Consider the following 54,617-nt stretch of genomic DNA (forward strand, 5'->3'; position numbering starts at 1 on the left):
CAGCCTGTTTACAGACCGGGTTGCCCCGGAGACCCTGAGCACTCTGGATCAGGCTGTTGGTATGAAATCCGCTCCGGATGCCGCAGGCTCCAACCATAGTGACCGGCGAGGCTGGTGGGGCGATGCATTCGCGCAAGAGCCTATAGGGTCTCGCCTCTGGCAGCTGCAGCGGGCTATCAAGGCCGGTCAGACCAGCACGCTGCGTGAGGCTGAGGCTATCTGCCACGAGGCGCTGCAATGGCTGATGGATGACGGCGTAGCAGCCTCAGTGACCGTCATGGCGTCATGGGCCAGTAGCACAACACCCACACTGCAATTTGCCGTCACGGTCACAGAGCCGGGCACCAACGCTACACAGCAGTTTTACTATTCATGGGCCTGGGAGGGCCTGACCTGATGCCCTACGCGCGCCCAACACTTACGCAGTTGCGCCAGCAGGCTCAGCAGGATGTTCTGGACGGCGGTATCCCCGGCGTATCTTCCATGCTGCGGTTTTCCGTCCTCTATGTCCTTTCCATGACCCTCGCAGGCCTCGCATGGCTGCATTATGGGTATCTGGACTGGATCGCCAAGCAGGCAGTCCCATGGACAGCAACGGGTGAATGGCTGGCTGCATGGGGGGCACTTAAGGGGGTAATCCGTAAGGCTCCCAGCGCGGCATCGTCTCCGGCCGTCACATTCTCCGCAACAGGAAGTTCTATCATCCCGGCGGGGACCAGCATCATCCTGACTGGCGGACTGACGGCGACTACAACCGCTGACAGCATCACGACCAATGGCCAGACCGTTGCCCCGGCCACCTGTGCAATCGCTGGATCTGCTGGGAACGTGCCGGCGGGAACCTCAGTCACGCTCTCCAGCCCGGTAGCCGGCATCCAGACCATAGGCACCGTATCCGAGCCATTTACCGGTGGCGCTGATATCGAGACAGAGGACGATTACCGAACCCGCGTAATGGATGCGTATCAGGATAGTGAGCGCATCGGCACAGAGGCCGATTACGAGCAATGGGCCCTGGCTGTCTCTGGTGTCACCCGTGCATGGGTTGTCCGCAATGGGTTCGGCACTGGAAGCGTTGTAGTCTACATCATGCTGGATGCTGCCAATGCTGCGCAGGGTGGCCTGCCACAAGGCAGTAACGGATGCGCGACGAAAGAGAAGCGCTATACCACAGCAACAGGTGACCAGCTCCGCGTAGCCAACGCGCTCTGGGACGAACAGCCCGTCACACCGTTGGTCCTCATCATGTCTCCCGTGCTGCAACCAACAGATTTTGTTATCTCGGACCTCGGTTCCAATAATACGACCGATAATAAAAACCTGATCACTTCCGCCCTGCAGGACATGTTTGAGCGTGTCTCCGGTCCCGGCGTGACCATATCCCCAAACCAGTGGCAGGAGGCCATCGCCGCCATTGGCCTGAGCGCTTACAATATCGTCTCTCCATCGGTCCCGATTGTAGCGGAAAACATCTCATCAATGCCTTCTCTTGGGACACTGACACTGGAAACATAACATGCCTGCTCCAAATTTCTCTTTTTCAGATTTTGGACAGGCTCTCCTCAGGATCTTGCCGCGTGGCCCCATCTGGTCGCGTGATCTGGACGGGATTCCAGCATATCTGGCCAATATCTGGGGAAAGACTTTTGCCCGGAATAGCGACCGGGCAGCAAATCTGCTCAAAGATTCCTTTCCCGCCACCACAGAGGAACTGCTTCCAGAGTGGCAAAAAACGCTTGCTCTGCCAGATCTAGTTGCATCATCAGCGCAGACGCTGGAGCAGCAACAATCTCAGGTAGTCGCCAGACTGACGGGCACAGGTGGGTGCTCAGTTCCGTATCTGGAGCAGTATGCAAAAACTCTTGGCTATACAGTCACCATTACGCCTTACAGTGCATTTTATTTTGGGATGCCTTTTGGCTCTCAGTTTGGTGGTGAGGGGTGGAATTTTGACTACCTTGTAACAGTCGATGACGCTGCAGAAAATGACCATACAGTTCTGGAATATGAACTGAGAAGACTGTCTCAGGCAGGAACAAATGTTTTTTTCACTTATACAGGATGACAAATGGACCTCCTGATTGCCCCCAATACAGTTTCTTTGGCAGAGGCAGATACAGCCCCCACCACAGGAACTCCGGGATATGCGACTGATGGCAACCCGACCACAGGCTCACCCAGAACACCTTTCCCGGCCTATGCATGGAATGCCATGCAGATTGAAGTCACGACCGTTATTACGAAAGCAGGCTTAGCCCTTAACCGTGATGATAATACGCTGCTCTATCAGGCAATTCAGAAACTTGTTGCTGAAGGGGAAGCCGAGGCTGCCGTTGGCTATACGCCAGTTGAGCAGGGCGGCACTAACGGGCTTGCATCTGACAAGATAAATATTGGTAATAGCAGCAACGGTCTATCAGCTTATATTTCCGGAAACTTGTGGGGAGTATTCGCCTCGCAGGCATGGGCTAATGGGCTGTTTTCTACAATCGCGCAGCTACAGTCTGAAACACAGCGTGCCACGACTGTTGAAAGTAACCTGCAATCCGGAAAAGTCGCTAAGTCTGGCGATGAAATGGACGGAGGCCTGAATATCAAATCAGGATCAGGGCTTACTGTAACGTTCGATCCGGGTGGGCAGACGACCGGGCAAATAACCAACTATGCGGGCATTACTTCTGTCGCCGGAGCGCGCGGGGGAACTTTTGGTTTTTATGTTCAGGAACTTGTTGGAACCACATTTAGCGGGGTATTTTCTCTAGGTTTTCCTGATGGAAGTTATAGATTTCTCAGTATCCCCGGCAATAGTGATCGTTTACATGATAGCACGTATGGGGATGTAGCTTATACATCTGATTTACAAAACTATGTGCCCTCATCTGAGATTTCTTCAGGAACAATAGATAATGGATACTATACTAAAATCGGAAATATCCTCAGGCAGACGTTTGATGTAACGCTTACGCCTGATAGTAACGGTAACGCTACAATCACGTTCCCTCAGGCATATTCTTCCCCTCCTAAAGTAATTGGGATGGGGTCTGTGGAAACAACTCAGAACCATTCTGCTATCGCTCTAAATCAGACCAACAGTAGCGGTGTTCTGACGTCAGCAACTCAGGCTTTTTTGCATTTTTCCACAGGGGCCAATACCTCTTCCGTGCAACAGTCAGTAGTGAATATAACTGTGGAAGGTATTGCATAATGACTGACGCAAAAACAGCTTATCCAGCCCGTTATTATGCGTCCTATGACAATACTGCGTCTCAGCCAACGCCCGTCACAGGGTGGTATGACACATGGGCTATGAGCAGTGTTTCAGCAGTTCCCAGCGCCAGCAGCATGATAGCCATTAGCGCAGACGACTGGAACAATACCGCCAGTTTCCGGCTACCGGCTGGCCGCGGCGTGCTGTCCGGAAAAATTATTGATTATTCTGTGCCGGTTGAGCCCGTCCCGCTTACCACGCAGGCTACAACTGCACTGGCTGTGGGGAGGCAAACAGTCTGGAACGAATACGGGTCAATCAACGAGGCCACTCCTGACGTATGGGTGACATATCTCAAGGATCTTGCGGCTATCGCCAATGGCACTGACACTGCCAGCAAAACCCTGCCGACGGCCCCATCATGACAGCACCCATCATATCTCCAGGCTGGGAGCCAGCTGCCGAACGTATGCTTTCAATGCCTGCTCCGCAACGCTTGCGAGGCATGGGGCCAACGCCGTCTCCTCAACTGACATTAAGACCTAAATCTAGTGCAGATAATCTGGATTATGGACTATCTCCACAGCAATGGCTGGCTGGGACTACAGACTATGTTGCGAGTGTGTCTGCTACCGTCCTGACGGGAACAGGAACTGCAACAGACCTGACTGTCTTAATGTCGTTTATCGTCAGTGGTGTGCCTGTGCTGTTTCTGGGTGGAGGCGAGCCTGGGACAGTCCAAACGCTTCAGGTCACTGTTAGGACTCAACAGGGCAGGATCTGGAGTTCGCCAGTTTCTATCGCCATCTATGACACTATAAGCGCCACACAGCCAAATATCGTGCCTACTCTCACAGATGGCACCCCAATTCCTCCGAACGCTATACGTCTGCCTGGTGGAGATATTTTATCTATTGGTGCGGCAGTGACGTCTGAATCCCAAAGCGTGCTGTTGCTTCATGACGGAAGTCCGCTTCTCAATAGCTCAACAACCACCACGGCCTACCTCTCAGACCTCATTCTGCCGTCTGGCGATCGTCTTCTCGACACAACCGGAGACCCATTGGGCATTGATGCGGTTGACGTGACGACTGAGGTGTTCGGGCCTCTGGCACTGACCAGCCGAACTACGCGTACCGATATCCTGCTGATCGCCTGATCTGCTCTCAAAAAATTATCTGCATTCAACCGGCCCTTGAGCCGGTTTTTTTGTGCCCAAACGAGGACAAAAAATGTCTGGTTCAAACACGACTTCTTCCGGAACCCCGATTTCTGATCTCCCTCTTGCTTCGTCCATCGCTCCCTCAGACACCCTGCTTGGCATAGTGGGGGGCGGTACAGCATCCGGGGGAAACGCGCATCAGATTAGTGTTGGAATACTCGGAAGCGCTGTCTCCTCTGCTGCCGGCATCCCGGACGCAGTATCGTCCGCCACTCAGGCTGCCACACAGGCAGATGCAGCAGCCCTGAAAGCGTACGGTGCCGCCGGGAAGGCAGTTCAGGATCAGGCAGGCGTTGCCGGCGGCGTTGCCCAGCTTGACAATAAGGCGCAGCTCTATTTGCAGAACCAGAGCGCACTGGCGGTAACGCCTGCAACGCCCGTGACCAGCGGTGCCGCTGCAGTGCCCGCCATGCTAAAGCCGCTATTGCCGATGCACCCTGATGCAGTTGTTGGGGGGCAGGACACGCCTCTGGGCGATGCGGTCAAAATGGCAGCTGGGTCTGTGCAGGCTGCGGGTGGGGACGCCACCAACACGACCGTTACGGCAGAGGGGGGTATAGTAGCGCGCACACCCGGCATCCGTGCCGCTGACAATATTGTTGTCCACGATTACGGGGTGGGTGGCGTTTCCACCCCATCAGATGTTGCTGGGATTATCGCTGCTGATGCGCAGGGAGCTAAAACGGGCGGCAAAATCCTTCGTGTAGCACCCGATGTGGATGTCCTTGGGGATGCGTCAACGGCGCTTGCTGCAGCCAATCATACAGTGATCCTTGGCAATAAAGATCAACGTATCCTGAATGCACCCCGCCGCGCTGTGCATCCCGACCACTACCCGTCTGCATCCATGTTCCCGCCGACGATCAAGGCTCGGCACCTGACCAATTTCCTAAATGCATGCATTGAGGCCAGTAAAACCGGCGGGACCGTGCGTATTGGCGTGATGGGAGACTCTATTGATTCTATTGCGACGTGTGCGCGAACGCCTGTTGATCTGCCGTGGGAGCTGCTGTGTGATGCAGTCCGCAAAGCATGGCCAAATGTAAAAATTGAGAGCTATAACTGCGCGATTGGAGGCATGACATGGAATAGCATGAATTCCGACGATACGCCTCCAAACCCGTGGAACCCCGGATACGCCGACTATACGAGTTGGAGAAAATACGTTGCCAGTCTGAACCTCGATTTTCTGCTCTTGTACTCTGCCGGCAACGACGGGCGCGGGATTGATGTTACGGCTATGCACGATCTCGTGCAGTTTTTTGAGGGGCAATCTCACGTCCCCAGCATTATTTTCGGGGTTACGTATCAGCCTTCTCTGGGCAGTAGCACTCTTGATTATTGGGATGTCGGGATACAGGAGGGGATTGATTTCGCTGCGCAGTACGTCCGCAGCTACGCGCTGGCCAACGATTACGGCTATCTGGATTTTGGGCGCTGGCACGCAATGTGCCGAGACGGGTTTGATCCGACGGTTATTAGCCTTTCGCGGCTCGCCCCTAACGGCACAACACTGTTGGATTGGGGAACGCCGTTTAACTTAGCGGCAAATCAGGACTATGATTTTCCTGATGTGACGTCCGTTTACAATGTTGATGCCAATTACTGCACAGATTGGGCCGTAACATTTAGTCTCGACCCGCTCCCTAACGTGTTCGATTTCCAGTGCTCTGGGGCACAGGCCATATGGGGGCAGCCCGGTGCAAACCCCGTTTTTGTGTTATTTAACGCTGGGGATAACGTCGTAATACGTATCCAGCACCCCTACGGCGGCACGACAGATTACGACACCGGAGTACCTATTCCGACCGTTGCCGCTGGTGCTGCGTGGGGCCTGCATATGGGTGTTGCGCTCAAAGGCACGCGCCTGCGCATGAGCCTGTGGTCACCGCAGAGCGGCATCCCTGACCCCAGCACCTTAGAAGACAACATGTGGATGGAGAAGGGTATGATCACGATCTTTGATCGCCATATCGAACGGTGCGGTGCGCCATATGCTCCACATTTCTCGTTTGACGGGCAAGCATACAAAATGGCTATTCACAGCCTTTTGGTTGCAGATAGCACCAAGATCAACCCTGATCAGCAGCGTTATAAGCCTATCGTTACAGACAATGAGCTTTACGAATTTACGGACGCTCATGGCGGCTCTGACGCCTATCACCTCAACTCTGAGGGTACGCGCAAAATCCTCGGTCCTGTTATCTACGCTCAGGATTGGGCACCTGATGTTGCAGCAGCCCCGCAGGTTGCCAGCGTTGCTGGCCGTACCGGAGCGGTGCAGTTAACCGCTGCGGATTTGAATCCAGTAGACGGCTGGCAGATCCTGGGTAATGTTCAGGCCCAGTCTATAAAAGCGGGTGATTACATTGCTGGCGCAAAATCCGTAACTGCGTGGGATGCCCCTGCCCTTGGGGAGCAGCCCACCATCACAGGATCGAAACCAACTGACCCTATTGTGCAGCAGTTGCTGGCTGTGGTCACGAATTGCGGATTTGCCAAAGACGGCACTACATAATCCGGGAAATCTGATGATAGAAACACAGAGCGGCGGAAACGTCGCGGCTAATGATGACCTGCGCGAAATCGTTGGGGGTCACGAGGTACGCCTTGCTGCGGTTGAGCGGCGGCAGGATGCAACTGACGGAAAGCTGGACGGCATCAGCAAAGATCTGGCGACGATGCGGGCAGAGGAGAATGCCCGCACTGTGGCCACTACGGCGGGGATAGCTCGGCTGGAGACGCGGGTTTTTGATCTGGTAACCCAGCTGGCCAAACTAACGGGCGCGCAGGAAAACCAGAACCGGCTGGCCGAAGAGAATCTGCGGCGCTGGCGCACACGGTCAGTGGTTGTGGGGATTGTCTGCACGATTGCGGCCGCAGCAGGTGGCACGATCCTCTCCAGCCAGACATGGGACGACTACCTGTTCGGCAATGTCGGATTCCTGCACCACCACCATGTTCCTGCCCCGACGCCGCCAGCCCAGCAGCAGCCAGCGGCCTATGTCATTGCGCCCCGAAGTTGGGAAAAATCATGACCATCACACTACCAATCACTGACCCGGTGCAGGCAGCAGCCCGCACGGCATGGGGTGAGGCGCGGGGCGAGGGATCGCGGGGGATGCAGGCTGTCCTGAATGTCATCGGCAACCGGGCCGCGCATCCGGGTTGGTGGGGGCATGACGTAGCCGGGGTGTGCCAGGCCTATGCGCAGTTCTCTTGCTGGGATGCGACCGACCCCAATCGCGCCAAACTCCTGACCGTCACCAATGCAGATCCGCAATTCCGTGAGGCTCTAGTTTTGGCCGGCTGCCTTATGGCTGACCATCTACCAGATCTGACCGGCGGGGCTGACCACTATTACGACCGCCGGGGGGCCACGCCGTATTGGGCAAAAGGCGCATTTTACCGATGCACCATTGGCAACCATGCCTTCTATCGCCTCGGGCTGAACGGGAAGGGTTAAGTATGTTCCTGACAGAAAAAGAAATGGAGCACATTGCCAAGCGCACGGCGGACATCGTTCTGGCTGAGCTCCGCCGCTCCATCCACCGCAGCCCGGACGGCAACCTCACGATTGAGGTGGTCAGGATCGACACGCTTCCGGCGACACTCAAGGGAGGTGCCTCTCATGGCTGACGCCCAAACCAAAAAGGCCGTCGCGGTTAATGCGGCCAAGATCGGGGGCATCACTGCGGTGGTGCCCCTTTTGTTTTCTGCCATCCCGGAGCCGTGGAGTTCGGTGGTTGCTGGCGTGATCCTTGTCTGTGGCGGGATTGCTGCAGCAGTCCCCGCACCCCCGGTCGGGAGCAAATGGACGCTCCCTTACAAACTGGTCTCCGTTATCGGTCTGAACTTCGGCTGGGCCGCCAACCACCTCGGGGCGCGGGTCAATGCGTCTCAGGGCGCAGTCGCACCCACCAATACTACCAACCCCAAAAATTGACTGGAACCCATCATGACGACTGACCTCACCGTCACCAATTCCGCTGCCATCACGCCTCTGGTCACCGCTGGGGAAGGGTTGGTTACAACCATCACCGGCAAGCCCCTGACCGATAACGCGACCAAGATCACCAGGGGCATTACGTCCGTGCTGGATGGCCTGCTGCCCGCCGTGGCGGAGCGCGTCTCCTTTGATCTGGACGGCGTGCTGGCCGGGGTGACCGAGGCGTTGACCGGCGCCAACAAAGCTGTCGTCGCGGCCAAAAGCAAAGTGCCTGCGGAAGCAGTGACCGCAACGCCCTCTGCGGACAACCTCAATCAGCCCGCATCCTCTCAGGCCGGAGAGTAAGACATGATCCAGTCCCGCCGTAATTTTCTGCGTTCCGCTGGCATGGTGGCCGCCGCCAGCGCGCTCACCGCCTGCACGGTCACGACCAGCGGCAAAACCACCACGCTGACCCTCAATACCGCCAAGGTCAAAGCCTACGGGCAGGCCGGGATCAATGCGGTCGCGACGATTCTCAGCATCACGGCTGTGTCCACTGCTATGGGCACGCCTGCCGTGGCCGCGATTGAGGCCGCTGGGGGCGCGCTGTCCGTCTCGCTTTCTGCCTTTGCAACCCAGACCAACGGCAGCCTGACGGTCAGCTACGACAACACGGACGCCAAAACCCGGATTGATACGCTGCTGGTAGATCTGAACAATGCCGCCGTGGCGCTCAGGGCCGGGCTGGTCGCCGCTCAGCAGACCGTCACGAACAGCGTTGTGAATACGGCCATCACCACCTTCAATGCGCTGCTGACCGTGATCGACGCATTTGAGGGCATGCTTGGCATCAGCCTGACCAGCGTGTCCGGCACGCAGGAAGCGACGGCGCTTTCCACTCTGGCGGTGAAATGAGCGGCTTTGAATGCGGCCTGATTCTTGGAAGCCTCGGCACTTTGGTGTTGGGGTCTGGGCTGGCGGTGCTGATGGCGTGGGGGAGGCGGCGCAATGACCCATTTGGGTAAGGCCGGCCTTCTGGCCACCATCCTACTCTCCGCCTGTTCCAGTCTCCCAACCCGCGCCAAACATGACCTGATCGGCATGGGGCGGGCGGACCTGATCGCATGCGCCGGGGTGCCGGACAACCGGGAGACCTTGCCGGATGACGAGGTGCTGGAGTGGCGGCAGGACCAGCAGGTGCAGGGGCCGCTGACGATCAAGACTCCGTTGTCTCTGGAGCTGGATATTGGCGGCCACGGGACGTGCCACATGGTTGCGCGGTTACAGGCCGGGCGCGTGGCTCAGGTGGAATATACCGGACCGAGTGCTACGCTGGCGGGGCCTTATGCCGCTTGCCGGTCGCTGGTGTTAGCGTGCGAGAAAAGGGCGCGGGCGGCGCAATAACTGAGTGTTGCTGGCTATCGCGCCTCATCCATCTTATGGCGGATCGAACTCTTGGGGAATGCCAAATGGTTGACGGGCTTCCACCGTCTGCCTGCGTCCTGAGTTGTCGCAGTCTCCGTGCTGCACAGTGTAGCGCGGTATGCCGTCCTCTCCCGACAGTCACGCCTCAGAGTCTATTTGATGCACTACATCATACGCTCATGTTGACCGGCGTTCGCACTGGCTGGGTTAGCAGGGCTCGAACCTGCGACCGGACGATTAACAGTCGTCTGCTCTACCAACTGAGCTATAACCTATCACGTTGCTGCGGGCCGGGCTTGATACCGGCTCTTTCGGCACCACTCGCCGTATGCTGTCTCCGCTTGTTCCCAAATCCGTGTCACCGCTTGCGCAATGTGGGGCAGTGCATTCCGTTGTGGTTTTTCCCGTGCGTGTCCATCCACGCCGCCGCAGCCATATGAGTATAGTACGGGCTGGGGGTAGGGTACAAGAATTTTCAAGCCCATCTGCCCACGAGCAAATTGGCAAACTCCAAATCAAGATTGGCAAACTCACGTCTTAACTTGTTGTTTTTACTATGTTTTTAAGGTGGTTGGTGGACCCGAGAGGATTCGAACCTCCGGCCTTCAGATTCGGAATCTGACGATCTATCCAACTGATCTACGGGTCCTTGGGCTTCTCCCTAGCGCAAAGGCAGGGGGGTTGCCAAGCCTGTATTGCGGGGGAGGGGTAAATTCCCTGCCTAACCGCCACAAACAGGCCGGAACGTGCCCTTCACAGTCCCGGCAGATCACCTCGAATCAGCCAGGTCTTCCGCCCTTCTGCTCTTAGTCCCGGTAAAATAAATCAAACCGGTCTCCCTTGGAGACCAACGCACATCCGTCACACGCCCCCGCGTCTTTATCGCGGATGACCAGCGTATGCGGTTTGCTCTCATCTGGGCCAATATGGATGGCGGTTGGCGGGACGGGCAGGTAGGTGAGCAGCGCAGCATAGTCGTCCTGCTCAATCACGCCCTCCTTTTGCACATTGGTCATCGGCATCCAGGCCGCGGCCTGAAGCTGATAATAGAAAGTCGGAAGTTCAAGAGCCTTCGTCCGCTGCCAGGATGTGGAAAAGGACATCACAAAAAACACCGCTGCCAGGCCACCAGCCACTGTTTTCAACGCAGGCCGCAGTTGCGCAAAGGCGTAGGTCATCAGCACGCAGAGTATCGGGTAAGCTGGAAATGTGTACCAGAACAGGCGCGTCTTTGCCGCCGTAAACATCCCGAAAACAGACAATACGGCCACAGCCAGAATCAGCATCTCGGCCTTTAACGCACTCGGTATGCCAAAGCGAAACCGGGCGGCTCGCAACCGCGGCCACCAGCAAGCCGCTCCAAAGGCCAGCGTCAGAAATCCAAGCTGCCAGAGCAGATCAGGATAATCGTGCACAAAGCTCGTTATATAAAAAGAAGGAGGGTTATGGTGCCCTTCAATCTGTATGCCTGTTCGTTTGAGCAGGTCGTATGTCACCATACGTTGCGGAAATTTTGGACCATCCTCATAGATCCGCACCCCAACCCACAGCAGGATGGGGGCCAGACCACACAGCATGCCCTTAAATGGCAGGCGAATAGAGCGTTCCGTCAGCACACACGTCAGCGCCAGCGGCGGCAGCAGTGTCAGGGCATGCCAGCTTTTGCTCAGAAAACACAAGGCGGCCAGTACGCAGGCAAGGCAGAAGGACAGGCTGGTGCGTTTCAGGCACAGCAGGATGCAGAACAGGTAAAACGTGCAGTAAAGCGCATCCGCATCCACCACACGAAAACTGTGGGCGGTAAGAGCCTGTGACCAGATGGAAAAAAGCGTGATGGCGTAAAGCCCTTCCACGCGTGAGAATTTGCGTGCCGCAAACTGGTAAAGCCCCAGAACAATCGCCACAAATCCCAGCAGGGAGGGAAGGCGTGCCGCCATCAGTCCCTTACCAAATAGCTTGACGGACAGAATAATCGGCAAAAAACTCAAAACCGGCTTCAGGTTCCAGTAATCTTTTTTGCCCTGCCAGTAGTTGACCACATAGTCATGCCGGAAAAGCATCTCATAAGCCGAGCCAATATGCCGGGCTTCATCCCATGGTTCGATGCTCTGAGAGCCAAGATGGTAAAATTCCGGAAACAGAATCAGGCCAAACAAAACAATGGCGAAGGAACGATACAGAAAAGAGCCAAGACGTCCCCTGTTCTGTGCCAGTAAAGGCGGCTCATAAGACATGGAAAAAGACGACCTGCTCAAAAGAAAAGGGTGCAGCCAAAAGAACTGCACCCTGTCTTAAGTCTTTCGAGCCCCTTCAGGCAACAAGCAACACCCTCTCAGCCGCCTGGTAATGCACCTCCCCGCATCCAGCCTCCTGGCATCCCCCCACCCAACGCAGAGCAGCCCGCCCTTGCCGCGTGCTGATGTCTGTCCTTATTCTGTCCTCCTCACTGCCGTTTGGCAGATACCAAGAGGACCAAGCCTATGCTGAAACTTCGCCCTGTCTTTCTGGCCCTGACCGGCTGTCTCGCTCTGTCCGCGGCTCTGCCGCAGGCGCACGCGGCGCAGGCTCCTGCGTCCGGCGTGCTGACGGTGCCAGCCGGTCCTGCCCCGATGACAGCAGCCACCGCAGCGCCCGGCGTGCTGGATTATGATGGCATCCCCACGGTGGAACATGCGTCGGCGGAAAACGTTGGCGGTCTGATGTATTATTGTGACGCCCATAAACTGGTGACGGACACTACCGTTCGCACCCTCGGCCGCCAGCTCGCCAGCCGCGAGGGTATACGCACCAACCCGGCTTACGCATGGGGCGGGCAGGGGCGTCTGATGCTCAGCCCGACCGTGATGTTTGACATCACAACCCTCAACCGGGACCAGCAGGAAGCCGTCTGCAGCCGCTCCGCTCTGCGCGGCCCGGCGCTGCTGGCTCAGTAAGCGCACACCATGAGCGCCCCGGCCTATCGCCTCACCCCGGAAGATCTGCTCTCCGCCGCCACCGGTCTGCTGGCGGCGGAGCAGGACCCTCTGGCCAATATGGCTAATCTGGCTGCCCTTATTTTTGAGGCGCTGCCAGATCTCAACTGGGCCGGGTTCTACCTCTACCGTCCGCACGCAACAGCACAGGCCACGCTGTTCACGCTGGCCTCCGCTGTACCGTCCGGACAGACAGAGGCGTCTGCGTCACAGGGTGAACTGGTCCTCGGCCCCTTTCAGGGCCGTGTGGCCTGCACGCGCATTGCGATGGGGAAGGGGGTTTGTGGCACCGCCGCCCAGACCCGCACCACCCAGCGCGTGGCGGATGTGGATGCGTTCCCCGGCCATATTGCGTGTGATGCCGCTTCGGCGTCTGAAATCGTCATTCCGCTGGTCGCACAAGGCCACCTGCTCGGCGTGCTGGATCTCGACAGCCCGCGCAAAGATCGGTTTTCTCCCGCAGATCAAACTCTTCTGGAAACGCTGGTCACAACGTTCCTCGCAACACTGCCCGCCGCCTGACGTCGCCTTTCAGGCAAAGCATTGGTCGGTGGTTTCATCCGGGCTTTTCTCGGTTTTTTCGGAGGATGCGCCGTCCGGTTCATGCGTGTCTGTGTGAGCCGCCCCGGCGTTCCCTGAGGCCGTGGTGCCTGACGTCTGTGCAGCAGCCTCAGTCTCCGGGCGCTCAACCCGTTTGGAGCGGGGGTTCAAAATACCCCGGGAAAAGCGAGACCCATGCAGGAAACCAGACCCTGCGCGACTGGTGTCAAAGGGGCGTCTCATAACGGCCTCCTTATTTTTTTCATTTTGTTATCTTTTAAATATGGGGTGCCGCACCGCTGAATAAAAGGGCACCGTCAAAGAAAGACCTGTTCTTCTGCGCAAAGGGGACGCAAGCGGGCGCACATTGTCTCCGCAGCACTCTTTCGATACATTTACAGGGAAATCTGCCTCATTATCTGGCAGAAGAAAGGAAATAGAGATGCGTCGATTGATCACTCTGAGCGTTCTTGCCGCTCTGGCTGGCACAACAGTTACCGCCGCACAGGCGGAACCGGGCGGCTGCCTGAAATACGGGGCTGTGGGCGCTGTCGGCGGCCATGTCGCCAATCATGGCGTTCTGGGTGCCGTGGGGGGCTGCGTCACCGGCATGTATCGCCGCCACGTCTATCGTAAGGAAGCCAGGCAGAAGGCTGCTCTGTATGATCAGGAGCATCCCGGCGCAAAAGGCACCTACGCCCAGAAGGCCACAGCGTATGATGTGGAACATTCTACCCAGCCCGGCAAACTGACGTCCGAAGGTGCCCCGCAGAACGGCGCACAGCCCGGCCAGATGCCGCCGCAGGGGCAAGCTGCTCAGCCCCGGCAGGGCGACACCCACCTCTAAAATCTGCCAGCCCCTCCGTCAGCTTTTCAGCAGGCGGAGGGGTTCTGCACCGGAAAGAACGATGTTTTTCTGGCTCAAGGCCCTTCTCTCCGGGCTGACCATTGCTCTGGTCTCCTCGCTCGCCCGCCGCTACCCCGGCCTTGGCGCGCTGGTGGCCTCTCTCCCCCTTATTTCCGTCTTTGGAATGATCTGGCTCTGGCTGGAAACCAAAGACCCCGCCCGCATGGAAGCCCATGTGGGGGCCACGTTCTGGTACGTGCTGCCATCCCTGCCCATGTTCCTGCTCATCCCGTGGATCATGCGGCATGGCGTGCCCTTCTGGCTGGCATTAGGCGCCGGCTGCGGCGTCACCATCCTGCTCTATCTGGGCATGGTCTGGCTCGCCCCCAAACTCGGTATTCAGATGTAGTAAACCTTGGGTGTTTCTCAAGGACTATTCACTCTTCCCCAACCACGCCCGCGCCTCACCATTCGGATATTTCTGGGTATGCAGGTTCAGGTAAATACGCCCATCCAGCAAATCCCGCTCCGTCTCCGTGCTCAGCATCACACTGCCACTCAGCGGGCTTTTATACGGGCCGTGCACCGTCACTTCCGGCGGCCCATCCTTGCCGGGCAGGGCAGGGCCGTGCAGATGCGCAATCGTCACCGGGCCACTCAGCCCGTCCCATGTCACGGTATAGCGCAGCACATGCGCCCCGGCGTAATAGAGCGCCACCACATTCCCATGCACCTGCGCAGGCGCGCCATGCTCCGGCGCCAGGGTGCCAGAAAACAGCATGCTACGCTGGGCCTGTGCCGGGGCGATGAACGCACCAGCCGCCAGCAGGCCAGCAGCCAGCGCCATACTCAAAACCGGTTTGCGGGGCAGGGTCATCACGGCAGGGTCCTCATCACGTCAGAAAGCACGCTGCATCCGGAACGCCGGATGCCATCACCTGCCTGAAACGCTCAGGATAAAAGGCCGTTGCCTCCGCTCACACAATGTGAACGGTTATTCAAAATCCCGTATCACGCCCTCATGGTCCAGCGGCCGGTCCGGCGTGCGGCTAAAATGCACACGCGGCTGCGTGCCATCCGCCTTTATTTTCTGGCGCAACGTGGCCAGCCAGCGTTCCGTCGCGGTCTCCCGCTGGGTGGAGGGAGAGGAAATTTCTGGTCCGGGACGGGAAGACTGAGGCATCATCTTGCTCACAAGCAGAAGGATTTCACGCCTCCTTCCTACACCGGCCAGCGCCTGCCAGCACGTGATGTTTTTTTGAAATCAAGGCACCCATACCCTTGACCCACCCAAAGCCCATCCCCTACCTCTGCGGCTGTCGAAGGTCTCGCGCAAGCGAGTGAAAAGGGAACGCTGAAGGATCCGGCTGGGCGCACAGGCCCGGGGTTCAGGCAGCGGCTGCCCCCGCAACTGTAAACGGTGCGCTGATGCATCACGCCACTGGCCCCATAACGGCTGGGAAGGCGCGTCAGACAACCCCCGTGAGCCAGGAGACCTGCCTTCGTCGCTCAGTCATGATAGCCGGACGGGGTGAGCCGGATATCGGGGAACAGTTATGGGTCACGTTGTGTCTCCGCGTCCTGTCCGGCGCGGACGCTCTCCGTTTATCGTCGCGCTCCTCTGCGCCTCTGCCTTCACCACCACCGCACACGCCGCACCGTCTGCAAAACCTACGCCATCCAAAGATGCAGCCCGCCGCGCCTCCCCGGTCACGCCTCCCATCACGCCGGCAGATTCCCCCCAAAAACTCATCGGCCACAAAACAACCGAGGCCCACGGGGAAGAGCATCTTCAGGTCATCGCCTCACATACAGATCCCATTGGCCGCGCGCTCACGGCCAGTCAGGGCAGCATTACCGCCAAGGAACTCCGCCTGCGCCCGGTTTACCGAGTGGGGCAGTTGCTGGAATCTGTCCCCGGTCTGGTCGTCACCGCGCATTCGGGCGAGGGCAAGGCCAACCAGTATCTTCTCCGCGGCTTCAATCTGGACCACGGCACAGACCTTGCCAGTTTTGTGGATGATATCCCGGTTAATGAACCCACCCACGCCCACGGGCAGGGCTATACAGATGTCAATTTCCTCATGCCGGAACTCGCACAGGGCATCGACTACACCAAAGGCCCCTTTTACGCGGATGTCGGGGATTTCGGCGTCGTCGGGTCCGACCATATCCGCTTAACGGATGACCTGCGCGGGCAGGCTTCTGGCAGTCTCGGCACACTGGGCGACGAACATGCGTTTATTGGCGATACAGCGCACTTCAAAAATGGCGATAAACTGCTTGGTGCTTTCTCAATCGACCACCTCAATGGCCCGTGGGCGCACCCGGACAACTTCCGGGGCATCAAATCCGCCGCGCGCTACACCCACACCACAGAACACACCAAATTCAACCTGACCGGCCTGTATTACCGAGGCCAATGGAACAACACGACCGACCAGCCTCTGGAGGCCTACCAGAAAGGCCTCATCAGCCGTTACGGCTCTCTGGACCCAAGCGACGGCGGCTATTCCGAACGGTTCAGCGTTTCCGCGCATCATGTTCTGCATAACGATAACTGGCAGCTCAAAACATCGCTTTACGTCGTGCATAGCCGCCTGACTCTATGGAACGATTTTAGCCATTATCTGAACGACCCCATCAATGGCGATCAGGAACAGCAGGACGAAACCCGCACCACCTTTGGCGGCACATCGGCATACCAGCGGCACGACACCTTCCTGCACCGCGCTACAGACACCATTTTTGGCGTACAAGGCCGCTGGGACAGCATTTATATCGACCGTCGCCACACCCGTCAGCGCAAAGTCCTGCCCGACTGCCCGGATAGCAGCGTGCCCACCGGCCAGTATGTCTGTAATGCGGATAACGTCTCACAAGGCAATGTCGGTCTGTTCGGCCAGAACATCACCCACTGGCTGCCCTGGCTGCGTACCGTTGTCGGCCTGCGTGGCGATTATTACGGCGGCTCAGATCACAGCCTCGTTTCCGGTTACAGGGGCCGTGTGCATCAGTGGCTTTTTCAGCCCAAAGGCAGCCTGATTTTCGGCCCGTGGTATAAAACGGAATTTTATATCAGTGCCGGGCAGGGCTATCATTCTAACGATATCCGCGCCGTCCTCGGCACCGTGCCGACTGATGGCATTGCCAACGGTGCCATCGCCACCCCCTTCATGACCCGCGCCACCAGTGAGGAACTGGGCGTCCGTACCAACATCATCCCAAAACTGAACCTGCAGGCCGCCTTTTTCCGCATCGATTTCAGTTCAGAACTCACCTACGACGCGGATGAAGGCGTGAACGACGCCGGCGCTCCCAGCCGCAGGCAGGGGTTTGAACTCTCCGGCCAGTATCACCCGCTGCCCTGGCTGGAACTCAACGCAGATATTGCCTCCACCCACGCCCGCTATTTTACCGGAAATCCCGGCCTCTATGGCCTGCCGGGGCGCTATGTGGCCAACGCCCCTAACTTCATCGGTTCCTTCGGCCTGCTGGCGGATCACCCCAGCGGGTTCTTCGGCGGAGTGCAGTTCCGCTGGCTCGGGTCCTACCCCTTAATCGAAGATAACTCCCTGCGCTCCCACGGCTATAAGGAAGTGAACATGGATGTCGGCTACCACATCACAAAATACCTTCAGGTGCAGGCCAGCATCTACAACCTGACCAACACCCACGCCTCCGCCTCCCAATACGCCTACGATTACCGCATGACCCCCACATCCCCCGTCGAAACCGGCGCCACCTACCACCCCCTCGAACCCCGCTCCGCCCGCTTCTCCGTCACGGCAAATTTCTGAAAAACGGCCTGTCTTTGTCTGGCTGGGTAAGCTGGTCGTTGTGTTCCGCTTGTGCCTCAGGCCACGCTTCGCAAACGGGTTTCTTCCCAGGGAGAACATATGTGGGCCATTATGCTTGAATTCTGGGTTCGTGAGTGACATAACGTCACAAAATGACCCAGAGGCGTTATGTCTGAGAACGAATTTTCCATGCTGCGTGGCCAGACAGGCCTGACCGTTGAAGAGCTTGCTGATGTCCTCGGCTACAGTAAGCGGCAGGTTTATCGCTGGGAAAATGGCGAGAGCGAACCGCGTTCTGCAGCCGTAGGCATGTTGCGCAACCTTGCAGGCAAGCAGGGTTCAGGCGTCACGCAAAAGCGTTTCACATTTATTGATCTGTTTGCGGGGATCGGTGGTCTGCGCAGGGGGTTTGAGACCATTGGAGGCCAGTGTGTGTTCACCTCAGAATGGAATAAATTCGCCCAGCAAACTTATATGGCAAATTACAGGGATAACAGACCGGTAGCGGGTGACATCACGCAGGTTGAAACGTCTGAAATCCCCGACCACGATGTTCTGGTGGCTGGTTTCCCCTGCCAGCCGTTTTCTATTGCAGGTGTTTCCAAGAAAAACTCCCTGGGTCGAAGCCACGGCTTTGCCTGTGAAGCGCAGGGAACACTATTTTTCGATGTCGCCCGTATTCTCAAAGATAAACGTCCCGCAGCCTTTCTTCTGGAAAATGTTAAAAATCTTAAAAGTCATGATAAAGGAAGGACTTTTGAGGTTATTCTTAAAACGCTGACAGAAGAGCTCGGATACCATGTCTGGTCCCGTGTTATTGATGCACAGCATTTTCTCCCGCAACATCGGGAACGCATTGCAATTGTGGGTTTCAGGGAGGATGTTCCTTTTTCGTGGGATGATCTGAACCTCCCGGAAAAAAGTTCTGTGCGTCTGAAAAATATTCTGCATCCCGAAGATGGTTCAGAAGACCCCGAGGAGCCCTATACGGAAGGCTGTCAGGGGCAGGTTAACCCGAAATATGTTCTGACAGATCACTTGTGGACCTACCTCCAAAATTATGCCGCTAAACATAAAGCTGCCGGGAACGGGTTTGGGTTTGGACTGGTAGGGAGAGAGGATGTTGCCCGCACCTTGTCAGCACGTTATTATAAAGACGGATCTGAAATCCTTATATCGCGTGGAAAAAACAAAAATCCACGCAGGTTGACCCCGCGTGAATGTGCGCGTCTGATGGGTTACCCGGATGATTTCCGTATCCCGGTGTCTGACACGCAGGCTTATAAACAGTTTGGAAATTCCGTTGCTGTCCCTGTTTTTGCAGAAGTCGCACGGATTATGCAGCCCCATATTGCAGCTCTGATGGATCAGAATGCTGCCCCCTTTGTCAGAAAGAAAAAGGCCTATCAGGCGGACCTTTTCTAAAGCGCTATGGACGTTCACGATAAGGCAACGCGCAGCCGCAATATGGCGGCGATACAGGGCAAGAATACCCGCCCGGAGCTAATGATCCGTAAAGCCCTGCATGCGGAAGGCTTTCGGTTCAGGCTTCACCGGCGGGACCTTCCCGGTAAGCCGGATCTGGTTCTGCCGCGCTTTCATGCTGTTATTTTTGTGCATGGCTGTTTCTGGCACCATCATACCTGCCATTTGTTTAAATGGCCTGCCACACGTCCTGAATTCTGGCAGAAAAAAATAGGACGGAATGTAGAAAATGACGCCAGAGCCCTGGAGCAACTGCAAAAAGATGGCTGGCGTACAGCTATTGTATGGGAATGTGCTCTTAAGGGAAAAGCCAGACTTGACCCTGCGGTTATTGTGCAGACGCTGTCATCATGGTTACACTCTGATAAACAGACACTTACCGTTCAGGGAAAGTCAGCAGAATGATAGAGTCTCTGGCACAGCTACAACAGCTTATGCGTCATCAGGGTGCCGTTCGCCTCTATGCAAAATCTCTTGCAAAAAATGATAATTCAAAAAATCAGGTTTATCTTGGAGGAGGATTTTCAGCTCTTAATATTATTCCACATGGCGATATTTATAATGACTCAGATATCAGGGCAGGGAGTAAGCGGGATCGGGCTAAGGCACCTGTCAGATTTTTCTGGGTTGATGAGAGCGGTCGCTATCAGGCTCCCGATGCCACTCTGATTCTTTACCCTAAGTATCCGGAAGTTCGTATCTCGGGTTTTTTAAAGGGGTGTAGTAAGGGCCCGACCGATCTTATGAGCTTTCCTGCTGTGGAAAAACGAGTTCTCTTTTTTGGAATTTGTGCCAATGGCGATGTTCTGGGTCTTGTTGTGCCACCTGAAAGCACCTTAGCGCAGGAAGTCAGAGCCCGAAACTGGGAAGAGACCGGCGTTTTCTTAGAAATTTCTCTAAATGAAAATGCTGAACAAACAAGTACGAAAAATATTCTTCTTGCTCACTTAAAAGCGCTTTATCTGCGGAACTGGATCAGTTCTCAGAAGCTGAGCGCAGATGGTGTTAAAATGCCATATTCCGCCAGAAATGGCGGTGGCTACACGCTTGAGGCTGAGCTGGGGATCACTCCAAACGGCTACTCTGAGCCCGACTTTATGGGATGGGAAGTCAAGCAATATGGTGTTGCTGATTTTGAAAAATTTTCAGCAAAAAGTCCTGTCACCCTGATGACGCCGGAACCAACTGGCGGCATTTATAAAGAGAAAGGTGCTGAAAATTTTCTCAGAGCCTACGGCTATGCAGATCAGTCGGGTAAGGAAAACCGGATTAATTTCGGGGGGATTTATACCTGTCATCGTTCTTTCCATAATATGACCGGCTTACGAATGGTTCTGGAAGGGTATGATCAGGAGAGTTCAAAAATCACCGATATGCAGGGAGGGATACTTCTCCTTGACCGAAACGATAAGATAGCTGCCAGCTGGAGTTTTAGTGGGATAATGGCGCACTGGAATCGCAAACATGCCCAGGCAGCCTATATCCCTAGCCTTTTTCGTAATCCTCCGCCGGAATATGCGTATGGTGCCCGTATTCTCTTATGTGAGGAAACAGATTTCCTTTTGTTTCTGAAGGCACTCTCCGCTGGCATCGTGTATTATGACCCCGCTGTCAAAATGGAGCAGGCGGACACAGTGAAACCGATTATAAAGCGCCGCAGTCAGTTCCGTGTCAAACATCCGCAGGTCACAAAACTTTATCATCAGCACGAAATAAAAAACCTGATTGATAAGTAAATATTTTCTAAATTTATTTAAGTTGCGTTTTGCTTCACGCAAAGCCGCCGGAAAACACGCAGCGACTGTAAGGGGGAACCGGTAGTCACAATCACAGAAACCGCTTAGTCCAGATTCCGGGGTGTGGCTTCTGGCTGAACAATCGGCTTGCTGGTGCGAGACGCTTCATGGCTCACACACTACCAGCGATAAGCCAGCGTCACAAACATGGCGCGCCCGGGAGCCCACGCACAGGCAACATTGCGCGTGCAGATGGCAACATAGCGGCTGTTGGCAATGTTTGTGCCGTTGAGCTGGACTGACGCCCGTTTGTAATCAACATGAGCCACCACATCGCCCACCAGCTGGCTGGGCACAGAAAATGTTTCAGGCAACGCCCCCGCCGTGTTCCCTGTATAGCGCAGGCCTCCTCCCACGCCGGCCACAAGATCACGCCAAATCTGAAAATCCTTTTTCAGGAAAACGGACGCCATGTGGGAGGGTACTGCCACCGGACGCTGGCCAATTTGTGCGGTGGTTGTGGATTTTGTGATTTTCGGGTCCTGATAGGTAAAGGACGCAATAAAACTGATGTTCCACGGCAGGCGTCCCATGCCTTCAAACTCAAACCCTCTGGTCCGTTGTTCACCGGCCTGAATATCATAGGTTGAATCAACAGGGTCAGGTGTCAGAATGTTGGTCTCAACAAGATCAAAAAAATCCGCTGTCAGCATAAAATGGTCACCCCATGGCATTTTTTGGGATGGCTTATATTTCAGACCCGCTTCAATCTGCCGCCCTTTTGTCGGCAGGAAAGCCGTATTCAGGCGCGTTGTGCCCACCTGCGGCTGGAATGATGTCGCATAGGACACATAGGGTGACAGACCATAAGGTGCGGAATAGAGCAGGCCAGCACGGCCCGTAAACGCGTTGTTGTTTTGCGGTGTGTGCTGAGCCGTCAGGTTATCCACCGTCATGCTTTCGGTAAAATCTCCGCGCCCGGACAGGGTTAAATGGAAGTTCTTCCAGTCAGCCTGCTCCTGCGCATAAATGCCGGTCTGGCTTTCTGTCTCGTTCGTGTTGGTCGTTGTGCCATAGGTCGGCCAGGTAATGGCGCGGTAAACCGGCGCATAAAGATCGAGTGAGGGCGCTGTGTTCTGGCCGCGACGGTTCGCCAGAAAATCACTGCGGAAATCAACACCAACCAGAAGTTCATGCTTAACAGGCCCGGTTTTCAGCTTGAGGTCAGACCGGGTATCCAGCGTCACATTATTATAATTGGCTGATTGCAGCAGGGCGCGTCGCGTAATGGTTCTCTGATCGCTGGAAAGCGCCTGCGTTGTCACAAACCGATAATCCAGATCCAGATGGGCGTAGCGCATATTCTGGGTTATGGTCCAGTTCGGAAGAATTTTTCGTGTAAAACTATAACCAATCGCGGCCTGTCGTTTGGAATAAACGTCGTAATCTGCATCGCTTGACAGAAAATTACGGGCAATCCGGCCATAGCGTGTTGCTGTTACTGTCCCGGCTGCGGGCAGGAACTGCGCCGTGGACCCGGCATCCAGTTGTTCAAAACTGGCAAGAATGGTGAAATCCGTCTTGTCATCCGGCTTCCATCTCAGGGACGGGGCGACATAAATCTCATTATTTTTGATATTTTTCGCATAAGTATCTGATTTTCGGATCAACCCATTAAAGCGCCACATCAGGGTTTTTGACGCATTGAGCGCTCCCCCGATATCAGCCGCTCCCTGAGCCCGGCTGTAAGCTCCCGTCTGAAAAGAGAGCTCGTTTTTCTGTCCTGCATTCGGGCGCTTGCTCACGGCATTTATAATACCGCCAAGCTGCCCGGACCCATACAGAGCGGATGTTGCACCGCGCAGAACATCCATTTCCTCCAGTCCCCAGGGTTCAATGCTGAACGACTGTGACGAGGCCGCATCCGGCGTGCGTGTGCCATCCAGATAAATGTCGGGTGAGAAGCCCCGGATCGTTCCAAAATACCCTCTGGGGTCATCCTTGGACCCATAATCGGATACCCCCGCAGAATACCGCACAGCATCCGAAACGCTGCGGGAATTCAGAATAGCCATTCGTTCCTGCGTAATGACCGTAATGTTCTGAGGCGTCTGCTCAAGCGGCGTGTCTGTTTTGGTCGCGGCAAATCCACTCCGTGCCAGCAAACCATGCCGTGAGGCCGAGACATCAATAGTCTCTTTTTTATCGGGCTTTTTCTCACGAGACGGCTGCCGTGCAGGCTGCGCTTTCTTATCCTCCACAGGCTCAGGGCTTTGCAGCGAGGGCGTGTCTGGTGCTGGCGCAGCAAAGGCCTGCGCAGCACAAAACAGCAAAGCAGGGTGTGTGAGGGCAACAAAACGAGCGAAGCGCTGCATGGAAAGGGTTGATCCCCAGCAAAAAGCAAGAGACTTTTAATACGGTCTCTAACAGATTGCCTCCTTAATGCACTTGCAACTCATTATCAATAAAATCTTTGGTGGAACGGTTTAGCTCCCTTACAAACCTTGCCGCACCCACGCTTCCGCCGTCCGCTCAGCCTTGTCAGGATCAGCTTCCACCCCATCCGGCTGCACCGGTCCCTCATACCGCTTGCCCGTCCGGTCCAGTTCAAATTTTGCGGCCACTGCCAGTATCCCCCCATCGGGCAGGGCAAAGCTCTTGTTCCCACTGGTCTGCCCATGCGTCGCGGTTCCAAAAAAGCGCGTGTTGGGTCGCCCTTTCAGCGCAATGGCAACTGCTTCCCCCGCGCTGGCGGTTTGCGGGCCAATCAGAACCGCTACAGGCACACGGGACAAATCCGGTCCGCCGTCCTGCGGAGCCACACCCTGCGCCACAGCCCGCCAGGGGGCAGAGCGTTTCCCCGTTCGGTCTTCAAAAAAGCCCAGATCCCCATTGCCGAGCAGCGGCCTCAAAGCTTGCAGCATTGGCCACATATTGCCGCCTCTGTCATGGCGCAGATCCACAATCCACCCGCGCATGTCAGGAGCCTGCGCAAAAATCTGCTGCCCGGTGCGGGAAAAATCTTGCATTCTCTTAGCAGAATGAGACGTCAAAGCAGGGAGAGAAATCTTTCCAACATCAGAGCTGATTTTCGTAAAGACGGGCATCTGCTCAGGCTGCGCCTCCAACCTTTGTGCTGTAGCGGGGGGCATCACAAAACTATGCCCGTCATGCAGGTCAGCAAGCAGACGCCTTATCTCGGCATAAAGATCCTCAGCCGAGCCCGCTCCTGCCAGTTCCAGCAGAGGTGGCGTGCGGCTTTCCCAGTCAATCAGGGACGCATGCAGCGCATGCGTGCGGATGGCATTTATCGCAAAAGTTATGGTCTGCACAGCAACAGACTGACCGTTATTCTCCCCCTGCGCGGGCTGGGCAGGTCCCATATGCACCCCGCAGGCACGCACGGTCCCCGGTCCACGCAACAGCACACCATAAACAGCCCGCGAGGCCTGCGGCGGAACCCACATCGTTATCTCCTGCACACCGGTCACACTTTGCCCACGCACCAGGTTCTTTTGCGTATTTCTAAACCCGATCTGCTTTGTGCCGTCATACAGCGTCAGCCACAGACCAGCGCCCGCCTGCACATCCTGCACGCTCAGTTGCGCACGCAGGCGCAACACCTTGTTCTGCAAAGCATCTGTTGAAAGCGCAGTCTGCGTCACAGCATATTGCGTCGGACTGGCGGTGGCAGAGTGCAGCACCACCGCTTTTTCTCCATCCGGGCAGGGTGCCCCCTCAGACAACGCAAACTGATGCTGCGGGTCAAACAGTTCCCACTGCACGGGGTTCGCAAACCCCTGTGTTGGACCCATCAAAACCCCACCTGCACCCACCAGAAGAACCCGCCTCTTCAGGTCACCCACGCGTCTTTTCCTGCCGCCAGTAGAGCCATGAAAGACCATAGCAAAACGCAAGCATCCCCAGCATGACACAATTGATAAGTTTCAGATCCACCGGTCGGCCCAGCATCCCAAAACCGGCAGCAATCAACCCGACACCTGCAAGAATAAACAGCGGTCCACAGGCCCGATGCGTGCGGTCCCAAACCCGTGCATTGGCTTTTGTCCACGGGGTGCGAATACCCACCAGACTATTAGGCCGGATTTTCCCCAGACAGTTCCCAACAACCAGCAGGAAAATCCCGGTCATCACAGCGTTGAGGGACCCCAAAGCAACTTTAATCCCCACCGCATACTCCATGGCCCCAACAGCCAGAGCACAAAGAGAGGCTGTGAGCGTAATCCACGCCAGATCATAAACCGGCAGAGACGCCTGCAAACCGGCATCGGACCGAAAGCAGTATTGAATGCCAAAAAACACAAGCCACAGCCCGCTCAGCAACCCGATCCATATCGAAATCCCATGCAGGGGCGTCGCAAACCGATCAGCCACCCACCGGCCGGAAAAATGGACCGGCACCAGCGCATCCGCCGGGGCAAGCCAGAGGATAACCAGACCAATGGCAGCCGTTGCCGCAATCAGCGCGAAGGAGAGGCGGGGGCCGTATCTGTGCTGCATGAGGGGTCACTCTTTCCCAGGCGCATGGTGGAAGCAAGCCGCAGCCAGGCCTCTTCCAACACCGAAAGTTTAAGGTGATAGACTAAAGTTGTGCCAATCCGTTCCCGATGCACAAGGTCCGCCGCAAGCAATACGGCCAGATGTCCGGAAAGGGTCGGCTTGGCGAGGGTAAAGCAGTCTGCAATATCGCCAGCCGTCATCTCCCGTGCGCGCAGCATTTCCAGAATGGCGCGGCGGGTCGGGTCAGCAAGAGCTTTAAACACATCATTCATGATTCGCTATTTAGCAAATTACCAAAATAAACACCACATCATTCTGCATCCCACCCATACCCTCTGTTGACGCCCGTTCTCCCCACCCGTAAAAAGCCCCCGTTCCAAACACGCGATGCCCTACCCGGCGCAGCCTTATTGAGCGCCGGAGGCGCTGCCTGCTATGTCCCCATCCATCACATTTGCCGATCTCCCCCTGGCGCAGCCCCTGCAGGATGCGCTGGCCGAGACAGGCTACACTACCCCCACGCCCATTCAGGCCCAGTCCATTCCCTTCCTGCTGGAAGGGCGGGATCTGCTCGGCATGGCGCAGACCGGCACCGGTAAAACCGCGTCTTTCGTGCTGCCTCTGCTGCACCGCATGGCTCAAAACCCGCGTCCGGCCCCCCAGCGTGGCGCGCGTGTGCTGGTTCTGGCCCCCACGCGGGAACTGGTGTCTCAGATTGCCGATGGGTTTGAAAATTTCGGGCGGCACCTGCCGTTCACCGTCACCACCATCTTCGGTGGCGTCAGCCCGATGCATCAGATCAACGCGTTGAAAAACGGCGTAGATGTCATCGTCGCCGCCCCCGGCCGCCTGCTGGATCTGGTCACGCAGGGCGAATGTGACCTCTCGCAGCTTGAAGCACTGGTGCTGGATGAAGCCGACCAGATGCTCGATATGGGCTTTGCAAAACCTATCGAACGCATTGTCGCCACCCTGCCCAAAGAGCGCCACACCATTCTGCTCTCTGCAACAATGCCGAAATCCATTGCAGCACTGGCGGAAAGCCTGCTGCAAAATCCGGCCAATGTCGAAATCGCGCCGCCCTCCACCACGGTGGACCGCATTGAGCAGTCCGTCATGTTCATGGACGCAGCCCACAAGAAAGAGGCCCTGCTGGAACTGCTGCGTACACCCGGCATGGGTCAGGCCGTGGTCTTCACCCTGCAAAAGAATATCGCCAACGAGGTCTGTGCCTTCATCACCGAGGCCGGCATCACGGCGGAAGCCCTGCACGGCAACAAGTCACAGGGTCAGCGGGAACGCGCTCTGGACGCCTTCCGCGCCGGCACCGCACAGGTTCTGGTGGCAACCGATATTGCGGCCCGCGGCATTGATGTTGATACCGTCACGCATGTTTTCAATCATGACCTGCCCAGCCTGCCGGAAAGCTATGTCCACCGCATTGGCCGCACGGGCCGGGCAGGGCGCAGTGGTTACGCCATTACCCTGTGCGATGCCGAGCAGCGCGCCTGGCTGCATGATGTCGAGCGTGAAATTGGCCGCACCCTGACGGTCCACACAGACCACGCATGGCATTCGGAAGAGGCCCGCACCTCCACCAAACGCGCCCCCGTCCTCGGTGGCGGCCCGGTCAAACAGATCAAGCCGCAGAAGGTCCGTGAACGCAAAATCTGGACCGAAGAAGAAAAAGCCGCCGCCCGCGCCGCCGCCATGGCGGCCCGCAGCGGGGGCTGATCAGGCACCTGACGGTCCTATACCGCTCTCCCTCATGGCATGGTATGAGGGGGAGGGGCGGATATTACCCGCCGCTTCAGGAAAGTCCCCATGTCGCAACAGAACAGTATTGTACTAAAATCTATTGATGAAATACTGACAGAATCTTTTTTCATTCCCTTCTACCAGCGTGGATACCGATGGACGAAGCGGCAGGCAGAGGATCTGCTGGATGATATCTACGAATTTCAGAGGCAGAAAAAGGCAGGGTCCGGCACACCCTTTTACTGCCTCCAGCCCGTTGTTGTAAAAAAACGCGATCAGGAGTGGGAACTCATCGACGGGCAACAGCGCCTGACGACAATCCATATCCTTCTGAATTATCTCAAAGACCAGATGACGCCGGGTCAGACCCCTTACACGATTTCCTATGAGACACGTCCGGCTAGTAAGAAATTCCTTGAAAATATGGACGTGGCGATGAGCCATGAAAATATAGATTTCTTCCATATGCACGAGGTCCAAAAAGCTATTGCGGCCTGGTTTGAAAAAAAAGACCAGATCTGCAAATCAGAATTTCTCCACACCCTGCTTGGTCATGACGGAGCCGGCGGGTGCGTTAAAATCATCTGGTATCAGATTAATGAAGAAACCGATGTCACCAAAATTTTTACGCGCTTGAATATGGGCAAAATTCCTTTGAGTAATGCAGAGCTGGTCAAGGCTCTTTTGCTCAAGCGGAGTAATTTTGAAAAGCAAGAACGCTACCTGCGGCAACTTAAAATCGCGCAGGAATGGGATGAGATTGAACGCGTCCTGCAAGCGGATGATTTCTGGTATTTCCTCTGCGGAGAGAAGCAGGAAGCCAATCGGATCGAATTTGTTCTCAATTTGGTCGCCCGTGACCTAAAGGATGATAAGTCGGCTATCCCGGTAGATGATCCCTCTTACATTTTTCTGACTTTCTCCAGCTGGTTTGAAGCAACGCAAGATCCTCAGCCTTTCCAGACCTGTTGGGAAAAGATCAAACGTTGGTTTATGACGCTGCAAGAATGGTATCAGGAACACGATCTTTTCCATATGATTGGATTTCTGATCGCCTCAGGTAAAAAAATATCTGATATTCAAAACGTATTGGAGCAAAGCGCTACAAAATCAGACTTCAAGAAAAACCTCAAGGCGATGATTCGCGCGCAGGTTATCCGTCAAAACAAGAGCATTGAGGTATATATCAAGCAACTCTCTTATGGAGACCGCGTGGAAGTCGTGCGCGTTCTTCTTCTCTTTAACATCACAAGTCTTCTGCTCAACAGGGCAACAAATGCCCGTTTCCAGTTTGATTATTACAAAAAGCAGAAATGGGATCTGGAGCATATCCACTCACGCACGGATACTCTGCCAAATCAGAAGAAGAAGCAGAGCGCATGGCTCGAAAATACTCTGGATTTCATAAAAGATTCTGTTCTGCTTGATCAGAATGCGGAGCGCGATAGGCAGGCATTGATTCAGGAAGCGGAAACGCTCAAAAATTCGGAAAATTTCAAGACTGAATTTCCTACGCTCGCTGAAAGGATCATAAATCTTTACGGTTGCTCCGTGGATGGGTCAGACTCCCGGTCCGTAGATTGGGGCGATACTATTGGTAATCTCACCCTTCTAGATAGTGCAACAAACAGAAGTTATCAAAACGCTATTTTTCCTATCAAAAGAAAAGACATTATTGCATTGGATAAATCAGCAACATTTATTCCGCTCTGTACAAAAAATGTTTTTCTAAAATATTACAGAAAAAATGTGACCAATATGCAGCGGTGGGACGTAACCGACATGGAGAGTTACCAAAACGCGATCATTAACGCCCTACAGCAATTTTTTGACGAGCAGGAAGCCGCAGCATGAGCACGCACGCTGGAAAAACCCTGACTTTCATAGATCTGTTTAAGCAGGACGGCCTCGTCCAGATTCCCGTTCTGCAACGAGACTACGCGCAGGGCCGGGAGGCTGAAAGCGGAATTCGTCAGCAGTTTCTGGCCTCATTGCGAGAGAGCCTGTGTGCGGAGGACCCTTGGCAGCCGCTTGATCTGGATTTCATTTATGGCAGTATGGAGGCAGGAACCCCTCCCGTTTTTTCCGTTCTGGATGGCCAGCAAAGGCTGACAACGCTTTTTCTTCTCCACTGGTATCTCGCGCTCAAGTGTGGAAAGCTAGAGGCTTTCCATGCAACTTTCCTGTGTCATGGTTATAGCCGATTCACCTATAAAACTCGCGCCAGCGCCAGAGAATTTTTTGATGCTCTGGCTCTGGCAAAGGGTATTCAACTTCCGCTCGGTCACGAACGCCTGTCAGACAAGATTAAGGATCAAAAATGGTTCTTTTCCTCATGGTTGCTTGATCCCACCGTTCAGGGCTGTCTCACCATGCTCGATGCCATGCACGAGGTGTTTCATGATAGTACGAGCTCTCTGTATACGCGTCTGATTAACAGCCAGTCTCCGCGTATCATCTTTCAGTTTCTTAATCTGAACGAATTTTCCCTTTCGGATGAACTCTATATCAAGATGAATGGACGCGGAAAAATCCTTTCGGATTTCGAAAATTTCAAGGCATCATTTTCGTTAAATTTTAAGGAATTTTCTTGTGATAATGAATTCGAACGCAAAATAGACGGCGTATGGACGGATCTGTTCTGGTCTCTCAGTAACGATAATACCAAGCCTCTCAGTCACGATAAGACAGAAAAATTCAATAGTTTCTATCTTCGATTTTTTCTTCTTATGGCATTTTACCGTCAGTGTGAACTCACAGAAGGGTCATTTGAAAAACTCCCTGATAAAAATAAATTATTTTTAAAAAACCTGAGAGAGTCTAAAGCATATCGTGCACAGCAAATGCCTTTCAGCTTTGACACATACAGTCTGCAACGGATTGAGATTGTTCTTGATTATTGCGTGGCCAATGAGCACGTTCGTCCTCTCCTGCGTGCTGTGCTTGAGCAGAACAATTACCTGACAGAGAGCAGATTTTACGCGCTGGTATGCCTTATCCATCAGTTGAAGAAGCCGACCTCAGACCAATTCCTGCGTTGGCAACGCGTGACGGATAACCTGATCCATAACCAGATTATTGACTCGACTGAGGTCTTTCTGCCGCTGGCCAGATCGCTCAGGAGGCTGGCAACGCATGCTGCCGATCTGTACGCGTTTTTGGCCAACACAGATGAGGCGATGCCGGGCTTTACACAGGAGCAATGGCAGGAAGAAAAACTAAAATGCCAGCTGTTGCACAGCCTGAAGTGGCAAGACTTGTTGCAGCATGGAGACTGGCAGGCAGAAGATCCTTCCCCGTGTTACGAAAGCCATCCTTATCTGATGGGTAAGGTCGGGTTTATTCTTAAGATGTCTTGCCCCGAGGGAGAAAAGATTCCCGATCCTGATCTATTCAAGGAAAATGCCGATAAAGTCTGCGCTTTGCTGGATAAAAGCATCCTGAACTCCGATGAGTTCCTATTGCAAAGAGCACTTCTCTCGCTTGCCGATTACACATGGCGTTGTGCAGGCGACAAATATAGTTTCGGAAAACATAATGGCGCGTCTTATCGTGAGCGTGATGAAAACTGGTTCAGAGTCGCCAGAACACCGTTATTTTCTGAGCTTGTAGCTGCTATTGCGGGAGGCACCCGCCAGTCCCTCCTTGACCTTATCAAGTACTCTAACGCATCGGGGTGGCGGCGCTTAATGATCACGTATCCAGAGACATTTCAGTATTGTAGCGAATGCGTTATTGGAAAAGAAAAGGAAGATCATGGGAAGCAAGAAATTTATCTTGTAAAAAGAAAACAGTATAATGGATACAATACGGATTTAAGAACATACGTTGTAAAGATCATTCTGGATGACAAGAAAAAGACAAATATTTTGCCTTCGGGTATCGCGAATTACCGTCATCACGACGTGACCGGGCACAGTCAAAGCTTCATAGACATCACCTTATCGGACTCAAAAAACTATCGTATCACATATGAAGGCTTCCAGTTCGTCTCCCGCCTCAAGTCAGAAAAGCGGGAAGCAGACTGGGAGCGATCCATGCCAGATGCGATCGCTAACTTCCTGAAAGAGTATTTCCCGGAAGAAGATATTGCTGCCTGAAAAGCCTATCAGGCCACAGTCACACGCTGTGGCCTGCCTGCGCCGGACTTAAAAAACCTGCCGCAACCGCACAGTTTTCTTATCACCCGTCTCCAGAACCAGTGCGTTCCCGTCCGTCCGCCAGTGCGTCACAGCACGGGTCAGGGCGGAGAACTGCCGGGCTATCGTATCCTGTCGGCCGGGGCAGGCCATCATGGTGCTGATGCCACCCTGTGCTGAGGCCTTTACGCGCCCATCCTTGCCAAATTCCAGCCCACCCACATAACGGTTGCACCCGTCAGAGCCGGAAATCTTGCCGCTGCCATTAATATCCAGCGTCGGGGCCATGTCCGGCGCTCCGGCTTTCAGGCCCGGCTCATCCGTGGTGCGGTCCGTGTCAGACGGCGGCTTGCTGCCATCGGCCAGCCGATGCCCGTCCAGTGCCGTCACCACCCAGCGCGTGCCGTTCAGGTTGGTCGGGGCCAGCGGCGTACCGCCACAGCCGGTCAGGGTGCGGCCCTGTGTCACAATCCGCACCGTGTCCGCATAACTCTGGCCGCTCATGCTGTCGGAACAGGCTTTGGCGGTAATCTCCACCTGCATCGCTTTTGCTTCATAAGTGCGGTTCCCGCCTTCCGCATGCGCATGCAAAACCGGGCCGGCCATGCGCGGCCCGTCCGGCGTTTCCAGCGTCAGCATGTTCTGCGCCAGCGTCATGTTCCAGGAGGGCTCATTGCCAGAGGCCTGATAAATCCCGTCCGGCTTGCCAGAGGTCGCCACAGGCTGCGTGGCCGTCTGCCCAGCACAGCCCGCCAGCGCACCAGCCAGCCCAAGCGCCAGCACGCCACCCGTTGCGCCGCGCCGCAGCCCACGCCGCGCTGTCTGTTCAGCGCGCTCAGTCCGCGTCTGTCGTGCTGTGGCCTGTGCGCCTGTTTCCGTGGTGTGCATCTGGTTCCTCATAGTCCTCTGGTCGGCCTGTGCCGTTGCCCCATCCTACTGCCATTTCACACAACAGGGCCAGCCTGCCTCTAACGTCGGTCTGCTCACTCCGTTGCGCTATCGTCACACCATCGTCCGGGCGCATAGCCCCTCAACCGTGACGCCCCCACGCCTGCCGTGATAGGCTGCGCGCATCCGCCCAGCCGGCAAAACCACAGGGGAGGGCTCCATGCCCGAAAACAGCATCGCGCAGAAAATCGCCATCGGTGTGTTCAGCCTGCTGCTGGCTGCGGGCGCCCTGGCAGGCGGGATCTATTGTGCCGGGCAGGCTACGGATATCCTGTTGCATAGTTCAAAATGGCCGAACCTGAGCCATTACAGCACCCTGCTGATTGTGCCGCTCGGTCTCGTGCTTTATCTCAGGCATCGCAAGCGCGGCCAGAAAACAGAGACCGTGCAAGATGACCCCTATGGCGGCCTGCGCTAACTCACGCGGCCACGCCACCCGGAAAGACCAGCCAGAAAGACCATCATGATTATTCAGGGCTATAATTTTTTCTGTGATATGCCCGATGACATGCGCTACCTGCGCAACAGCACCCCGGACGAAAGCTTTATTGAAGAGAACATGATCTTCATTCTGCCCGACCGGCTGAAGAAGTTCCGCAAGAACCTCTGGCACGTGCGCCGCAATGCCGGGGCTACGCATATTTATATCCCGCTGTTCCGCGTTAAAACCATTCTGGAGCAGGACTCCATTCCCCCGGGGTATGAAGGCCCGTTTGATGTCTTCCCGTTCTACACACACACATCCAAACGCCGCAGCCGCGCACTGGATTATTATCTGCTGTTCGTCTTCCGGCACAAGGAAACCTATGTGCAGTGCAAATCTCTGCTCAACCCGGAAAAAGCCCGTTAAACCCGCATAAAAAAACGCGGAAACAAAACACCGCGCTTCGCGAGAGGTCTTGAGCGACGCAAAACCACCTAGCGTGCTTCTTCCCGCGCTCGCTCCGCCACAGTCTGCACATCATCCTGCTCCACTTCCTCCGCCAGAGCCTCCAGCGTGGCGCAGCACTCCAGCACAGCCAGCGGGGCTGCTTTGAAATAGAGCACATCAACCAGAGGCGTAATCTCCCGGACCGTCTGGCGCAGGCAGCCCGCAACCTGCGTCAGCATCGCGCAATCCAGCGCAGCCTGCCGGTGCAAAAAAGCCGAACTCCCCGGCAAGGGCGACCAGCATGGTCCGGTCGGCGTAGAATTTACAGGAGGAGCAACGGGGCAGGATAGCGGCATCAGCAACACTCGCTCATAGCATCAGCAGGAGCTGCCTGTGTAAGCCTGACTACCATTGGGTGCAGTCAAAGAGTGCGTTCTGTCAGGAGTTGAGTGTTTTTTGCAGGTTGGAAAAAAACACTTTGGCTTCCCGGTAAAGGTAATCAATTACCATTTTGCTTTCCGGATTATTTCGGGTGTTCTTATTGTAAAACATATCAATGTAGTAGGGATCTATTTTTTCTTTTACAGGAACCTGCATAATCTGGTCGGCAAGCTCGGTGTGCTCAAAGTTGTAGCGGCACGTCATGAAGAGGCAGTTGTTCTTCACCCCAAATTTTATCGAATCTACAGATTGCCCAACACTAAGTGCAATGTTTCTGAATTTTGCATCATGCGGAAGTCCAGCCTCATCAAAATACTGAATAATGTAAGATGAGCTATTAATAATTTTTTTATCGTATAAATCAGCAATGTCGTAAATACGGCCTTTCTCGATTTCCGGGTTGGTTATGCTGGAGCCAATCAGCAATGGATCCGAGAAAATATTTTTACGAATAGTATCCTCAGAAATGAAAGAATTTCGTCCGTTTCCAATAAAAAGACAGTCATCTTCCAGATGATCAGGGGAAAGATAAGGTGCAATTTCATAATTAAATAAAATCCTGGGAAATTTCCTTATGCAGTCATTCAGAACATTATCCATAAAAAGAAGACCAGGCATATTATGGAAGAATATTTTAATGGTTTTCTTAAAAACCTTCTTTCTCAGAATATATTCCTGCGAAAGAATCTCATGAAATGCTTTAGTTATAGAATCTCTGTAGAGTATCCCTTCCCGGGTCAGGATCAGTTTCTTGCCATCCCGCTTAATGAGCTGTGTGTCCAGCTTGTGCTCAAGGCATTTAATGGCGCGTGAAATTTTTGAGGGATGCGTATCCAGAAATTTAGCAACTTTGGAAAGTGTGCCAAAATGACAGAAGAGTAAAAAAAACTCGCGGTCTGTCAGGTCGGAAGTAGGGGCCAGAACGGAGAGCATTTTATGGGTGCCTTTGGGGATTTTTTCTGGTGATCAGAGTGTTTTCTGAAAAGACCGTTACAGGCAGGCAAATCTGTCAGGTCTCGCGCAGCGCGTTCTTCTATTGTTGGAATATGAATTTCTGATGGTCGTTCAGTCCTCGAAGTATGAGGTATTATGATTCCATGCAGACAGTTCCGGAGATCACAGGCCGGGCGAATGCCTCTCTTACAGATTCGATTTGTTCCTAAAAATCAAGATCACCTTAGCGCTGGTGCAATATCACTTAGCATTTTCGTGCCTTATATCGGCAGAGGGCGGATGCTACTTAGGAATTACAGTTTTTTATTTCCAAACAGACATATTTATTGAGAGAGGTCCTGGTTATGGCGACTTCAGAACTCACGGCTCCCCGTCTTACATGGAAAGATGTCATCGCAAATTGTGATGCATCTAAGCCCACCGTCGTACTGGATTCATCCAGAAAGGCGATTACTGTTTCAGGGGCAGTGCAGGGAGAGGCTGGGGGAGCCGATAATTTTATTAACGGTCTGGCCATAACAGGCCGTCATCCCGTTACTCTTTCGGGCTCAGGCACGGTAACAGTAACCGGCACCATCACGGTAAAAAGCAACATGATTATTGATGGCATCACCGTCAATGGAAGCTCCAGCGTCAGTGGCGGCACGATTACCATTCAGGGTGGCGGCACGCTTATTGCGGAGAGTGTAACCTCAAACATTGTGTTTGGATCAACAACGTCTACTGTTCTTAATACTCTTCAGGTGGATAGCAGCAGCGCCACATCCACCAATGTGACAAATCTGTCTCCTGATGATGAGATAGATTTGGTCGGCAATACATCGGACACAAGTGTAAGATGGACAAAAAACAGCGACGGATCCTATAGCCTGAAAGGCAGTACAGGCGATATGCTGATTTCGTCTGTCTCTTTTGCAAAAAAATCTGATGGAACGTCTTATACCCCAGATGATTTTCGTTCCACCACGACGATTGTTGCGTACAATGGCGGCACGTCTACTGCTCTTACCTTCGGCTGTTTCCTTGCTGGCAGCATGATCGAAACTCCGGATGGTGATGTTCCGGTCGAGAGTCTCAAAAGAGGCGACCAAATCGTGACTTATGTCGATGGAAGCGCGGTAAACCGCCCGCTGGTCTGGACTGGTCGCCAGCATGTCACCGTGCGTAACGGTCTCCCTGATGATGAAGCCGGTTATCCTGTTCGCATCCTCAAGGATGCCATCGCTGATGGGGTACCGTACAAGGATATGCTGATTACGGGCGATCATTGCCTGTTTCTTGAGGAATGCTTCATCCCTGTGCGCATGCTGGTCAATGGCCGGTCCATCTTCTTTGACCGCAGACTCTCTTCTTACACGTACTATCATGTTGAAACGCCTCAGCATGCCATCATCCGGGCCGATGGCGTACTGACAGAAAGCTATCTGGATACAGGTAACCGGAATAAATTCATTCAGGATAGCAAAGTTATCAAAATCCACGGACATGTTAAAAGCGAGAAGAAAGATGCAAATGTCCCGAATCCTGTTGCTCGCGCCACCGTTGAATCGCTTTTTGTCACCCTTCAGGCCCGGGCTATGGCGCGCGGCGTTCCGTTCACGGTGAGCGATGCTGCTCTGAGGGATGACCCCGACCTCCGCCTTGTTACCTCAAAAGGGCAGGTCATTCGGACAATGCGTGTTGTAAAGGATAAATATCTGTTCATGATCCCGCCGGGCGTGAACTCTGTGCGTATTCTGTCGCGCACAAGACGTCCGTGTGATGGTCCCGGTCCGTTTGTGAACGATTATCGCCATCTCGGTGTGCTCGTGGGGAGCATCTCTCTTCAGAGCGTAAAGAAAAATGTCCAGATTACCAGCCATCTGACCACTGTGGACGCGGACGGCTGGAGCGTTCAGGAAAGTCTTCCCTGCCGGTGGACGACCGGGAATGCCATTTTGCCACTGCCGCCGCGCGTCGGGGATCAGTGCAGTATTCTAACCCTGCAGGTTCTGGCCTGTGGCCCGTATAGCAGCATGCCCGAACAGGCGCGTGTTCTGTCCGTCCGCTCAGTCTGAGAAACAGACTCACCAAATAGCTTAGATATAAAAACCGGAAGGAGAGACATGCTCCTTCCGGTTTTTTATACGCCTCGGGTAACCTGTATCAGTGGTTCACACAGCACCGGCAAAGGGGCGAGTCCTCACGCACATACGGCCCGGCGGACAGAATATTCACTGTCAGTACCCGCAGCGCATGCGGCAGCGTGGTCGGCACCTTCAGGAGTGCATAACCATCCGTCCAGCGCGCACCATTGGGTTCGGGCGCATGCCAGCCGGGGAGGGCGCTGGTCTGCTTAGGCGGTGAAATGCTGCACGGGGCAAGATTGCCTTCCTGTATCAGAATATCACCAACCAGAACCCCCAACATCCGCCGGTCATCCACAAACGGCCCTTCCACGTCACAGGGTCGGCTGGCGCGGGAGACAAGGCGCACCTGCGTGACGCCTGCTGGAAGCATGAAGGACGTCATGCCGTCCCGCTCACGGATTTTGCGGATTGTCTTTCCGCACACTGTTTCCAGATGCAGGTCCGCATCATGCGTCAGCTCCGGGCTGTGCAGCCCGGTCTCATCACACCCTGCGTCAGCCTGTGCAGCCCGCGTTGACAGCGCACGGAACAGGGGCTCAACCTCTTCACGCGTCACGGCCAGCGGCACGGCGGCATGCTGTGCCCAGTTGCGTGGCCCGGCGCCCAGCGTCGCCACTTTGCCTGCCTGTGTAAAACGGCCCCGGTTGCCGGTATCCAGATAGCTTTCCGTCAGCATCCCATTGGCCATAATCACGGCATGCTGTGCAGTTTCCACATGGTAATAGGTATACTGCGTCAGGCTGCGATCATAAAAGATGCTGCTGCCATTGACCAGCATCCGCACAGGCACAAAGCGACCATTCAGAAACAGGCAATGCTCCGGCGTAATCAGCAGGTCCTCATACGGCACGCCATTGGCAATGGCCCCGGCCCGGATACGCACGGGATATCCCGCTTCATCATCAGGCAGGTCAGCACGCACCGTCGCAGTCTGATACCCGGCCCAGATGACGGGCTGATACACATCCTGACCCGTCGTTACAGTCAGAACCAGATCACCCACACGCACGTCTTCAACAGCCACATCGCCTTTTGCCGTGCGGATCAGAGACCCGGCAAGGAAGCACGTGACCGTGGCAGTCGGAGCACTGCTGTCATAAACAAAACCGGCATTCTGATAGTAAGTATTACCTGTGTAGGCAGCGTCGTTATGGTTTCCGTCGATAGTGCCTGTCGCGGTTGGGGCAGGGCTCAGATCCAGCGGGGAGTAGTAAAGCGTGTTCCCACTCGCATCTGTAGCGATGCTGCCATCTGCGTTTTGCCTGGCCGCGAACGTCACGTTGCGGGCAATGGCGTTCATTGTCGTGTTGCCGTCGTACGCCACCAGTGTGTAGGTGTTGCTGCTGCCCTGCTGGATCCAGCGGACATGGTTATAGTGCGATCCTTGCACGACAATGCTGTCGCCCGGCTTAAAGTTCTGCACATTGCCCACAGAAATCCAGGTGTTGAGTTCTGTCAGCGTATTGTGTGTGCCATCGGGCGCATCGCCGAAAACAATTGTTCCGTTAACATTGTTGTTCAGGGCTGCAGTCGCGCCACCGTCCAGTTTCAGCGTGCCCTCAATGGTGACATTACTGGTCGAACTGATTTTTGTTCCCGTACCGCTCAGGGTAAGTGCGGCGGAGGAGGAAACGGTGTAGCCGCTGGACGGGGTGAGGGCGCCATCTTTCAGCGTCACGCTCGCGCCGTCGGCCACGGTTACAGTGCCAATGGCAGCCCAGGTCTGGCTCCCCATGTCTATTGTCGCTGTGCCGGCCAGAGTGATGGATCCGGTCCAGCCAGAACTCCCCGGTGCCTGAGATCGCGGCGTTGCGTTCCCCTGTTCGTCATAGTCTACCCAGTTGGCGGGATCACTCCAGCTTACGCCGTCTCCGGCACCAGTCCAGGTTGTGGTCGAGGTATAAGATGCACTCAATGCGTATGGCCTTCTTCTGTTAATATTTTTCTAAATCTTATTCTTTCATTATCCATATCAATCACGTTCAGTTATTCAAATTAGGATTTTTTAATGAATTTCATGGGAACCGACTGTAATTGTTTGTATCTAAAAAGATACAATATCCCTACGCGGGCTATATCTGATCTATAGCCCGCGTAGAAAGCGCTTTATTTTGTCTCATAATTTGGATGTATTGTGTTATATCACGCTTGAAACGATATTTTATTCTTGGTTTCAAGCCGAATATGGCAATTCTATGCACGCATTACAGTGTTTCGGAGTGCAGCGCCCTTGCCCTAAGCCGGCCCGTTCACGCAGCTTCAGCGCAAACAGTTACAGCCGCCGCGCAAACCACACCACCCGGCCAATAATCTGCACCAGCTCAGCGGGGACTTCATAAGGGGAAAAACGCGGGTTTTCGGACTTGATGCGCACCATCGGTTCCGAGGCCTCATGCGCCCGCTCGGCCCATTTGCACACCACGCCATCCCCATCAAACAGCACAAAAATGCCCGGTTCGATAATGGATGTCTTGCGCGTATCCACCAGCACCATGTCTCCATTCTGGAGCATCGGTTCCATGGACTGGCCTTCCACCTCAATCACCCGCAGGTCGGAAGGGGAGGCCCGCAGCGCGCCACGCACAAATTCTTCTTCAAAAAACTTGGGACGTCCCAGCAGCCGGTCTTCCACATAGCCGCAGCCCCCCATCCCCGCCCGGAGCGAGATATAGGGCACGGCCACATACCCCGGCGGGTTCCGTTCCACCGTAATTTCCGGCTGGTCCGGGGGCGGAATGTAGGCAGACCGCGCCTCCCGCGCCACGGCCTGTCCGCCTGCGGGGAACAGCAGATCCCGCGCCGTGCAGCCCAGAATGGAGGCAACGCGCTCCAGTTTTTCGCCACCCGGATTGCGCGATTTTCCCTTCAGAATATCGCGCACATAGGTGTCGCCCACCCCTGCGCTGCGGGACAGTGCTTTTTGCGTCAGCCCCAGCAGGGACATCCGGCGTTCCAGTTCTCTGGCAACATGTGAGCGATCCATGGGGGAACTATCCCACGTCATCCCTTAAAGATCAAATGGGATATATCACCTCAATATCCCCTTGACCTGTTGTGACTAGTCACCCTACCGTCCCCCTTAAGCCTCACCCGGTGTGATGAGGTTTTTTGATCGCCTCCATTCAAAGGAAGAGTGCCTATGTCGGCCTCACAGTCTCCCGCCCACTCTATCTCAGCCCGACTTTCCGGCAGGTTTTCTGCCGCTGCTCTGGTTCGCACCCCCGGCACGTCTCGCGTCAGCCGGCTCAAGCCTGCCCAGAGCATGCCCCGCAAACCTGCTCATGCGGCCCCTTCCGCCGCAGCCCACGCCATCCCCCCACGTCCCCCCATTGCAGTTCCGCCCGCCCGCCCAGCATCCCCGCCGCGTATTTCAGTTCAACAGTGTGATAAATCCCTCGATTCGTCTCCCGCGTCGCCCGCGCGCAGCCCAGATACCGCCCTCCACGCCGCAGCCCGCCCCAAAACGGATGCCGCCCTGCTGGAGCAGATGGTCACCCTGCGTCGTGCTGGCAAATCCCTGCGTCAGATTGGTCGGCAGACAGGCCGCTGCATGGAAGGCGTGCGGCAGGCTCTCCTGCGGTACGAGCAGGCCCGGTCCGAAACTCCGGCCCAGTACGCGCAGGATGAGGACTGGCACGAACCTCTGCGCGACCCGGAGCCTCTGCCCACCGGCCACCCCATCGCCACGCAGGCCATCTGGCGCGGGCTGGAGCGCTGGAGGAACATGGTATGAGCAAGCGCCGCTGGTCCAAATTCTGGTGGCAGGATTACGAGCGCGACCCCGCTTTGCGTCTTTGCTCACTCGCCGCACAAGGCCTGTGGATGCGCCTGCTGTGCCTGATGCACGAGGCCGAACCTTACGGCCATCTGTGCGTCAATCATCGCCCGCTGCGCACCCGCCAGCTTGCGCAGATGCTGGGCGTGTCAGACCGCCAGATCCAGCGCCTGATGGCCGAACTGCGCGAGGCCGGGGTCTATAGCACCACACCAGACGGCGCGGTTTTCTGCCGCCGCCTGCTGCGGGACAAAGCCGCGTCGGACCTCGGCTCACACTGGGGCCGCACGGGCGGCAACCCTCAGCTCAAACCCGCACCCCAACGCCCGCCGGAAGGGGCAGGGGAGGGCTTAACCGCACCCGCATCCCAGCCCCTTAAACACCAAGAAGCAGAGGCAGAGTCAGAAGCAGAGTCCTCCCTCACTGCGTTCGGGCCGGACAGTGATGCGCGCACGCATTTATTCAACACAGGCCTGTTGTTTTTAAAACGGGTCACCGGCAGACCAGACCGCTCCGCCCGTGCGCTGCTGGGCAAATGGCTGAAAATGCTCGCTGATGATGCCGCCACCCTTCTGGCCGTGCTGGCCGAATGCGAGGCCTTCAACCCGGCAGAACCCGTCTCCTGGCTGGAAGCCACCATCCGCCATCGCCTCGCCGCAGAGGCCGAAGCCGCGCAAGCCGAAGCAGCCCAGACCGAAGCGACCAGTCAGACCGCCCACGCGCCAAACACAACCACTCCGGCAGGCCCGGCCCCCACACCGCACGCCAAACGCATGACCGCATGGGCCGCCGTGCCCGATCTGGAAGGAGTCTGATCATGCTCGCCCCAGCCCGCGCACCCCAGTTTCACCCGGCCCCCACCACCGCCACGGCTCACGCGGCTCCTGCCACCGGCACGTCTCACCTGGCTCCCACCACCGGCACGCCCACATCCGCCGCGCATTCCATCACAAACCGCATCGCAGCCCCGTCCCACGCCATCAACCGTCCCACCTCACATCCCGCTTCACACTCCAGGTCCCACACGCCAACCCCACACACGCCGGTCTGCCCTTACACCCCACCGTCGCCCGCCCTGCGCGCAATTTTTGCCGCACAGGCAGCAGGGGTGCCGCTCATCCGGCGAGACGTCCCGCCAGATCTCATCGCGGCTCTGCATACGCACGCCCAAAGTCTGCACACAGCCCTGCAACCGGTCACGGAACTGCATGTCGCGGCATGGCTCAAAAAGCTGGGGCACCTCGTCACCAATCCACCGGGGGCTGGGCATGCTGCCAGTCAGTGTCGCGCTATTTTTGAAGTCTGCGCGGACATTCCCGCTGGTGCATGGGGGCCGGAAGCGCGCCTCGCATGGACGCGCCAGCCGCCGAGGGACGGTTACCCGGTCGGCGCACGCTGGCCCAGCCCGAACGAACTGCGGACCATCCTGCTCCCCTTCGCCAACACCCTGCGCCGGGACGCCGCCAGCAGCCGCACCCTGCTGGCCAGCCTCCCACCATCCCTACGTACCCAGCCCCCAGCGCCACACGCCGCCGCCTAACCACATCACACCACCTGTTTCCTGACGCATCCCTCAAAGGCACTCACATGGCAAAACTGAAAACAAGAAATCACCCTTCCACACCAAACACTTTCTCAGAAAATGGCCCCACGCCAGAACGCCGCGCCCGTTCGGAATTTGTCGGCACAGCGCCCGCCCGCGTTCTGCGCACCGTGCAATCCCTGCTGCAAGCGGGTGACATCACCCAGCCCGCTGCCGACGCCGCCGAGCGCTGGTATCGGGACTATGTGTTTGGCTATTGTGACTACGTGGAATTTTCAGAGCAGCATCGCCCCAGCACGCTCACCCGGCACGATGCCGTCTCCTGGCAACTGGTCCGCGCCCGCGCTATGGCGCGAATCACCGAGGCCAGAGAGGCTCTGGGCCTGTGCGCGCATCAGCGCCTGAGGATGATGCTGGTGGATGAACTCTCATTCCGCGCCATGGGCGAGGCCCTGTTCCCCACCATCTCTGCCAGTTCCTCACAGCGCAAAATTGCAGCCCAGTGCGCCCTGTTGCTGGAACAGCTCGCGGCGAGAGAGGACGCTGCCCGCAAGGCCGCCAAAGCCGCCCGCAGCACAAAGAACACCATCCGGGAGCCTGCCGCCCGCACAGAACAGGCTTGACGCGCAGGGGTGTTTCAGAACAGGGCAGGGGGAAGGCCCACCGTATCCGTATGGAGCAGAGTAGCATGACCCAAAAACTCTACATCTATGACCACTGCCCGTTCTGCGTAAAAGCAGAAATGATTTTTGGTCTGAAAAACCTCCCCTTTGAACGCATCATCCTGCTCAATGATGATGAAGCCACGCCCATCGGCATGGTTGGCCGCAAATCCCTCCCCATTCTGGAGGAAGACGGCCGCTTCATGCCGGAAAGCATGGATATCGTCACCCATATCGACCAGCAGGGCACACCCATCCTCACCGGCACGCCCAACCCGGCCATTACGGAATGGATCAGTGCGACCAGCAGCACGCTCTACCGCCTGTTCCTGCCGCGCGCTGCCTGCGCTCCGCTGCCGGAATTTGCGACTACCGCAGCCCGCGCCTACTTCCTGACAAAAAAGGAAGCCTCCACCGGCCCGTTCTTTGAAATTCTAAAAGATAGTGACGGCGAAATCGGCAATCTGAATACCATGCTGAAAATGCTTGCCCCGCTCATCCGCAGCCCGGAAGCGGTCAACGGCACACTCTCCACAGATGATATTCACCTGTTCGCCCACCTGCACAGCCTCTCGCTTATTCGCGGCATCGTCTATCCGCCTGCCGTCGAGGCTTATCGTCAAACCCTGTCCCGCCTCTCCGGCGTCGGCCTGTATGACGGCATCGCTGCCTGAAACAGCAGGAATTTTTCACAAAAAAGGGGCTGGCCAGAATACCCGGCCATCCCCCTTTTTATGCGTTCTCCGGCACCATATCCGCCGAACAAAAATCCGCGTTACCGGACCCGCTCACCTGCCGGAAAGCGCCTGTTCCGTCTGGGTATCAGACACCCGCCAGATCGCATTCCCCACATCATCCGCCACCAGCAACGCGCCCGTTGAATCCAGCGCCAGCCCCACAGGCCGCCCATGCGCCCGGTCCTGATTAGGCGTCAAAAAGCCCGACAGCACATCCACCGGCACACCGGAGGGGCGACCATTCAGGAACGGCACAAAAATCACCTTATACCCGCTCTTCGGCCTGCGGTTCCAGGAGCCATGCTGGGCAATAAAGGCTCCGTTCCGCCAGGCAGCGGGCAGGGAACTGTTTTCTGCAAATAAAAGCCCAAGGCTGGCGGTGTGCGCACCCAGCGCATAGTCCGGCGCTATGGCCGAGGCCACCAGAGCCGGGTTCTGCGGTGTCACGCGCGTATCCACATGGCCGCCATAATAGCTGAAGGGCCAGCCATAAAACGCCCCTTCTTTGACGGAGGTCAGGTAATCCGGCACCAGATCACTGCCAATTTCATCGCGCTCATTCACCACCGCCCACAGCGCGCCGGATTGCGGCTCCCATCCCATCCCGTTCGGGTTGCGTAAGCCGGTCGCAAAGGGCGTTAACTTGCCGGTGCTTAAATCAAGTTTGTCAATGCGTGCCCGGCCTTCCTCCGCCTGCAAACCATTTTCCGCCGCATTGCTGTTGGAGCCAATGGTGACGTAAAGGGATTTTCCATCCGGGCTGGCCAGCAGATTCTTGGTCCAGTGGTGGTTATAGCCAGACGGCAGATCCACCACTTTTTCCCCCGCTGCGGTAATGGATTTCTGCCCCGCCTCATACGGAAAACGCCATATGGAATCTGCATTGGCCACATAAAGCGTGTTCTCAATCAGCGCCATGCCAAAGGGCGAATAGAGATGGTCCAGAAACACGCTCTGCTCTTCCGCAACGCCGTCGCTATTGGCATCGCGCAGCAGAATAATGCGGTTCGGGCTGGGCACATCCGCCCCCACCAGCCCCTGAATGGCGCGGGCAATGCGGTTTTTAAAGGATGTCTTGTCTGTGTTGGGGGAATTGGTTTCCGCCACCAGCACATCCCCGTTCGGCAGGGCATACAGCCAGCGCGGGTGGTTGAGCCCTTTCGCAAAGGCTTTCACGCTTAACCCCTTGGCCGCACGGGGCATTTCCCCGTCTTTCCAGCCAACCGGGCGGGCAATATTCACTGTCGGCATCAGCGTTGCGTTGGGCGGCGGCAGCTTGGGGTGAGGCCCCGTGCTGGCAGAAACCGGAAGCTGAGCGTATTCCGGCCGCAGCACAAACTTGTAGGTTCCAATTCCCAAAAGAACCAGAACAATCCCCAGACTCAGAAGATAACGGCGCGTACGTGTCATGAGCGTGCACATCCCTGTTCGTCAGGCATACGGGCACGAAGATGTGCCGGGGCCTCTTCCTCCAAACACGCAATCGGGCAGGAAGTTCATTCAGGCCGAAAATCCTGCGTCTGCTCCGCTTGTCGGTGCGCGTGGTCACTCCTATCCCTTGGGCATCATCGCAAAAGTGTTGCCAGAGAGGGTTTTTTAAAACCCCCGGCAGAAAGTCTCAGGAGTCCTCATGGCGGGTGCATCCCCGGCTTCAGGCGTGCGCGCGGGTGCCGTCTTCTGTTCCGCCGCAACATGGTGGGTGCTGGTGGCGCGCAAAGGGGCCGCTCTGGTGTTCTGCCCCATCCTCCCGCAGTCAGAACAGTGCCACCGGGCCGATATCCCGGTGCCCTGGGCGGAAGCCCTGCAGGTTGGCTGCCCGGATGGGGCCCGCATCCGCTGTCGCCCGGTGCTGCGTCCATCCATGCACGGTCTCACCCGACGCGGCCAGTTTGGCGCAAATCTCACGGACCGTATCGTCACCACCCTCAGCGCAGAACTCCGCCACCGCCAGCAGGAAGACGCCGCCTCATCCCGCTTTGCTGCAAGACCACGCGGAAAAATAAGCAGCTTTCACACCTCCGTCTCCTGCACCGGCGCGCTCCATCTGCCCTCTTACCGCCCGGAACCCCGCTCCCCCCGCGTCCTGCATTTTTTCTGAAAATCCATGCCAGAAAAACCAACGCCTCCAAAACGCCCCCCCGAAAAACCCGCGCCCATCACCCCGCTGGATATTTTCACCCGCGTCATGCAGGGGGACGAGACCATAACAGACCGCCAGTTTGACGCCGCCAAAGTGGCCGCCCCCTACCTGCACCCCAAGCTGGCGGGCCTGTCCATGAATGCGGTTGTTCGCCGCGGCGTCGAAGAGTTTTCGGATGATGAACTCAACACACTTGCGCAGGCAGGCACAGCAGGCCGCCCGGACTGAACTCGCCCGCCGTGCTGCCGCCAGAGACGGACTTCTGGATTTCACCCGCTACACCATGCCGGATTACAAAGCCGGCGCACATCATCATTTGCTGTGTGACAAACTGGATGCTGTGGAACGCGGGGCCATCACCCGTCTCATGGTCTTCATGCCACCCCGGCATGGAAAATCTGAACTCACCAGCAAGCGTTTTCCGGCATGGTATCTTGGCCGCAACCCGAACAGACAGGTTGTGTGCGCCTCCTACGGGGCATCTTTAGCGCAGGATTTCGGGCGAGACGTCCGCAACCTCGTCGCCTCCCGCCGCTTCAACTCCCTGTTTCCCACCGTCACACTGGCGGCAGACAGCAGCGCGAAGGACGCCTGGCACACAGCACAAGGCGGCCTCTACGCCAGCATGGGCATCGGCGGTGGGCTGACAGGGAAGGGCGCCCACCTCGCCATTGTGGATGATCCGGTCAAGGACCGTCAGGAAGCCGAAAGCCCCGCCCGCCGCGCCGCCGTGTGGGACTGGTATCGCGCCGTCCTGCGCACCCGCCTCATGCCCGGCGGCGCGATCGTGCTGGTGATGACACGCTGGTCCCCCGATGACCTCGCAGGCCGCCTGCTGGCTGAGATGCAGTCCGGCACCGGCGAGGCATGGGACATCCTCCGTCTCCCCGCTCTGGCGGAAGAGGCCGACCCGCTCAACCGCGCCCCCGGCGCGGCCCTCTGGCCACAGGCCTTCCCAGAGCCGGAACTCGCCCGCATCCGCCTCGCCATTGGCGCGCGGGAGTGGGGCGCGCTCTACCAGCAATCCCCCGTCCCGGCGGAAGGCACCCTGTTCCAGACGGGCATGATAAACGTGCAATCCGCCGCCCCAGCAGGCGGCCAGACCGTCCGCCGATGGGACCTCGCCGCCACCCGCCACAGCACAGGCCGCAATGCGGACTGGACGGTCGGCGTCAAACTTTCCCGCCTGCCAGATGGCCGGTTCTGCGTGCTGGATGTCACCCGCTTGCGTGGCGACCCCGCTCAGGTGGAAGCAACACTCCTCGCCACCGCAGCACAGGACGGCCCCGCAACCCGCATTATCCTCCCACAAGATCCGGGGCAGGCCGGTGTCGCACAGGCCCGATACCTGACAGGCCGCCTCGCGGGCTATCAGGTCAAAACCGTGCGGGAGACAGGGGATAAAGCCACCCGCGCCGCCCCGTTCGCAGCACAGGTCAACGCAGGCAACGTCCTCGCCGTCCGCGCCCTCTGGACCCCAAATTTTCTGGAAGAACTCGCCGCCTTCCCCGGCGGCGGCCATGACGATCAGGTCGACGCCGCAGCAGGTGCCTTCACAGCCCTCACCGATGCAACGCCTCTCCCACGCTTTGCCCCAGATTTCCTTGCCCGGATTTAAAGATGGCTGGGGCAGTCGTGCCTTTCGGCAAACCGTGCCTTACTGCGCGGCGTGCTGCCGCTTCTCATTCTGCCGACGGATTTCTTCTTCCCGTTCCCGGCGCTTGCGCTCACGGATTTCATCCATATGCGCGCCCAGATGCGCTTCCCCGCGTTCCGCCGCCAGCTGCGCCTGCCGTTCGCGCTCAGCATAACGGGCACGCTGTTTTTCATCGCGTTCGTTGTAGCAATGCGGGCAGCTCACCCCATGCTCATATTCAGGGGAGGCCATTTCTTCCGCCGTCAGCGGCATGCGGCAGGCATGGCACTGGTCGAGTGATCCGGGTTCCAGCCCGTGCTTCACCGTCACGCGCTGGTCAAACACAAAACATTCGCCACGCCACAGGCTGTTTTCTTCGGGAATGTTTTCCAGATATTTCAGAATGCCACCCTGCAAGTGGTAAACCTCGTCCAGCCCTTCGGCTTTCACAAAAGCCGTGGCTTTCTCACACCGGATCCCGCCCGTGCAGAACATCGCAATACGCGGCGTGCGCCCTTCGGCAATCAGTTCGGCCCGATGCGTGCGGAACCAGTCCGGAAACTCCCGGAAGGTCTTCGTCTTCGGGTCAATCGCGCCCTTAAAGGTGCCCGCCGCCACTTCATAGTCGTTGCGGGTATCAATCAGAATGGTGTCCGGGTCTTCCAGCAGCGCGTTCCATTCCTCGGCGGGCACGTAATGGCCCACGTCAGAGCGCGGGTCGAGCCCCGGCACACCCATGGTCACAATTTCTTTCTTCAGCCGCACCTTCATGCGCAAAAACGGCATGCTGGGCGCGCGGGAGAACTTGACCTCAATTTCCGCACAGCCGGGCAGGGCGCGGATATGCTCCAGCACTGCCGCAATGCCGGCATCCGTGCCCGCAATGGTGCCGTTAATGCCCTCACGCGCCAGCAGCAGGGTGCCCTGCACACCGTTTGCATCACACGCCGCCTGCAACGGGCCGCGCAGTTCGGCAAAGTTTTCAAACGGCGTAAAGCGATACAGCGCAGCAACGCAGACGGGCAAAGAGGTATCAGTCACGGCAACAACCAGTCCAGAAGTGCGATTGCAGACCAGTCCGGGCTTTCCGCATGCCAGTCCGCACACCGCCCCCTGCCGCAATCAGGATGAAATCAGCCTGCCAGACTTACTCCTCCACCCCGGTGCAGGACAAGGGCCAGCCCTTTACTGGCCTTCACGCGCAGGCTGCGCCACCCGCCAGACCTGCACGGCCTCCAGCGTTTTCTGCACATGCGTCTCCGGGTCGGTAGACGTATAGCTCAGGATGATCTTGCCCTCCGGCGTAATCACAAAGGATGTGCGGGAGGAGAGCGCAAAAGACCCCTGCGTCTTCTGGCTGTCATACAGCCCCGCCACCTTCGCGCCGGGGTCCGCCAGCACCGGGAACGCACTGCGGCATTCGTCTTTGGAGAACTCAGCCACGCGGTCCACATTGCCTGCCGTCACACCCACCACGGTCGCCCCCAGCTTCTGGAACGTCGGGATGGCTTCCGCAAAGGCATGCGCTTCCAGCGTGCAGCCACTGGTAAAGGCGGCGGGGAAGAAATACAGCACCACCGGCCCCTTCTTCAGCGCGTCCTTGAGCGAGAATTTAAGAGGCTTCCCCCCCAGCGCGCCGTCCAGAGTAAAATCCGGGGCGGTGGTTCCGTTGGCCAGCGCTGCGTGCGCCGCAGGGGTCATGGCCCCCGTGGCCAGCAGGGCAGAACCGGCCAGCATCGGGGCCAGGAGTGCCAGCCGGGTCAGGCGGCGCATCGGTGTCAGAATACGAGTCATCAGGCAACTCCCACTGTCATTGCAGGCAAAAGAAGCAGAATCATCACTTGAGACTCTTCCTTTTTTCTGTCCATGCTGCATAGGTGACGGGTCAGTAAAGGATAAAGACCATGAGCGATGAAAACATGAGCGACGAAAACGACGTGATCGTCGGCTATCTCGTGCAGCGTGAAGACGAGGACGGCGACGTAACGTTCTGGGACCCGCGCAACGAGTGGCAGGAAGACCCCAACGAGGGCAAGTTCTACGAAAGCGAGGACGAAGCCAACGCTGACGCCAAAAAGCTTCAGGAAGGCGACAGCGCAACCATCACGGTTGAACTGGTCTTTGAAGACGATGAAGACCCCGAAGAAGACGCTGAAGACGAAAAAGCCTGATCTCGTCTCAGCAGCAGGGCAGGGGTTACCTCACCGGGTTTCCCCTGCCTTTGCGCATTCTGGCCTTATGACCCCGCTTTAATCACCGCACACGCCACCCGATCGCCCGAGCCACCAATCGGCTGCGAGGTATAATCATCCGGGTGCGCATGGATCACCAGCGACGAACCGCCATGGTCCAGCAGAGCTGGCCGCGTTCCGCCGGATTTCAGAGAAACCAGCGTGGAATACAGCTCCACCGTCGCCTGACCGTCCGGCCCCACATACAGGTTCGGCAAGTCCCCGTTATCATTGGCATTGTCATGCAACAGCCCATGCACCACCGGTGTCATGGTGTGCACGTGTGACCCCGCACTGGTAAATTTCGGGGCTTCACAACTGCCTTTTTCATGAAAATGCATGCCATGCCACCCCGGCGAGAGGTTGCGCACACTCACCCGTAGCAGCACGCCACCGGGCGCATTCGTCACTTTCACGGTGCCGACTTCCGCCCCATCCGCGCCCACCAGCGTACCATCCGCCGTTTCCGCCGCACTGGCCAGCGGAGAGGCCATTACGCCCAGCAACAGTCCTGCTGCCAGCGCTTTCGTCAAACCTGATTTCATACCGGGTGTTCCTTCAATCCTGACAGTCCGTCACTCGTAACCCCAAAACAGGCTCCGGGTTCCCAAACATCCGCCTGTTGTGATGCCGCGTCCATCCCTCCCGTCGCACCCCTCTGTTCCGGAGAGCCCTCCCCGTGCCACGCCCCACCGTCCTCTCCCGCTGGTTCTCCCCGCGCCACACCACGCCAGACCTCTCCACTGCCGCGCCCTCAGAGGCAGCACGGCAATTCCCACACGCCGTAAGCCACTCCCCCCGCCACGCCCTATCCCGCGCCACACGGGACACAGATCGCACTCTCCGCCGGGAACCCCGCCTGAACGTCCCCCGTCCACAGCCCGCCCCACCATCCCCCGGCATTGGCCCGCGAGACATGGCGGAAACCCTGCGCGTGCAAAGTCTCCCCGCGCAGGCGGACGTGTTCCGGCCCTATCAGCCGCCCAAAGGCGTACGCGGCGATGGCCGTACCCATCTGGCTATGGACAGCGCCGCATCCGCCAACCCCGGCCTGCTCGGCTGGCTGCGGCAGGCGGTGGCGGAGGGCGTTGCCTTTCCCGGCTACCCGCGTTTGGCGGAACTCTCCCAGCGGGCCGAATACCGGCACATGGTGGAAGTCATCGCCGCCGAGGCCACGCGGGAATGGATCACTTTCCGCGCCCGCGGCACGGCGGACAAAAAGCAACGTCTTGCCGATATTGAGCGCGAATTTACCCGCCTGAACGTGCGGGACGTCCTGCGCCGCATGGCGGAGTATGACGGCTATTACGGCATGGGCCTGCTCTATGTGGATACCGGCCAGCCCCGCACCGGCGGCGGGCTGGAAACACCCCTGCTGCTCAGGCCGGAAACCTTCCGCAAAGGCTCCCTCCGCGCCCTCGTGCCGATCGAGCCCGTCTGGACCACGCCAGACCAGTATGACACCGCCAACCCCCTCAGCACGGAGTTCTATCAGCCCTCGCGCTGGTGGGTGCAGGGCGGCCTGCTGCACAGCACGCGGCTGTTGCAGTTTGTCTCACGCCCGGTGCCGGACCTTCTCAAACCCGCTTATAATTTCGGCGGTTTGTCGCTCTCGCAAATGGCCCGTCCCGCCGTGGAAAACTGGCTCCGCACCCGCCAGTCCGTGTCGGACCTTCTCAATGCGTTCTCCATCGTCGCGCTTTCAACCGATATGTCGGCCTACGCGCAGGACCCGGAAGGTCTCCTCAGCCGCATCGAGGCCTTCAATCGCTTCCGCTCCAACCGCGGCACCTTTGTTCTGGATAAAGACCGGGAAAAGCTGGAACTCCTGGCCGCCCCGCTCGCCGGGCTGGACCGCCTGCAAGCACAGGCGCAGGAGCAGATGTGCGCCGTGGCGCAGGAACCGCTGGTCAAATTCACCGGCATCACACCCAGTGGCCTGAACGCCTCAGCGGACGGAGAAATCCGGGTTTTCTATGACCGCGTGCACGCTTTTCAGGAAACACTCTACCGCAAAAACCTGACCACCATCCTGCACATGGTCATGCTCAACCTGTGGGGCGAGATCGATCCGGATATCGACTTCACCTTCGTCTCCCTCTGGCAGATGGATGAACTCGCCCGCGCCACCCTGCAAAAAACCCGCGCGGATATTGATGCCCAGAATATCCGCTCCGGCATCATCACCCCCGCAGAAGCCCGCAGTCGCACCGCACACGACACCAGCGGCCAATACGCCACCGTCAGCCTCCCGGCCAAACCGCCATTCCTTCCTTCAAAAAAACCCTGACAGGACAAGGCATGACGCTCCCCCGTCACCTCTCCATGCCCCACGCCCCATCCCTTACAACTGCCCCTTCCACCCGTGGCCGGGACGCCGTCGTTCTGGCGCTGGACCGTTCCGTGCGCCGCACCGATGTCGATGGTCACCTGCACATCGCCCGCTGCATCCTCTCCGCCGCCACGGTCTGCCCTTATTACGGGCATGAAATTCCGGGTGCGAAGGCTCTCGGGCTGGACCCCAACACGCTCTATCAGGTCTATCGGGACCCGCAGGCTCTGGCCGATGCTGCCGCCAGCATGGCGGGCAAGCCCATCCTCATGCAGCACCAGCCCGTCTCGGCGCAGGACCACCCCAAGGAGATCACCGTCGGGGCCGTCGGCAGCGATGTCCGGTTTGAAGCCCCCAATCTCATCGGCAGCCTGACCGTGTGGGACCAGTCCGCCATTGCCGCCATCGAGAGCGGGCAGCAGCGCGCCGTCTCCGCAGGCTACCGCTACCGCGCCCTCCCGCAGGGCGGCGTGCAGGACGGCATCCCCTACAGCCTGACCATGACGGACATCACCTTCAACCACCTCGCCCTTGTCACCCAGCCGCGCGTGAAAACCGCCATCATTGGCGATGCCGCTCCCGCGCCCCACAGGGATCCTACCTTCATGACACACCCCACGCCCCCACAGCCCGAACCGTCTCAGTCCCTCCCGTCGGCCTCTTTCTCCGCCCCGACTGTGGCCCCACAGACTGAAAATCCTTCCGTGCAGACGAACACTTTTTCAATCTCCCATCCGACGCCTTCCGTGGCCTCCCAGCCCGGTACAGTCAACACGCCGCCGGCTAACGCCTCTCCGGCCGCCTCAACCTCGGGTCCGCTGCCACACGCCCCGTCCTCCACAACGGCCCCGGCCACGCAGCTCCCCACCATGGACGCCGCTCTCACACAGGCCGTGCAGCAGGCGGAAGCGGAGGTCATCCGCCGGATGGAAGCCCTTCACGCTGCGCGGGATGCAGTGCGTCCGTTTGTGGGCGACGTCGCAATGGATAGCGCCACCGCAATCTATGGGTTTGCGTTGCGGGAGCAGGGCGTGGACCTCACGGACCTGCCGGAAGCCGCCTACAAACCGCTGTTCCAGCAGGTCGCCCGCCTGAAAACACAAACCAGCCCCCTCGGCATGGATGCAGAACAGACCGTGTCTTTTCGGGACACGTTCGGTCTTGGTCGCATTACGGTGAAAGCATAATCCATGGCATTTCAGACTCAGGTTAACACCCAGCCCGCTCCCGGCCTGCCGGGTGATTTCGCCTCCCTCAATCCCACGGCCACCTTTCCGGCAGGAGAGGGCGCACTGGTCGCCGCAGCCGGAGGGTGCACCATCGGCGCTTTCGGCTGGGTGCAGACAGATGGCCGCAGCGTCGCCAACGCCCCCGCCAGTGGCACCACCACCGCCCCGGACGGCTTTGTGCATCGGGATCTCACCGGCCAGATTGCCAGCCTGTTTGATGAAAGCAGCCTGACAATCCCACAGGGTTTCCCGGTCAACCTGTTCACGGCAGGGGATTTCTGGGCCACCAGCACCACCGCCGCAACCCCCGGTCAGGCCGTGTTTGCGTCCACCACAAACGGCAGCATCGCCACCGCAGCAGCCGGGGCCACCGTGGCCGGTGCCGTGCAGACCCGCTTTTACGCCGCCTCAGCCTGCGCTGCGGGTGAACTTGTCAAAATCTCAAGCTGGAGCCACGCCGTATGAGCGATTTCACAACACAACTGGCTGAACTGAACCGCCTCGGCTTCATCATGCCGGAAGCCCGCGGCATGATCGCCAACAGCCTGCTAGCGTCAGATGCTCTGGCGCAGGACGCCCAGCCCACGCTCTCCACCACCGCCAGCGGCGGCATCCCGGCCTTCATGAGCGCATGGGTGGACCCGGCCCTCATCAAAGTCGCCTTCGCCCCCATGCGTGCCGCCGAACTGCTGGGCGAAGTCCGCAAGGGCGACTGGGTGACCCGCACCGCCATCTTCCCGATGGTCGAGACCACAGGCGAAGTTTCCAGCTATGGCGACTGGAACAGCAACGGCCAGGTCAGCCTGAACCCCACCTACCCGGACCGCCAGTCCTACCACTATCAGGTGTTCGTCTCGTGGGGGGAAATGGAGCTGGCTCTCGCCGGTCAGGCCCGCCTCCAGTGGGCCGCCAGCCTGCGGGAAGCCGCTGCGCTCAAGCTGAACAAGTTCCAGAACCAGTCCTACTTTTTCGGCATCAACGGCCTGCGTCTGTATGGCTACCTGAATGACCCGCGCCTGCCAGCCGCCATCACGCCCGCCGTCAAGGCCGCAGGCGGCACCAGCTGGACCGCCGCCACGCCGGAAGAACGGCAGGACGACGTCATTGCCCTCATCAACCAGCTGCGCAGCCAGACGGCCGGGCTGGTGGATACGGAAACGCCGATGGTTCTCGGCCTGTCCCCCACGCGCATGGGCCTGCTCACCCGCCGCAACAGCTTCGGCCTCTCTGCAGCATCCCTTCTGAAAGACACATACCCCAACCTGCGCTTTGTGCAGGCCGTGGAGTATGGGGACGCCGCAGGCAGCGCCAGCCAGACCATGCAGATCATGGCCGAGCATGTCGGCGCACAGAAAACGGCGGAAACAGCCTTTACGGAAAAACTCCGCACCCACGCCGTGGTGAC

General features: G+C 57.2%; 58 protein-coding genes, 2 tRNA genes and 1 riboswitch (2 of these 61 running past the window's edge). Of the genes, 41 read left to right on the forward strand and 19 right to left on the reverse strand.

What is annotated here, in order from left to right; all coding sequences use genetic code 11:
* The 14 genes from ACHQGU_RS03080 to ACHQGU_RS03145 form a co-directional block, all read left to right on the forward strand.
* On the forward strand, window positions 1-397 hold the 3' portion of the coding sequence (locus ACHQGU_RS03080; protein ID WP_395495832.1) for a phage GP46 family protein. Its footprint begins 104 nt before the window's first position; only the last 397 of its 501 coding nucleotides appear in the window; its start codon lies off the left edge, out of view; it ends in the stop codon at window positions 395-397.
* The gene (locus ACHQGU_RS03085; RefSeq protein ID WP_395495833.1) at window positions 397-1,515 is read left to right on the forward strand and encodes a baseplate J/gp47 family protein; all 1,119 of its coding nucleotides are present in this window, start codon (window positions 397-399) and stop codon (window positions 1,513-1,515) included. The genes ACHQGU_RS03080 and ACHQGU_RS03085 overlap by 1 nt, the downstream gene beginning before the upstream one ends.
* A 1-nt stretch (window position 1,516) precedes the next feature.
* A complete protein-coding gene (locus ACHQGU_RS03090; RefSeq protein WP_395495834.1) occupies window positions 1,517-2,065 on the forward strand; it encodes a putative phage tail protein in 549 nt (182 codons plus the stop codon).
* Window positions 2,066-2,068: 3 nt separating this feature from the next.
* Window positions 2,069-3,205 carry a hypothetical protein gene (locus ACHQGU_RS03095; RefSeq protein ID WP_395495835.1) on the forward strand — a complete coding sequence of 379 codons (1,137 nt, stop codon included), beginning with the start codon at window positions 2,069-2,071 and terminating at the stop codon, window positions 3,203-3,205.
* On the forward strand, window positions 3,205-3,633 hold the full coding sequence (locus ACHQGU_RS03100; protein ID WP_395495836.1) for a hypothetical protein: 429 nt from the start codon (window positions 3,205-3,207) through the stop codon (window positions 3,631-3,633). The genes ACHQGU_RS03095 and ACHQGU_RS03100 overlap by 1 nt, the downstream gene beginning before the upstream one ends.
* 500 nt (window positions 3,634-4,133) lie before the next feature.
* Window positions 4,134-4,367, forward strand: coding sequence for a hypothetical protein (locus ACHQGU_RS03105; RefSeq protein ID WP_395495837.1), 234 nt, complete (start codon window positions 4,134-4,136; stop codon window positions 4,365-4,367).
* A 73-nt stretch (window positions 4,368-4,440) separates the two neighbouring features.
* Complete coding sequence (locus ACHQGU_RS03110) at window positions 4,441-6,948, forward strand: hypothetical protein (protein ID WP_395495838.1); 2,508 nt, start codon at window positions 4,441-4,443, stop codon at window positions 6,946-6,948.
* A gap of 13 nt (window positions 6,949-6,961) precedes the next feature.
* Window positions 6,962-7,468, forward strand: a complete 507-nt coding sequence (locus ACHQGU_RS03115) for a hypothetical protein (RefSeq protein ID WP_395495839.1) — start codon at window positions 6,962-6,964, stop codon at window positions 7,466-7,468.
* Complete coding sequence (locus tag ACHQGU_RS03120) at window positions 7,465-7,896, forward strand: cell wall hydrolase (protein WP_395495840.1); 432 nt, start codon at window positions 7,465-7,467, stop codon at window positions 7,894-7,896. The genes ACHQGU_RS03115 and ACHQGU_RS03120 overlap by 4 nt, the downstream gene beginning before the upstream one ends.
* 2 nt (window positions 7,897-7,898) lie before the next feature.
* A complete protein-coding gene (locus tag ACHQGU_RS03125) occupies window positions 7,899-8,069 on the forward strand; it encodes a hypothetical protein (RefSeq protein ID WP_395495841.1) in 171 nt (56 codons plus the stop codon).
* Window positions 8,062-8,376, forward strand: a complete 315-nt coding sequence (locus ACHQGU_RS03130) for a hypothetical protein (protein ID WP_395495842.1) — start codon at window positions 8,062-8,064, stop codon at window positions 8,374-8,376. Before ACHQGU_RS03125 ends, ACHQGU_RS03130 begins: the two co-directional genes overlap by 8 nt.
* Window positions 8,377-8,388: 12 nt before the next feature.
* The gene (locus ACHQGU_RS03135; protein ID WP_395495843.1) at window positions 8,389-8,724 is read left to right on the forward strand and encodes a hypothetical protein; all 336 of its coding nucleotides are present in this window, start codon (window positions 8,389-8,391) and stop codon (window positions 8,722-8,724) included.
* A gap of 3 nt (window positions 8,725-8,727) precedes the next feature.
* Complete coding sequence (locus ACHQGU_RS03140) at window positions 8,728-9,276, forward strand: hypothetical protein (RefSeq protein WP_395495844.1); 549 nt, start codon at window positions 8,728-8,730, stop codon at window positions 9,274-9,276.
* Window positions 9,277-9,369: 93 nt separating this feature from the next.
* Entirely contained in the window at window positions 9,370-9,765 is a 396-nt protein-coding gene (locus tag ACHQGU_RS03145; protein ID WP_395495845.1) for a hypothetical protein, read from the forward strand.
* A 220-nt stretch (window positions 9,766-9,985) separates the two neighbouring features.
* On the opposite strand, the gene ACHQGU_RS03150 is transcribed toward ACHQGU_RS03145, so the two are convergent.
* From ACHQGU_RS03150 to ACHQGU_RS03160, 3 genes are all read right to left on the reverse strand, one after another.
* Window positions 9,986-10,061: transfer RNA gene (locus tag ACHQGU_RS03150), tRNA-Asn, on the reverse strand.
* Window positions 10,062-10,358: 297 nt separating this feature from the next.
* A tRNA-Arg gene (locus ACHQGU_RS03155) sits at window positions 10,359-10,435 on the reverse strand.
* 157 nt (window positions 10,436-10,592) lie between these two features.
* Window positions 10,593-12,020: an ArnT family glycosyltransferase gene (locus tag ACHQGU_RS03160; RefSeq protein ID WP_395495846.1), complete on the reverse strand. Its 1,428-nt coding sequence runs from the start codon at window positions 12,018-12,020 to the stop codon at window positions 10,593-10,595.
* Between the two features lie 246 nt (window positions 12,021-12,266).
* On the opposite strand from ACHQGU_RS03160, the gene ACHQGU_RS03165 reads away from it, so the two are divergent.
* Together ACHQGU_RS03165 and ACHQGU_RS03170 are read left to right on the forward strand one after the other, a co-directional pair.
* On the forward strand, window positions 12,267-12,719 hold the full coding sequence (locus tag ACHQGU_RS03165) for a hypothetical protein (RefSeq protein WP_253557394.1): 453 nt from the start codon (window positions 12,267-12,269) through the stop codon (window positions 12,717-12,719).
* A gap of 9 nt (window positions 12,720-12,728) precedes the next feature.
* Window positions 12,729-13,280: a GAF domain-containing protein gene (locus tag ACHQGU_RS03170; RefSeq protein ID WP_395495847.1), complete on the forward strand. Its 552-nt coding sequence runs from the start codon at window positions 12,729-12,731 to the stop codon at window positions 13,278-13,280.
* A 9-nt stretch (window positions 13,281-13,289) separates the two neighbouring features.
* On the opposite strand, the gene ACHQGU_RS03175 is transcribed toward ACHQGU_RS03170, so the two are convergent.
* A complete protein-coding gene (locus tag ACHQGU_RS03175; RefSeq protein WP_395495848.1) occupies window positions 13,290-13,541 on the reverse strand; it encodes a hypothetical protein in 252 nt (83 codons plus the stop codon).
* A 199-nt stretch (window positions 13,542-13,740) separates the two neighbouring features.
* Between ACHQGU_RS03175 and ACHQGU_RS03180 the strand changes: the two genes are divergently transcribed.
* Together ACHQGU_RS03180 and ACHQGU_RS03185 are read left to right on the forward strand one after the other, a co-directional pair.
* On the forward strand, window positions 13,741-14,145 hold the full coding sequence (locus tag ACHQGU_RS03180) for a hypothetical protein (protein ID WP_395495849.1): 405 nt from the start codon (window positions 13,741-13,743) through the stop codon (window positions 14,143-14,145).
* Between the two features lie 61 nt (window positions 14,146-14,206).
* Complete coding sequence (locus tag ACHQGU_RS03185) at window positions 14,207-14,554, forward strand: DUF3147 family protein (RefSeq protein WP_395495850.1); 348 nt, start codon at window positions 14,207-14,209, stop codon at window positions 14,552-14,554.
* Window positions 14,555-14,578: 24 nt separating this feature from the next.
* Here ACHQGU_RS03185 and ACHQGU_RS03190 read toward each other — a convergent pair whose 3' ends face one another.
* Window positions 14,579-15,022: a CHRD domain-containing protein gene (locus ACHQGU_RS03190; protein WP_062144252.1), complete on the reverse strand. Its 444-nt coding sequence runs from the start codon at window positions 15,020-15,022 to the stop codon at window positions 14,579-14,581.
* Window positions 15,023-15,139: 117 nt separating this feature from the next.
* On the reverse strand, window positions 15,140-15,331 hold the full coding sequence (locus tag ACHQGU_RS03195) for a hypothetical protein (RefSeq protein WP_395495851.1): 192 nt from the start codon (window positions 15,329-15,331) through the stop codon (window positions 15,140-15,142).
* A 120-nt stretch (window positions 15,332-15,451) separates the two neighbouring features.
* A riboswitch (cobalamin riboswitch) is annotated at window positions 15,452-15,664 on the forward strand.
* Between the two features lie 49 nt (window positions 15,665-15,713).
* Here ACHQGU_RS03195 and ACHQGU_RS03200 point away from each other — a divergent pair.
* From ACHQGU_RS03200 to ACHQGU_RS03215, 4 genes are all read left to right on the forward strand, one after another.
* Window positions 15,714-17,945 (forward strand): TonB-dependent receptor, encoded by a 2,232-nt coding sequence (locus tag ACHQGU_RS03200; RefSeq protein ID WP_395495852.1) that lies wholly within the window; start codon window positions 15,714-15,716, stop codon window positions 17,943-17,945.
* Between the two features lie 168 nt (window positions 17,946-18,113).
* A complete protein-coding gene (dcm, locus tag ACHQGU_RS03205; protein ID WP_062144243.1) occupies window positions 18,114-19,370 on the forward strand; it encodes a DNA (cytosine-5-)-methyltransferase in 1,257 nt (418 codons plus the stop codon).
* 42 nt (window positions 19,371-19,412) lie between these two features.
* The gene (locus tag ACHQGU_RS03210) at window positions 19,413-19,835 is read left to right on the forward strand and encodes a very short patch repair endonuclease (protein WP_395496370.1); all 423 of its coding nucleotides are present in this window, start codon (window positions 19,413-19,415) and stop codon (window positions 19,833-19,835) included.
* Window positions 19,832-21,166 carry an MvaI/BcnI family restriction endonuclease gene (locus tag ACHQGU_RS03215; protein WP_395495853.1) on the forward strand — a complete coding sequence of 445 codons (1,335 nt, stop codon included), beginning with the start codon at window positions 19,832-19,834 and terminating at the stop codon, window positions 21,164-21,166. The genes ACHQGU_RS03210 and ACHQGU_RS03215 overlap by 4 nt, the downstream gene beginning before the upstream one ends.
* Before the next feature lie 179 nt (window positions 21,167-21,345).
* On the opposite strand, the gene ACHQGU_RS03220 is transcribed toward ACHQGU_RS03215, so the two are convergent.
* The 4 genes from ACHQGU_RS03220 to ACHQGU_RS03235 form a co-directional block, all read right to left on the reverse strand.
* Window positions 21,346-23,541 (reverse strand): TonB-dependent siderophore receptor, encoded by a 2,196-nt coding sequence (locus ACHQGU_RS03220; RefSeq protein WP_395495854.1) that lies wholly within the window; start codon window positions 23,539-23,541, stop codon window positions 21,346-21,348.
* 120 nt (window positions 23,542-23,661) lie between these two features.
* Window positions 23,662-24,981, reverse strand: coding sequence for a S41 family peptidase (locus ACHQGU_RS03225; RefSeq protein WP_395495855.1), 1,320 nt, complete (start codon window positions 24,979-24,981; stop codon window positions 23,662-23,664).
* Window positions 24,982-25,024: 43 nt separating this feature from the next.
* A complete protein-coding gene (locus tag ACHQGU_RS03230) occupies window positions 25,025-25,687 on the reverse strand; it encodes an SdpI family protein (protein ID WP_395495856.1) in 663 nt (220 codons plus the stop codon).
* Window positions 25,648-25,959, reverse strand: coding sequence for a metalloregulator ArsR/SmtB family transcription factor (locus ACHQGU_RS03235; RefSeq protein WP_062249583.1), 312 nt, complete (start codon window positions 25,957-25,959; stop codon window positions 25,648-25,650). Before ACHQGU_RS03235 ends, ACHQGU_RS03230 begins: the two co-directional genes overlap by 40 nt.
* 163 nt (window positions 25,960-26,122) lie before the next feature.
* On the opposite strand from ACHQGU_RS03235, the gene ACHQGU_RS03240 reads away from it, so the two are divergent.
* From ACHQGU_RS03240 to ACHQGU_RS03250, 3 genes are all read left to right on the forward strand, one after another.
* The gene (locus ACHQGU_RS03240; protein ID WP_395495857.1) at window positions 26,123-27,421 is read left to right on the forward strand and encodes a DEAD/DEAH box helicase; all 1,299 of its coding nucleotides are present in this window, start codon (window positions 26,123-26,125) and stop codon (window positions 27,419-27,421) included.
* A 90-nt stretch (window positions 27,422-27,511) separates the two neighbouring features.
* Entirely contained in the window at window positions 27,512-29,299 is a 1,788-nt protein-coding gene (locus ACHQGU_RS03245) for a DUF262 domain-containing protein (protein ID WP_395495858.1), read from the forward strand.
* Window positions 29,296-31,545 (forward strand): DUF262 domain-containing protein, encoded by a 2,250-nt coding sequence (locus ACHQGU_RS03250; protein ID WP_395495859.1) that lies wholly within the window; start codon window positions 29,296-29,298, stop codon window positions 31,543-31,545. The genes ACHQGU_RS03245 and ACHQGU_RS03250 overlap by 4 nt, the downstream gene beginning before the upstream one ends.
* Window positions 31,546-31,593: 48 nt before the next feature.
* On the opposite strand, the gene ACHQGU_RS03255 is transcribed toward ACHQGU_RS03250, so the two are convergent.
* A complete protein-coding gene (locus ACHQGU_RS03255) occupies window positions 31,594-32,472 on the reverse strand; it encodes an META domain-containing protein (protein WP_395495860.1) in 879 nt (292 codons plus the stop codon).
* Window positions 32,473-32,692: 220 nt separating this feature from the next.
* Here ACHQGU_RS03255 and ACHQGU_RS03260 point away from each other — a divergent pair, with 220 nt between their 5' ends.
* Together ACHQGU_RS03260 and ACHQGU_RS03265 are read left to right on the forward strand one after the other, a co-directional pair.
* Window positions 32,693-32,950 carry a hypothetical protein gene (locus ACHQGU_RS03260; protein ID WP_395495861.1) on the forward strand — a complete coding sequence of 86 codons (258 nt, stop codon included), beginning with the start codon at window positions 32,693-32,695 and terminating at the stop codon, window positions 32,948-32,950.
* A gap of 45 nt (window positions 32,951-32,995) precedes the next feature.
* Window positions 32,996-33,382, forward strand: coding sequence for a hypothetical protein (locus ACHQGU_RS03265; protein ID WP_395495862.1), 387 nt, complete (start codon window positions 32,996-32,998; stop codon window positions 33,380-33,382).
* Between the two features lie 68 nt (window positions 33,383-33,450).
* Here the strand turns inward: ACHQGU_RS03265 and ACHQGU_RS03270 are convergent, their stop codons facing one another.
* Complete coding sequence (locus tag ACHQGU_RS03270) at window positions 33,451-33,642, reverse strand: hypothetical protein (RefSeq protein ID WP_062144301.1); 192 nt, start codon at window positions 33,640-33,642, stop codon at window positions 33,451-33,453.
* Window positions 33,643-33,841: 199 nt separating this feature from the next.
* On the reverse strand, window positions 33,842-34,777 hold the full coding sequence (locus tag ACHQGU_RS03275) for a LysR family transcriptional regulator (RefSeq protein WP_395495863.1): 936 nt from the start codon (window positions 34,775-34,777) through the stop codon (window positions 33,842-33,844).
* A gap of 365 nt (window positions 34,778-35,142) precedes the next feature.
* Here ACHQGU_RS03275 and ACHQGU_RS03280 point away from each other — a divergent pair, with 365 nt between their 5' ends.
* Window positions 35,143-36,855 (forward strand): Hint domain-containing protein, encoded by a 1,713-nt coding sequence (locus ACHQGU_RS03280; protein ID WP_395495864.1) that lies wholly within the window; start codon window positions 35,143-35,145, stop codon window positions 36,853-36,855.
* 88 nt (window positions 36,856-36,943) lie between these two features.
* Here the strand turns inward: ACHQGU_RS03280 and ACHQGU_RS03285 are convergent, their stop codons facing one another.
* Both ACHQGU_RS03285 and ACHQGU_RS03290 read right to left on the reverse strand, forming a co-directional pair.
* On the reverse strand, window positions 36,944-38,842 hold the full coding sequence (locus ACHQGU_RS03285; protein ID WP_395495865.1) for a Hint domain-containing protein: 1,899 nt from the start codon (window positions 38,840-38,842) through the stop codon (window positions 36,944-36,946).
* Window positions 38,843-39,199: 357 nt separating this feature from the next.
* Window positions 39,200-39,910: a S24 family peptidase gene (locus tag ACHQGU_RS03290; protein ID WP_062144697.1), complete on the reverse strand. Its 711-nt coding sequence runs from the start codon at window positions 39,908-39,910 to the stop codon at window positions 39,200-39,202.
* A 156-nt stretch (window positions 39,911-40,066) separates the two neighbouring features.
* Between ACHQGU_RS03290 and ACHQGU_RS03295 the strand changes: the two genes are divergently transcribed.
* The 5 genes from ACHQGU_RS03295 (at window position 40,067) to grxB (ending at window position 43,581) form a co-directional block, all read left to right on the forward strand.
* Window positions 40,067-40,660 (forward strand): hypothetical protein, encoded by a 594-nt coding sequence (locus ACHQGU_RS03295; RefSeq protein ID WP_395495866.1) that lies wholly within the window; start codon window positions 40,067-40,069, stop codon window positions 40,658-40,660.
* On the forward strand, window positions 40,657-41,517 hold the full coding sequence (locus ACHQGU_RS03300; protein ID WP_395495867.1) for a winged helix-turn-helix domain-containing protein: 861 nt from the start codon (window positions 40,657-40,659) through the stop codon (window positions 41,515-41,517). Before ACHQGU_RS03295 ends, ACHQGU_RS03300 begins: the two co-directional genes overlap by 4 nt.
* A gap of 2 nt (window positions 41,518-41,519) precedes the next feature.
* Window positions 41,520-42,242: a hypothetical protein gene (locus tag ACHQGU_RS03305; protein ID WP_395495868.1), complete on the forward strand. Its 723-nt coding sequence runs from the start codon at window positions 41,520-41,522 to the stop codon at window positions 42,240-42,242.
* A gap of 47 nt (window positions 42,243-42,289) precedes the next feature.
* Entirely contained in the window at window positions 42,290-42,868 is a 579-nt protein-coding gene (locus ACHQGU_RS03310; protein ID WP_395495869.1) for a hypothetical protein, read from the forward strand.
* A gap of 65 nt (window positions 42,869-42,933) precedes the next feature.
* A complete protein-coding gene (grxB, locus tag ACHQGU_RS03315) occupies window positions 42,934-43,581 on the forward strand; it encodes a glutaredoxin 2 (protein ID WP_062144751.1) in 648 nt (215 codons plus the stop codon).
* A gap of 114 nt (window positions 43,582-43,695) precedes the next feature.
* Here grxB and ACHQGU_RS03320 read toward each other — a convergent pair whose 3' ends face one another.
* A complete protein-coding gene (locus ACHQGU_RS03320) occupies window positions 43,696-45,054 on the reverse strand; it encodes a PQQ-dependent sugar dehydrogenase (RefSeq protein ID WP_395495870.1) in 1,359 nt (452 codons plus the stop codon).
* Window positions 45,055-45,274: 220 nt separating this feature from the next.
* Between ACHQGU_RS03320 and ACHQGU_RS03325 the strand changes: the two genes are divergently transcribed.
* From ACHQGU_RS03325 to terL, 3 genes are read left to right on the forward strand one after another with little or no spacing between them, the layout of a single operon-like run.
* Window positions 45,275-45,742 carry a hypothetical protein gene (locus ACHQGU_RS03325; RefSeq protein ID WP_395495871.1) on the forward strand — a complete coding sequence of 156 codons (468 nt, stop codon included), beginning with the start codon at window positions 45,275-45,277 and terminating at the stop codon, window positions 45,740-45,742.
* A 6-nt stretch (window positions 45,743-45,748) separates the two neighbouring features.
* On the forward strand, window positions 45,749-46,012 hold the full coding sequence (locus ACHQGU_RS03330; RefSeq protein ID WP_231866451.1) for a hypothetical protein: 264 nt from the start codon (window positions 45,749-45,751) through the stop codon (window positions 46,010-46,012).
* A complete protein-coding gene (gene terL, locus ACHQGU_RS03335; RefSeq protein ID WP_395495872.1) occupies window positions 45,960-47,402 on the forward strand; it encodes a phage terminase large subunit in 1,443 nt (480 codons plus the stop codon). Before ACHQGU_RS03330 ends, terL begins: the two co-directional genes overlap by 53 nt.
* Window positions 47,403-47,441: 39 nt before the next feature.
* Here the strand turns inward: terL and ACHQGU_RS03340 are convergent, their stop codons facing one another.
* Together ACHQGU_RS03340 and ACHQGU_RS03345 are read right to left on the reverse strand one after the other, a co-directional pair.
* A complete protein-coding gene (locus tag ACHQGU_RS03340; protein ID WP_395495873.1) occupies window positions 47,442-48,461 on the reverse strand; it encodes a rhodanese-related sulfurtransferase in 1,020 nt (339 codons plus the stop codon).
* Window positions 48,462-48,605: 144 nt separating this feature from the next.
* Window positions 48,606-49,214 carry a peroxiredoxin gene (locus ACHQGU_RS03345; protein WP_395495874.1) on the reverse strand — a complete coding sequence of 203 codons (609 nt, stop codon included), beginning with the start codon at window positions 49,212-49,214 and terminating at the stop codon, window positions 48,606-48,608.
* 110 nt (window positions 49,215-49,324) lie between these two features.
* Here ACHQGU_RS03345 and ACHQGU_RS03350 point away from each other — a divergent pair, with 110 nt between their 5' ends.
* Complete coding sequence (locus tag ACHQGU_RS03350) at window positions 49,325-49,591, forward strand: hypothetical protein (protein ID WP_062144378.1); 267 nt, start codon at window positions 49,325-49,327, stop codon at window positions 49,589-49,591.
* A gap of 65 nt (window positions 49,592-49,656) precedes the next feature.
* Here the strand turns inward: ACHQGU_RS03350 and sodC are convergent, their stop codons facing one another.
* Window positions 49,657-50,196, reverse strand: coding sequence for a superoxide dismutase[Cu-Zn] (gene sodC / locus ACHQGU_RS03355; RefSeq protein WP_062144375.1), 540 nt, complete (start codon window positions 50,194-50,196; stop codon window positions 49,657-49,659).
* Window positions 50,197-50,330: 134 nt separating this feature from the next.
* On the opposite strand from sodC, the gene ACHQGU_RS03360 reads away from it, so the two are divergent.
* The 4 genes in view from ACHQGU_RS03360 to ACHQGU_RS03375 are tightly spaced (at most 11 nt apart) and all read left to right on the forward strand, a layout consistent with a single transcriptional unit that may run on beyond the window.
* Window positions 50,331-51,941, forward strand: a complete 1,611-nt coding sequence (locus ACHQGU_RS03360; protein ID WP_395495875.1) for a DUF1073 domain-containing protein — start codon at window positions 50,331-50,333, stop codon at window positions 51,939-51,941.
* 11 nt (window positions 51,942-51,952) lie between these two features.
* A complete protein-coding gene (locus ACHQGU_RS03365) occupies window positions 51,953-53,170 on the forward strand; it encodes a DUF2213 domain-containing protein (protein WP_395495876.1) in 1,218 nt (405 codons plus the stop codon).
* 3 nt (window positions 53,171-53,173) lie between these two features.
* On the forward strand, window positions 53,174-53,677 hold the full coding sequence (locus ACHQGU_RS03370; protein ID WP_061506706.1) for a hypothetical protein: 504 nt from the start codon (window positions 53,174-53,176) through the stop codon (window positions 53,675-53,677).
* Window positions 53,674-54,617, forward strand: the 5' portion of a protein-coding gene (locus tag ACHQGU_RS03375; protein ID WP_395495877.1) for a major capsid family protein. The gene runs 94 nt beyond the window's last position; the window shows 944 of its 1,038 coding nt (coding positions 1-944); it begins with the start codon at window positions 53,674-53,676; its stop codon lies off the right edge, out of view. Before ACHQGU_RS03370 ends, ACHQGU_RS03375 begins: the two co-directional genes overlap by 4 nt.

This window comes from Acetobacter sp. KSO5, from assembly GCF_044094635.1.
GTDB lineage: Bacteria > Pseudomonadota > Alphaproteobacteria > Acetobacterales > Acetobacteraceae > Acetobacter > Acetobacter cerevisiae.

What these genes read in the sequence shown, in the direction of transcription:
- ACHQGU_RS03350 (WP_062144378.1), top strand. Translation starts at nt 49,325, where the DNA reads ATGAGCGATGAAAACATGAGCGACGAAAACGACGTGATCGTCGGCTAT.
- ACHQGU_RS03305 (WP_395495868.1), top strand. Translation starts at nt 41,520, where the DNA reads ATGCTCGCCCCAGCCCGCGCACCCCAGTTTCACCCGGCCCCCACCACC.
- ACHQGU_RS03165 (WP_253557394.1), top strand. Translation starts at nt 12,267, where the DNA reads ATGCTGAAACTTCGCCCTGTCTTTCTGGCCCTGACCGGCTGTCTCGCT.
- ACHQGU_RS03295 (WP_395495866.1), top strand. Translation starts at nt 40,067, where the DNA reads ATGTCGGCCTCACAGTCTCCCGCCCACTCTATCTCAGCCCGACTTTCC.
- ACHQGU_RS03220 (WP_395495854.1), bottom strand. Translation starts at nt 23,541, where the DNA reads ATGCAGCGCTTCGCTCGTTTTGTTGCCCTCACACACCCTGCTTTGCTG.
- ACHQGU_RS03185 (WP_395495850.1), top strand. Translation starts at nt 14,207, where the DNA reads ATGTTTTTCTGGCTCAAGGCCCTTCTCTCCGGGCTGACCATTGCTCTG.
- ACHQGU_RS03110 (WP_395495838.1), top strand. Translation starts at nt 4,441, where the DNA reads ATGTCTGGTTCAAACACGACTTCTTCCGGAACCCCGATTTCTGATCTC.
- ACHQGU_RS03130 (WP_395495842.1), top strand. Translation starts at nt 8,062, where the DNA reads ATGGCTGACGCCCAAACCAAAAAGGCCGTCGCGGTTAATGCGGCCAAG.
- ACHQGU_RS03170 (WP_395495847.1), top strand. Translation starts at nt 12,729, where the DNA reads ATGAGCGCCCCGGCCTATCGCCTCACCCCGGAAGATCTGCTCTCCGCC.
- ACHQGU_RS03275 (WP_395495863.1), bottom strand. Translation starts at nt 34,777, where the DNA reads ATGCTCTCCGTTCTGGCCCCTACTTCCGACCTGACAGACCGCGAGTTT.
- ACHQGU_RS03245 (WP_395495858.1), top strand. Translation starts at nt 27,512, where the DNA reads ATGTCGCAACAGAACAGTATTGTACTAAAATCTATTGATGAAATACTG.
- ACHQGU_RS03325 (WP_395495871.1), top strand. Translation starts at nt 45,275, where the DNA reads ATGGCGGGTGCATCCCCGGCTTCAGGCGTGCGCGCGGGTGCCGTCTTC.
- ACHQGU_RS03265 (WP_395495862.1), top strand. Translation starts at nt 32,996, where the DNA reads ATGATTATTCAGGGCTATAATTTTTTCTGTGATATGCCCGATGACATG.
- ACHQGU_RS03270 (WP_062144301.1), bottom strand. Translation starts at nt 33,642, where the DNA reads ATGCTGACGCAGGTTGCGGGCTGCCTGCGCCAGACGGTCCGGGAGATT.
- ACHQGU_RS03230 (WP_395495856.1), bottom strand. Translation starts at nt 25,687, where the DNA reads ATGCAGCACAGATACGGCCCCCGCCTCTCCTTCGCGCTGATTGCGGCA.
- ACHQGU_RS03310 (WP_395495869.1), top strand. Translation starts at nt 42,290, where the DNA reads ATGGCAAAACTGAAAACAAGAAATCACCCTTCCACACCAAACACTTTC.
- sodC (WP_062144375.1), bottom strand. Translation starts at nt 50,196, where the DNA reads ATGAAATCAGGTTTGACGAAAGCGCTGGCAGCAGGACTGTTGCTGGGC.
- ACHQGU_RS03095 (WP_395495835.1), top strand. Translation starts at nt 2,069, where the DNA reads ATGGACCTCCTGATTGCCCCCAATACAGTTTCTTTGGCAGAGGCAGAT.
- ACHQGU_RS03195 (WP_395495851.1), bottom strand. Translation starts at nt 15,331, where the DNA reads ATGATGCCTCAGTCTTCCCGTCCCGGACCAGAAATTTCCTCTCCCTCC.
- ACHQGU_RS03255 (WP_395495860.1), bottom strand. Translation starts at nt 32,472, where the DNA reads ATGCACACCACGGAAACAGGCGCACAGGCCACAGCACGACAGACGCGG.
- ACHQGU_RS03365 (WP_395495876.1), top strand. Translation starts at nt 51,953, where the DNA reads ATGACGCTCCCCCGTCACCTCTCCATGCCCCACGCCCCATCCCTTACA.
- ACHQGU_RS03320 (WP_395495870.1), bottom strand. Translation starts at nt 45,054, where the DNA reads ATGACACGTACGCGCCGTTATCTTCTGAGTCTGGGGATTGTTCTGGTT.
- ACHQGU_RS03160 (WP_395495846.1), bottom strand. Translation starts at nt 12,020, where the DNA reads ATGTCTTATGAGCCGCCTTTACTGGCACAGAACAGGGGACGTCTTGGC.
- ACHQGU_RS03300 (WP_395495867.1), top strand. Translation starts at nt 40,657, where the DNA reads ATGAGCAAGCGCCGCTGGTCCAAATTCTGGTGGCAGGATTACGAGCGC.
- ACHQGU_RS03235 (WP_062249583.1), bottom strand. Translation starts at nt 25,959, where the DNA reads ATGAATGATGTGTTTAAAGCTCTTGCTGACCCGACCCGCCGCGCCATT.
- ACHQGU_RS03345 (WP_395495874.1), bottom strand. Translation starts at nt 49,214, where the DNA reads ATGACTCGTATTCTGACACCGATGCGCCGCCTGACCCGGCTGGCACTC.
- ACHQGU_RS03210 (WP_395496370.1), top strand. Translation starts at nt 19,413, where the DNA reads ATGGCGGCGATACAGGGCAAGAATACCCGCCCGGAGCTAATGATCCGT.
- ACHQGU_RS03280 (WP_395495864.1), top strand. Translation starts at nt 35,143, where the DNA reads ATGGCGACTTCAGAACTCACGGCTCCCCGTCTTACATGGAAAGATGTC.
- ACHQGU_RS03140 (WP_395495844.1), top strand. Translation starts at nt 8,728, where the DNA reads ATGATCCAGTCCCGCCGTAATTTTCTGCGTTCCGCTGGCATGGTGGCC.
- ACHQGU_RS03215 (WP_395495853.1), top strand. Translation starts at nt 19,832, where the DNA reads ATGATAGAGTCTCTGGCACAGCTACAACAGCTTATGCGTCATCAGGGT.
- ACHQGU_RS03090 (WP_395495834.1), top strand. Translation starts at nt 1,517, where the DNA reads ATGCCTGCTCCAAATTTCTCTTTTTCAGATTTTGGACAGGCTCTCCTC.
- ACHQGU_RS03120 (WP_395495840.1), top strand. Translation starts at nt 7,465, where the DNA reads ATGACCATCACACTACCAATCACTGACCCGGTGCAGGCAGCAGCCCGC.
- ACHQGU_RS03145 (WP_395495845.1), top strand. Translation starts at nt 9,370, where the DNA reads ATGACCCATTTGGGTAAGGCCGGCCTTCTGGCCACCATCCTACTCTCC.
- ACHQGU_RS03290 (WP_062144697.1), bottom strand. Translation starts at nt 39,910, where the DNA reads ATGGATCGCTCACATGTTGCCAGAGAACTGGAACGCCGGATGTCCCTG.
- ACHQGU_RS03260 (WP_395495861.1), top strand. Translation starts at nt 32,693, where the DNA reads ATGCCCGAAAACAGCATCGCGCAGAAAATCGCCATCGGTGTGTTCAGC.
- ACHQGU_RS03225 (WP_395495855.1), bottom strand. Translation starts at nt 24,981, where the DNA reads ATGGGTCCAACACAGGGGTTTGCGAACCCCGTGCAGTGGGAACTGTTT.
- grxB (WP_062144751.1), top strand. Translation starts at nt 42,934, where the DNA reads ATGACCCAAAAACTCTACATCTATGACCACTGCCCGTTCTGCGTAAAA.
- ACHQGU_RS03085 (WP_395495833.1), top strand. Translation starts at nt 397, where the DNA reads ATGCCCTACGCGCGCCCAACACTTACGCAGTTGCGCCAGCAGGCTCAG.
- ACHQGU_RS03190 (WP_062144252.1), bottom strand. Translation starts at nt 15,022, where the DNA reads ATGACCCTGCCCCGCAAACCGGTTTTGAGTATGGCGCTGGCTGCTGGC.
- ACHQGU_RS03250 (WP_395495859.1), top strand. Translation starts at nt 29,296, where the DNA reads ATGAGCACGCACGCTGGAAAAACCCTGACTTTCATAGATCTGTTTAAG.
- ACHQGU_RS03125 (WP_395495841.1), top strand. Translation starts at nt 7,899, where the DNA reads ATGTTCCTGACAGAAAAAGAAATGGAGCACATTGCCAAGCGCACGGCG.
- ACHQGU_RS03240 (WP_395495857.1), top strand. Translation starts at nt 26,123, where the DNA reads ATGTCCCCATCCATCACATTTGCCGATCTCCCCCTGGCGCAGCCCCTG.
- ACHQGU_RS03115 (WP_395495839.1), top strand. Translation starts at nt 6,962, where the DNA reads ATGATAGAAACACAGAGCGGCGGAAACGTCGCGGCTAATGATGACCTG.
- ACHQGU_RS03100 (WP_395495836.1), top strand. Translation starts at nt 3,205, where the DNA reads ATGACTGACGCAAAAACAGCTTATCCAGCCCGTTATTATGCGTCCTAT.
- ACHQGU_RS03175 (WP_395495848.1), bottom strand. Translation starts at nt 13,541, where the DNA reads ATGAGACGCCCCTTTGACACCAGTCGCGCAGGGTCTGGTTTCCTGCAT.
- ACHQGU_RS03330 (WP_231866451.1), top strand. Translation starts at nt 45,749, where the DNA reads ATGCCAGAAAAACCAACGCCTCCAAAACGCCCCCCCGAAAAACCCGCG.
- ACHQGU_RS03370 (WP_061506706.1), top strand. Translation starts at nt 53,174, where the DNA reads ATGGCATTTCAGACTCAGGTTAACACCCAGCCCGCTCCCGGCCTGCCG.
- dcm (WP_062144243.1), top strand. Translation starts at nt 18,114, where the DNA reads ATGTCTGAGAACGAATTTTCCATGCTGCGTGGCCAGACAGGCCTGACC.
- terL (WP_395495872.1), top strand. Translation starts at nt 45,960, where the DNA reads ATGATGAACTCAACACACTTGCGCAGGCAGGCACAGCAGGCCGCCCGG.
- ACHQGU_RS03180 (WP_395495849.1), top strand. Translation starts at nt 13,741, where the DNA reads ATGCGTCGATTGATCACTCTGAGCGTTCTTGCCGCTCTGGCTGGCACA.
- ACHQGU_RS03135 (WP_395495843.1), top strand. Translation starts at nt 8,389, where the DNA reads ATGACGACTGACCTCACCGTCACCAATTCCGCTGCCATCACGCCTCTG.